Annotated in this window: 31 protein-coding genes and 1 pseudogene; 14 read left to right on the plus strand and 18 right to left on the minus strand. The window is 68.5% G+C overall.

Annotated elements, in window-relative coordinates:
• Positions 1–13: 13 nt before the first annotated feature.
• Both JMF86_RS03285 and JMF86_RS03290 read right to left on the minus strand, forming a co-directional pair.
• Positions 14–1,508, minus strand: a pseudogene (locus tag JMF86_RS03285) (FAD-linked oxidase C-terminal domain-containing protein).
• A 38-nt stretch (positions 1,509–1,546) separates the two neighbouring features.
• Positions 1,547–2,956 (minus strand): FAD-binding oxidoreductase, encoded by a 1,410-nt coding sequence (locus JMF86_RS03290; RefSeq protein ID WP_011694156.1) that lies wholly within the window; start codon positions 2,954–2,956, stop codon positions 1,547–1,549.
• Between the two features lie 136 nt (positions 2,957–3,092).
• Between JMF86_RS03290 and JMF86_RS03295 the strand changes: the two genes are divergently transcribed.
• Entirely contained in the window at positions 3,093–3,644 is a 552-nt protein-coding gene (locus JMF86_RS03295; protein ID WP_011544630.1) for a cob(I)yrinic acid a,c-diamide adenosyltransferase, read from the plus strand.
• A 94-nt stretch (positions 3,645–3,738) separates the two neighbouring features.
• Complete coding sequence (hmpA, locus tag JMF86_RS03300; protein WP_077179136.1) at positions 3,739–4,947, plus strand: NO-inducible flavohemoprotein; 1,209 nt, start codon at positions 3,739–3,741, stop codon at positions 4,945–4,947.
• A 76-nt stretch (positions 4,948–5,023) separates the two neighbouring features.
• Here the strand turns inward: hmpA and aroG are convergent, their stop codons facing one another.
• From aroG to JMF86_RS03320, 4 genes are all read right to left on the minus strand, one after another.
• A complete protein-coding gene (aroG, locus tag JMF86_RS03305) occupies positions 5,024–6,097 on the minus strand; it encodes a 3-deoxy-7-phosphoheptulonate synthase AroG (RefSeq protein ID WP_006476851.1) in 1,074 nt (357 codons plus the stop codon).
• 398 nt (positions 6,098–6,495) lie between these two features.
• The gene (gene tldD, locus JMF86_RS03310) at positions 6,496–7,962 is read right to left on the minus strand and encodes a metalloprotease TldD (RefSeq protein ID WP_006476850.1); all 1,467 of its coding nucleotides are present in this window, start codon (positions 7,960–7,962) and stop codon (positions 6,496–6,498) included.
• Positions 7,963–8,046: 84 nt separating this feature from the next.
• Positions 8,047–8,874: a carbon-nitrogen hydrolase family protein gene (locus JMF86_RS03315; protein WP_077179137.1), complete on the minus strand. Its 828-nt coding sequence runs from the start codon at positions 8,872–8,874 to the stop codon at positions 8,047–8,049.
• 62 nt (positions 8,875–8,936) lie between these two features.
• The gene (locus tag JMF86_RS03320) at positions 8,937–13,136 is read right to left on the minus strand and encodes a YhdP family protein (RefSeq protein WP_201316710.1); all 4,200 of its coding nucleotides are present in this window, start codon (positions 13,134–13,136) and stop codon (positions 8,937–8,939) included.
• A 233-nt stretch (positions 13,137–13,369) separates the two neighbouring features.
• Between JMF86_RS03320 and glnE the strand changes: the two genes are divergently transcribed.
• Complete coding sequence (gene glnE / locus JMF86_RS03325) at positions 13,370–16,177, plus strand: bifunctional [glutamate--ammonia ligase]-adenylyl-L-tyrosine phosphorylase/[glutamate--ammonia-ligase] adenylyltransferase (protein WP_201316711.1); 2,808 nt, start codon at positions 13,370–13,372, stop codon at positions 16,175–16,177.
• Between the two features lie 144 nt (positions 16,178–16,321).
• Here glnE and recN read toward each other — a convergent pair whose 3' ends face one another.
• Complete coding sequence (gene recN, locus JMF86_RS03330; RefSeq protein ID WP_201316712.1) at positions 16,322–17,971, minus strand: DNA repair protein RecN; 1,650 nt, start codon at positions 17,969–17,971, stop codon at positions 16,322–16,324.
• A gap of 19 nt (positions 17,972–17,990) precedes the next feature.
• Complete coding sequence (locus JMF86_RS03335; RefSeq protein WP_011544636.1) at positions 17,991–18,893, minus strand: NAD kinase; 903 nt, start codon at positions 18,891–18,893, stop codon at positions 17,991–17,993.
• Positions 18,894–19,024: 131 nt separating this feature from the next.
• On the opposite strand from JMF86_RS03335, the gene hrcA reads away from it, so the two are divergent.
• The 3 genes from hrcA to JMF86_RS03350 all read left to right on the plus strand — a co-directional run bounded on the left by hrcA (position 19,025) and on the right by JMF86_RS03350 (position 21,760).
• Positions 19,025–20,047: a heat-inducible transcriptional repressor HrcA gene (gene hrcA / locus JMF86_RS03340; RefSeq protein WP_011544637.1), complete on the plus strand. Its 1,023-nt coding sequence runs from the start codon at positions 19,025–19,027 to the stop codon at positions 20,045–20,047.
• A gap of 156 nt (positions 20,048–20,203) precedes the next feature.
• On the plus strand, positions 20,204–21,268 hold the full coding sequence (hemH, locus tag JMF86_RS03345) for a ferrochelatase (protein ID WP_027810726.1): 1,065 nt from the start codon (positions 20,204–20,206) through the stop codon (positions 21,266–21,268).
• Positions 21,269–21,352: 84 nt separating this feature from the next.
• The gene (locus tag JMF86_RS03350; protein ID WP_201316713.1) at positions 21,353–21,760 is read left to right on the plus strand and encodes an RNA-binding S4 domain-containing protein; all 408 of its coding nucleotides are present in this window, start codon (positions 21,353–21,355) and stop codon (positions 21,758–21,760) included.
• Here the strand turns inward: JMF86_RS03350 and JMF86_RS03355 are convergent.
• Positions 21,732–21,893 carry a hypothetical protein gene (locus JMF86_RS03355; protein ID WP_006476841.1) on the minus strand — a complete coding sequence of 54 codons (162 nt, stop codon included), beginning with the start codon at positions 21,891–21,893 and terminating at the stop codon, positions 21,732–21,734. The genes JMF86_RS03350 and JMF86_RS03355 overlap by 29 nt on opposite strands.
• Positions 21,894–22,245: 352 nt before the next feature.
• Between JMF86_RS03355 and grpE the strand changes: the two genes are divergently transcribed.
• The 5 genes from grpE to JMF86_RS03380 all read left to right on the plus strand — a co-directional run bounded on the left by grpE (position 22,246) and on the right by JMF86_RS03380 (position 28,675).
• Positions 22,246–22,791: a nucleotide exchange factor GrpE gene (gene grpE / locus JMF86_RS03360; protein WP_006476840.1), complete on the plus strand. Its 546-nt coding sequence runs from the start codon at positions 22,246–22,248 to the stop codon at positions 22,789–22,791.
• A 10-nt stretch (positions 22,792–22,801) separates the two neighbouring features.
• Positions 22,802–23,245 (plus strand): thioredoxin family protein, encoded by a 444-nt coding sequence (locus JMF86_RS03365; protein WP_201316714.1) that lies wholly within the window; start codon positions 22,802–22,804, stop codon positions 23,243–23,245.
• A gap of 148 nt (positions 23,246–23,393) precedes the next feature.
• Positions 23,394–25,346 (plus strand): molecular chaperone DnaK, encoded by a 1,953-nt coding sequence (dnaK, locus tag JMF86_RS03370; protein ID WP_006476838.1) that lies wholly within the window; start codon positions 23,394–23,396, stop codon positions 25,344–25,346.
• Positions 25,347–25,602: 256 nt separating this feature from the next.
• Complete coding sequence (dnaJ, locus tag JMF86_RS03375; protein WP_053524347.1) at positions 25,603–26,739, plus strand: molecular chaperone DnaJ; 1,137 nt, start codon at positions 25,603–25,605, stop codon at positions 26,737–26,739.
• A gap of 4 nt (positions 26,740–26,743) precedes the next feature.
• The gene (locus tag JMF86_RS03380) at positions 26,744–28,675 is read left to right on the plus strand and encodes a chorismate-binding protein (RefSeq protein ID WP_201316715.1); all 1,932 of its coding nucleotides are present in this window, start codon (positions 26,744–26,746) and stop codon (positions 28,673–28,675) included.
• Positions 28,676–28,808: 133 nt separating this feature from the next.
• On the opposite strand, the gene panB is transcribed toward JMF86_RS03380, so the two are convergent.
• Genes panB through hda form a run of 6 tightly spaced genes read right to left on the minus strand, consistent with a single transcriptional unit; the run spans position 28,809 to position 33,914 of the window.
• A complete protein-coding gene (panB, locus tag JMF86_RS03385) occupies positions 28,809–29,624 on the minus strand; it encodes a 3-methyl-2-oxobutanoate hydroxymethyltransferase (protein WP_006476834.1) in 816 nt (271 codons plus the stop codon).
• 43 nt (positions 29,625–29,667) lie between these two features.
• A complete protein-coding gene (locus tag JMF86_RS03390) occupies positions 29,668–30,354 on the minus strand; it encodes a deoxynucleoside kinase (RefSeq protein ID WP_174434807.1) in 687 nt (228 codons plus the stop codon).
• A complete protein-coding gene (folK, locus tag JMF86_RS03395) occupies positions 30,351–30,893 on the minus strand; it encodes a 2-amino-4-hydroxy-6-hydroxymethyldihydropteridine diphosphokinase (protein ID WP_006476832.1) in 543 nt (180 codons plus the stop codon). The genes JMF86_RS03390 and folK overlap by 4 nt, the downstream gene beginning before the upstream one ends.
• A gap of 35 nt (positions 30,894–30,928) precedes the next feature.
• Positions 30,929–32,485, minus strand: coding sequence for a polynucleotide adenylyltransferase PcnB (gene pcnB / locus JMF86_RS03400; protein ID WP_201316716.1), 1,557 nt, complete (start codon positions 32,483–32,485; stop codon positions 30,929–30,931).
• Positions 32,486–32,490: 5 nt separating this feature from the next.
• Complete coding sequence (locus tag JMF86_RS03405) at positions 32,491–33,168, minus strand: HAD family phosphatase (RefSeq protein WP_201316717.1); 678 nt, start codon at positions 33,166–33,168, stop codon at positions 32,491–32,493.
• An 11-nt stretch (positions 33,169–33,179) separates the two neighbouring features.
• Positions 33,180–33,914 carry a DnaA regulatory inactivator Hda gene (gene hda / locus JMF86_RS03410; protein WP_235348462.1) on the minus strand — a complete coding sequence of 245 codons (735 nt, stop codon included), beginning with the start codon at positions 33,912–33,914 and terminating at the stop codon, positions 33,180–33,182.
• Between the two features lie 253 nt (positions 33,915–34,167).
• Between hda and purM the strand changes: the two genes are divergently transcribed.
• Complete coding sequence (purM, locus tag JMF86_RS03415) at positions 34,168–35,223, plus strand: phosphoribosylformylglycinamidine cyclo-ligase (protein ID WP_053524349.1); 1,056 nt, start codon at positions 34,168–34,170, stop codon at positions 35,221–35,223.
• A gap of 99 nt (positions 35,224–35,322) precedes the next feature.
• On the opposite strand, the gene tet is transcribed toward purM, so the two are convergent.
• The gene (tet, locus tag JMF86_RS03420; RefSeq protein ID WP_374039632.1) at positions 35,323–36,516 is read right to left on the minus strand and encodes a Tet(A)/Tet(B)/Tet(C) family tetracycline efflux MFS transporter; all 1,194 of its coding nucleotides are present in this window, start codon (positions 36,514–36,516) and stop codon (positions 35,323–35,325) included.
• Positions 36,517–36,578: 62 nt separating this feature from the next.
• On the opposite strand from tet, the gene tetR reads away from it, so the two are divergent.
• The gene (gene tetR / locus JMF86_RS03425; RefSeq protein ID WP_124677474.1) at positions 36,579–37,211 is read left to right on the plus strand and encodes a tetracycline resistance transcriptional repressor TetR; all 633 of its coding nucleotides are present in this window, start codon (positions 36,579–36,581) and stop codon (positions 37,209–37,211) included.
• Between the two features lie 4 nt (positions 37,212–37,215).
• Here tetR and miaA read toward each other — a convergent pair whose 3' ends face one another.
• A complete protein-coding gene (gene miaA / locus JMF86_RS03430; RefSeq protein WP_201316720.1) occupies positions 37,216–38,202 on the minus strand; it encodes a tRNA (adenosine(37)-N6)-dimethylallyltransferase MiaA in 987 nt (328 codons plus the stop codon).
• Positions 38,199–40,199 carry a DNA mismatch repair endonuclease MutL gene (mutL, locus tag JMF86_RS03435; RefSeq protein ID WP_201316721.1) on the minus strand — a complete coding sequence of 667 codons (2,001 nt, stop codon included), beginning with the start codon at positions 40,197–40,199 and terminating at the stop codon, positions 38,199–38,201. Before mutL ends, miaA begins: the two co-directional genes overlap by 4 nt.
• A 182-nt stretch (positions 40,200–40,381) precedes the next feature.
• Here mutL and JMF86_RS03440 point away from each other — a divergent pair, with 182 nt between their 5' ends.
• Positions 40,382–41,065, plus strand: a complete 684-nt coding sequence (locus JMF86_RS03440; protein ID WP_174389351.1) for a DedA family protein — start codon at positions 40,382–40,384, stop codon at positions 41,063–41,065.
• Positions 41,066–41,091: the final 26 nt, after the last annotated feature.

The raw sequence follows: 41,091 nt of genomic DNA on the forward strand, positions 1-41,091 counted from the left end.
CCGCGCGCGCCGCTCAGAAGCGCGGCAGGTCGGGGTGCGGCAACAGCCCGCCGCGCACGTGCTGGCGACCGTATTCGGCGCAGCGCGCGCGGGTCGGGATGCCCTTGTCCGGATTCAGCAGCCCGGCCGGATCGAATGCGCGCTTGACCGCGAAGAACGCGTCGCGCTCCTGCGGCGAGAACTGCACGCACATCGAACTTGAGTTTTTCGATGCCGACACCGTGCTCGCCGGTCACGCTGCCGCCGAATTCCACGCAGCATTCGAGGATTTCCGCGCCGAACTGCTCGGCGCGGTGCAACTCGTCCGGGTCGTTCGCGTTGTACAGGATCAGCGGATGCATGTTGCCGTCGCCCGCATGGAACACGTTGATGCAGCGCAGTCCGTAGCGGGTTTCGAGCTGCTCGATGCGTGCGAGCAGCGGGCCGATCGCGCGGCGCGGCACGGTGCCGTCCATGCAGTAGTAATCGGCGGAAATGCGCCCGGCGGCCGGAAACGCGTTCTTGCGGCCGGACCAGAACCGCAGCCGCTCGTGTTCGTTGCGCGACACCTGGATGCGCGTCGCGCCGTGTTCGCGCAGCACGGCCGTCATCCGGACGATTTCCTCGGCGACTTCTTCCGGCGTGCCGTCCGATTCGCACAGCAGGATCGCCTTCGCGTCGAGGTCGTAGCCCGCGTGCGTGAACGCCTCGACCGCTTGCGTGGCGGGCTTGTCCATCATCTCGAGCCCGGCCGGGATGATGCCCGACGCGATGATCGCCGCCACCGCCTCGCCGCCCTTGACGACGTCGTCGAAGCTCGCCATCACGAGCTGCGCGGTCTGCGGCTTCGGAATCAGCCGTACCGTGACCTCGGTGACGATCGCGAACATCCCTTCGCTGCCGATCATCACGGCGAGCAGGTCGAGGCCCGGCATGTCGAGCGCGAGCGAGCCGAATTCAACCACCTCGCCGTCGATCGTCACCGCGCGCACGCGCATCACGTTGTGCACGGTCAGACCGTATTTCAGGCAGTGGACGCCGCCGGAATTTTCCGCGACGTTGCCGCCGATCGTGCAGGCGATCTGCGACGACGGATCGGGTGCGTAATACAGGCCGTACGGCGCGGCCGCCTCCGAGATCGCGAGGTTGCGCACGCCGGGCTGCACGGTCGCCGTGCGCGCGTACGGATCGACCTCGACGATGCGCGTGAAGCGCGCGAGCGATAGCACGACGCCGAGCGCGATCGGCAGCGCGCCGCCCGACAGGCTCGTGCCGGCGCCGCGCGGCACGATCGGCACTTCCATGCGGCGGCAGATCTGCACGATCCGCTGCACCTGCGACTCCGTTTCGGGCAGCGCGACCGCGAGCGGGAGCCGGCGGTACGCGGACAGGCCGTCGCATTCGTACGGCGCGGTGTCCTCGTCGCGGTACAGCAGGCAGTGCGTCGGCAGTACGGCCATCAGCGCCTGCACGACTTCGCGCTGACGCTGCGCGCGTGCGGCGCTCGACAGTTCGACGGGAGCGTTCATGAGGTCTCCTGCGTGCGGCGCGAGCTCGCGCCGCCGGGTCAGCACGTGAAAATCTTGCCTGGATTCATCAGGTTGCGCGGATCGAGCGCGAGCTTGATCGCGCGCATCGTGTCGATCGCGTTGTCGCCGTGCTCCTTCGGCAGGAAGCGCATCTTGTGCAGCCCGATGCCGTGCTCGCCCGTGCAGGTACCGCCCAGCCGCAGCGCGCGCTCGACGATCCGGTCGTTGATGTGCTCGGCTTCGGCGAGTTCCTCGGGCTTGTCGGGATCGATCAGGATCGCGACGTGGAAATTGCCGTCGCCGACGTGGCCGACGATCGGGCAGGGCAGCGACGACGCGCGCAGGTCGACCTCGGTTTCCTCGACGCACGCGGCGAGCTGCGAGATCGGCACGCACACGTCGGTCGTCACCGCTCGGCAGCCGGGCTTCAGCTGCAGCATCGCGAAGTACGCGTTGTGGCGCGCGGACCAGAGCCGCGTGCGATCCTCGGGGCGGGTCGCCCATTCGAAGCCCTGGCCGGCGTTCTGGCCGGCGAGCGCCTGCACGAGTTCGGCCTGTTCCTTCACGCCGGCCTCGGTGCCGTGGAATTCGAAGAACAGCGTCGGCGCTTCGGTCAGCGTCAGGTTCGAGTGGCGGTTGATCGAGCGCACCGCGAGCGCATCGACGAATTCGACGCGCGCGATTGGCACGCCGATCTGGATCGTCTCGATCACCGTGCGCACCGCGTCGCCCATCGTCGGGAACGTGCAGATCGCGGCCGACACGGCTTCTGGCAGCGGGTGCAGGCGCAGCGTGATTTCGGTGATCACGCCGAGCGTGCCTTCGGACCCGACGAACAGGCGCGTGAGGTCGTAGCCGGCCGACGACTTGCGTGCGCGGGAACCGGTTTTGACCACGCGGCCGTCCGCGAGCACCGCAGTCAGGCCGAGCACGTTCTCGCGCATCGTGCCGTAGCGGACGGCGTTGGTGCCCGACGCACGGGTCGCGGTCATCCCGCCGATGCTGGCGTCGGCGCCCGGATCGATCGGGAAGAACAGGCCGGTGTCGCGCAGCGCTTCGTTGAGCGCCTTGCGCGTGATGCCGGGCTCGACCGTCACGGTCAGGTCCTCGGCGTTGATCGACAGCACGCGGTTCATTTCCGACAAATCGAGCGACACGCCGCCGCGCACCGCGAGCAGGTGACCTTCGAGCGACGAGCCGGCGCCGTACGGGATCAGCGGCACGCTGTAGAGCGAACACAGCGACACGACTTCGCGCACGTCGTCGGTGCTGCGCGCGAACACGACGGCGTCGGGCAGTTGCGGATCGAACGGGGATTCGTCGCGGCCGTGATGGGCGCGGACCGCGTCGGCGGTCGACACGCGCTCGCCGAAGGCGGCGCGCAGCGCATCGAGCATGGCGGGAGGCAGCGGGCGGCGCGTGGCGGCCGGCGGGGCAGGGTGATTCACGAACGTCTCCTGACTGCTTGTCGAACTGTCGGCCCATTCTACGCTGTAACGTCCGCTGCGCCTCCCGCCGCGGGCTGCGATAATTGCGTTCCAGCCACCCGGGCCGCATGGCGGCCGCGCACGAGAGGACATTCGCATGGGCAACCGCTTGAGCAAGATCGCGACGCGCACGGGCGACGACGGCACCACCGGCCTTGGCGACGGACGGCGCATCGGCAAGGACGACGCGCGGATCGCCGCGATCGGCGACGTCGACGAACTGAACTCGAATCTCGGCGTGCTGCTGGCCGAGACCCTGCCGGACGACGTGCGCACGGCGCTCGTCACGATTCAGCACGACCTGTTCGATCTTGGCGGCGAGCTGTGCATTCCTGGCCACGCGGTGCTCGACGACACGCATCTCGCCCGCCTCGACCGGTGGCTTGCCGACTACAACGCGACGCTGCCGCCGCTGAAGGAGTTCATCCTGCCGGCCGGCTCGCGCGCGGCGTCGCTCGCGCACGTCTGCCGAACCGTGTGCCGCCGCGCGGAGCGCTCGATCGTCGCGCTCGGGCGCGGCGACACGCTCAATGATGCACCGCGGCGGTACGTGAACCGGCTGTCCGACCTGCTGTTCGTGCTGGCGCGCGTGCTGAACCGCGCCGACGGCGGAACCGACGTGTTATGGGAGCGCGGGCGCGTCCGTTAGCCTGCCGTCACATTTTTGCGCACTGCGACAATTTGACCGGCGAGCGTTTATTTTTAAACATGTATTGTGTGTGCATGTTTAACGGAGAACGAACATGACCCACATCACCGCTGACCAGATGGCCCGTGTGAAGGCCACCGCCCCCGTCCTTGCCGAGCACGGCGCGACGATCACGAAGCATTTCTATCAGCGCATGTTCGCGCGTCATCCGGAACTGAAAAACCTGTTCAACCAGACGCACCAGAAGACCGGCAGCCAGCCCGAGACGCTCGCGAAGGCCGTTTATGCGTATGCGGCGAACATCGACAACCTTGGGGCGCTTGGCGGCGCGGTGTCGCGCATCTCGCACAAGCACGCCAGTCTGAACATCCGCCCCGAGCATTACCCGATCGTCGGCGAGAACCTGCTCGCATCGATCGTCGAAGTGCTCGGCGACGCGGTCGATGCCGACACGCTCGAGGCATGGCGCGTCGCGTACGGCCAGCTCGCGCAGATCCTGATCGGCGCCGAGGCCGATCTGTACGCGAACGCCGCGTGGAGCGGCTTCCGCCCGTTCAAGGTCGCGCGCAAGGTGCGTGAAAGCGACGAGATCACGTCGTTCTACCTGACGCCGGCCGACGGCGGCGCGGCGCCGACGTTCGAGCCGGGCCAGTACATCACGGTGAAGCGCTTCGTCGGCGATCTCGGCGTCGACCAGCCGCGCCAGTACAGTCTCTCGGATGCGCCGCACGGCAAGTGGCTGCGCATCTCGGTGAAGCGTGAGGCCGGCAAGCCGGAAGCGATTCCGGCCGGCAAGGTGTCGACGCTGATGCATGACGGCGTCGAAGCGGGCGCGATCGTCGAAGTGACCGCGCCGATGGGCGACTTCTCGCTGAAGCGCGACGTGGATACGCCGGTCGTGCTGATCTCGGGCGGCGTCGGCATCACGCCGATGATGTCGATGGCGTCGACGCTGATCGCGGCGGGCAGCCCGCGCGACGTGCGGTTCATTCACGCCTGCCGTTCGGGTGCCGTGCACGCATTCCGCGACTGGCTGAACGACACCGTCGGCGAGCACGCGAACGTCAAGCGCACGGTGCTGTACGAGCTGGTGGGCCCGAACGATCGCGCCGGCATCGACCACGACCTCGAAGGGCGCCTCACGCCGGAGCGCGTGAAGCACTACGCGCTGGTGCCGGATGCCGATTACTACATCTGCGGGCCGGTCGCGTTCATGAAGGCGCAGCGCGACGCGCTCGTCGCGCTCGGCGTCGCGCCGGAACGCGTGAACACCGAGATCTTCGGGTCGGGCGCGCTCGAGTGATGCGCGCACGGACGATCTCCGGCCAATAAAAAGCCCGGCGCGAGCCGGGCTTTTTCGTTGCGACGCAGGCTATCGGTCAGTTCCCGCTACCGCGCGCGACGCGCCGTGCCTTCACCGATTCCGCGAGGCCTTCGAGCACCTTCACGCTGTCGTCCCACGCAATGCACGCGTCGGTGATGCTCTGGCCGTAGGTCAGCGCGCAGCCTTCCTTCAGGTCCTGGCGGCCCTCGACGAGGTGCGACTCGATCATCACGCCGACGATGCGTTCGTCGCCGGCCGCGATCTGGCGGCCGATGTCGGCGCACACCGGGATCTGGTTCTCGTGCTTCTTCGAGCTGTTCGCATGGCTCGCGTCGATCATCAGGCGTGCGGCGAGGCCGGCCTTGCCGATGTCCGCGCACGCGGCGTTCACGCTGTCCGCGTCGTAGTTCGGCGCCTTGCCGCCGCGCAGGATCACGTGGCAGTCCTCGTTGCCGGCCGTCGACACGATCGCCGAATGGCCGCCCTTGGTCACCGACAGGAAATGGTGCGGCTGCGACGCGGCCTTGATCGCGTCGACCGCGATCTTCACGTTGCCGTCGGTGCCGTTCTTGAAGCCGACCGGGCACGACAGCCCCGACGCGAGCTCGCGGTGCACCTGCGACTCGGTCGTGCGTGCACCGATCGCGCCCCACGAGATCAGGTCGGCGATGTACTGCGGGCTGATCATGTCGAGGTATTCGGTCGCGGCCGGCAGCCCCATTTCGTTGATCTGCAGCAGCAGCTCGCGCGCGGTGCGCAGCCCTTCGTTGATCTTGAAGCTGTTGTCGAGGTGCGGATCGTTGATGAGCCCCTTCCAGCCGACCGTCGTGCGCGGCTTCTCGAAATAGACGCGCATCACGATTTCCAGTTCGCCCTTGAAGCGCTCGCGTTCCTTCACGAGCCGGCCCGCGTATTCGATCGCCGCCTTCGTATCGTGGATCGAGCACGGCCCGATCACCACGATCAGCCGGTCGTCCATCCCGTGCAGGATGCGGTGCATCGACTGGCGCGAGTGGTAGATCAGCTCGGACGCGGCTTCGGAGCACGCGAATTCGCGGATCAGGTGGGCGGGCGGCGTCAGTTCCTTGAGTTCGCGGATGCGGACGTCGTCGGTGTTGTGCGGGGGCATGCTGTTTCTCCTAATTTTCCGGGGCGCCGTTCGGTCAGTGCGCGTGCGGCAGATTCATCAATTCGGGCGATTCAGTGGTGTCGGTCGGGGCTGCTGAACGGCTGCGGCGGCGACCGGCTGGCGAAGGGCGAAAAAAAACCGCCGGGTTCGCCGGCGGTTTTTTCGGGAATTTCGGTTGCGCTTTACGCGCCATCAACCCTCTCGATCCGCCAGTGGTCTGAGATACCAAAAAAAGTAAAAGTAAAACTTGGCGGACATGACGGAAATTCGGCTCGTCAAAAAAGTTGATTCGGAATTTATACCCGGTCCCCGCGCGGCTGGCAACCGGGGGCGCTCAAAAATGCGGACAATCCGCGCGTTTTCATCAAAATGCGCGGATTGTCTGCGCCGCGATGCGGTTATGCCGTACCGCCGACCGTCATCTTGTCGATCCGCAGGGTCGGCTGGCCGACGCCGACCGGCACGCTCTGGCCTTCCTTGCCGCATACGCCGACGCCCGTGTCGAGCGACATGTCGTTGCCGATCATGCTCACGTACTTCAGCGATTCCGGGCCGCTGCCGATCAGCGTCGCGCCCTTCACCGGGTAGGTGATCTTGCCGTTCTCGATCATGTACGCCTCGGACGCCGAGAACACGAACTTGCCGTTCGTGATGTCGACCTGGCCGCCGCCGAAGTTCACCGCGTACAGGCCGTTCTTCACCGATGCGATGATTTCCTGCGGGTCCTTGTCGCCGTTCAGCATGTACGTGTTCGTCATGCGCGGCATCGGCAGCGCCGCGTACGACTCGCGCCGCGCGTTGCCGGTGACCGGCATCTTCATCAGGCGCGCGTTCAGCGTGTCCTGGATGTAGCCCTTCAGGATGCCGTCCTCGATCAGCGTCGTGCACTGCGTCGGATTGCCTTCGTCGTCGATGTTCAGCGAGCCGCGGCGGTTCGGCAGCGTGCCGTCGTCGACCACCGTCACGCCCTTCGCGGCGACCTGCTCGCCGATCCGGCCCGCGAACGCGGACGAGCCCTTGCGGTTGAAGTCGCCTTCGAGGCCGTGGCCGATCGCCTCGTGCAGCAGCACGCCCGGCCAGCCCGGCCCGAGCACGACCGTCATCGCGCCGGCCGGCGCGGGGCGGGCGTCGAGGTTGACGAGCGCCGCGTGCACCGCGTCGTCGACGTAGCGCGACAGGACTTCGTCGGTGAAGTAGCCGTAGTCGAAGCGGCCGCCGCCGCCGCCCGAGCCGATCTCGCGGCGGCCGTTCTGCTCGGCGATCACCGTCACCGACACGCGCACCAGCGGCCGGATGTCGGCCGCGAGCGCGCCGTCGCTGCGCGCGACCAGCACGACGTCGTATTCGCCGGCGAGGCCGGCCATCACCTGCGTGATGCGCGGGTCGCGCCCGCGCGCCATCTGCTCGATGCGCTCCAGCAACTTGACCTTGGCCGTCGCGTCGAGCGACGCGAGCGGGTCGGACGGCAGGTACAGGTCGCGGCCCGAGATGCCCGTCAGCGACGAGGCGGCCTTGATCTTCTGGCGGCCGCCGCCGGCCGCCGCGATCGCCTTGGTGGCGGCGGCGGCTTGCGCGATCGCCTCGGGCGACAGGTCGTCCGAGTACGCGAACGCGGTGCGGTCGCCCGCGACCGCGCGCACGCCGACGCCCTGGTCGATGCTGAAGCTGCCCGATTTGACGATGCCTTCCTCGAGGCTCCACGCTTCGCTGCGGGTCGCCTGGAAGTACAGGTCCGCGTAGTCGACGCGATGCGTGAAGATGTCGGCGATCGTGCGCGTGAGCAGGCTTTCGTCGAGGCCGTACGGCGTGAGCAGGATGTCCTTCGCCAGCGCGAGGTTGCGGATGCCGGGTTCGATGATGTTCATGCGGATATCGGGATTCTCAAAAAGTTGTCGGGTGCTGCCGGGCAGATGGGTGGGCCGCACGGCGTTTCAAGCGGTGCGGCGGATTCAGGTCAGCACGCGGTGCCGCCACGCGGGCAGGCTCTGGCGTACGTCGGCGATGCGTTGCGGATCGAGCGTGCCGAGCACGACGCTGGCGCCCTCGTCGCGCACCGCGACGATCTCGCCCCACGGGTCGATCAGCATGCTGTGGCCCCACGTGCGCCGGCCGTTCTCGTGCTTGCCGCCCTGCGCGGCCGCGAGCACGTAGCACTGATTCTCGACGGCCCGCGCGCGCAGCAGCATTTCCCAGTGCGCGCGGCCCGTCGTATACGTAAACGCCGACGGCACGACCATCAGCGCGCAGTCGCCCATGCGGCGATACAGCTCCGGAAAGCGGAGATCGTAACAGACCGACAGGCCGACCTGCCCGAACGGCGCATCGAACACGACGACCGTGTCGCCCGCGCGGATCGTGCGCGCCTCGTCGAACGATTCGTCGCCTTTCTCGAAGTTGAACAGGTGGATCTTGTCGTAGCGTGCGGCCTCGTTGCCGGACGGATCGAACACGAGCGTCGTGTTCAGCACGCGATCGGGTTCCGGCGCCTTCAGCGGCAGCGTGCCGCCGATCACCCAGATGCCGTGGCGGCGCGCGGCGTCGGCGAGGAACTGCTGGATCGGGCCGTCCCGGTACGGTTCGGCGAGCGCGAGCTTGTCGGTGTCGCGGTGGCCCATGAAGCAGAAGTACTCGGGCAGCAGCACGAGCTGCGCGCCTTCACCGGCGGCTTCCGCGATCAGGCGGCGCGCTTCGGCGAGATTGCGGGTGACGTCCGGCGTGCTCACCATCTGCAGCGCGGCGACCTGGAAGGGCGTGGCGGAACGGGCGGGGTCGGTCATCGCGGAATCGGTTGCGTCATAAATGGGGTGCGGCCCGGCGCGCTGCGCGGGTCGATGCGCGCTCAATGGCTCGAGGCATCGGCCGGGCCGTGATTCATCTTACCCTGATCGCTTCCCACCCGCTCGATGTGCGGGTGCGCCCACGAGCCGGTGATCGCGTAGTCGAGCGCGAACGCGCGCGACAGCGTCTGGGACAGCGCGTAGTTCGCGGCCAGCACGCCGACGCCGAGCAGCGGATTGATGATGGCCGCCCCGATCGCGGCGGCGCCCGCGCTGATTTTCGGCGCGACGTGCGCATGCAGGTCCTGCGTTTCGGTGCCGAGATCGACCGCGCCGCGCACGGTGACGTTCGCGGGGCCCGTCATCATCGAGAAGTCGTCGGTGCGTGCGATCCCGTTCGAAATCCGGCCGGTACCGGTGATCTTGTCGAACGGCAGCCCCTTGCCGACCACGTCGCGGAAATTCAGCGTCAGGAAGCGTGCGAGGCTCTGCAGGCTCAGCACGCCGAGCAGTTTCGCCGCGCCGGGGTCGACCTTCAGGATCTTCCCGTGTTCGAGGTCGAGCGCGACCTGGCCGCCGAGCGACGGGAAGTCGACCGCGGTCGGGCCGCCGCGCCAGCCGACCTTGCCCGTGACCGAGCCGTGGCCGTCCGCGAGCGTGCGCGGCAGGCCGACGCGGTCGAGCAGCGCGCCCGCATTGTCGATGTCGAGCTTGAAGTCGAACACGGTGCGGCGCGGCGCGTCGTTTTCGTCGGCGCCGCGGGCCAGCGCGCGGCGCGAGGTGCGCCAGTTGCCGGTCGCCGTGAGCTTCGCGGCCGGGTTCGCCAGTTCCAGCTTGTCGAGCTGCCACACGGGCGTGCCGTCTTCGTCGATGTTGCGCGCGTTGACGACGAGCCGGCCGATGTCGTGATCGCGCGCGACGACCTGGTCGACGATCAGGTCGATCGACGGCATCGGGCGATCGGTCGGCGTCGGCAGGTTCATCGCGCGGCCGACGAGGTCGTGCTGCGAACTTTGCGGCACGACCAGCTTCGCGAGCCGCGCGTTCAGTACGCCCGCGCCGTTGTGACCGCCGCCCGGCGCCCACGACAGGTAGCCCGAGACCTGGTTCGACGCGATGTTCGCCTGCCAGAGGTCGTCGACGTGCGACGCGCCGACGATCACGTTCTCCCAGTTGCGCTTGAGCAGCTTCAGCGTGCCGAAATGGAACGCGAAGCGCTTCGGCGCGAAGCTCGCGAAATCGACGCGCGGTGCGGCCTGCGGTTCCGGCGCGCGCGGCGTGTCGGGCTTCAGCGTGTGGGCGAGGGCGAGCCACGCGTCGGCGTCCAGCTCGGCGACGTCGACGGCCGCGCTCACGCCGTCCTGCGGCATGTCGGGCATCCGGTGGATGCCCATCGCGCCGCGTACCGCGCGCAGCGGCCGGCCGCGCGTCGCGTCGAGCAGGTAGGTCGCGGTCACCGGGCCGAGCGTCAGGTCGGCATGTTCGAGGCGCTTGCCGTCCGCCTGCGGCGCCGGCTGCAGCGTGAAGCGGAACGGCATCGGCGTGCCGGCCGGTTTCGCGAACGGCGCCGGGAAGTTCAGCGCGACGCCCGTCAGGTCGGATTGCGCGCTCACGTCGGGCAGGCGGCCCGGCGCGCCGCGCACCGCGACCTTGTACGGTGCGTCGCCGACCACGTGCTCGAGCAGCGCGGCGGCCGCACCGTGCAGGTTCAGGCCGCGGGCGGCGTCGAGCGCGAGCCGGCCGTCGACGTCCACCGCGTACGGGCCGTGCGACCGGAAGCTGCCGTTCGCGCGCACCGGGCCGCCGAGGAAGCGCCCCGACAGGTCGTGCAGCGACGCGCCGGCCTCGGTGAAGCGCACGCTGCCGCGCAGGGCCGACAGCGGCGGCACGCCGCTCGTCGACAGCGTGTTGCCGCCGAACGCGAGCGCGCCTTCGACGTGCGTGTGCGGATGGGGGACGTGTTGCGGAATCGTGATCTTCAGCGCGAGCGACGCGGGCCCCTGCGCGTCGATCCGCTGGCCGATATGGTTGCTCATCGTGCCGAGCGAGCTGTTGTCCGCGTAGTCGATCAGGTCGGTGAGCGGGCCCTGCGCATGGCCGTCGATGATCAGCGGCGAGTGCGACGGATTGCCGAGGTCGTCGATGCGGCCCGCGACCTTCGTCAGCGCGACGCGCTTGTAGTGCGCGCGCTGGATGTCGAAACGCAGCTTGTTCTGCGCGAGCTCGAACACGCCGTCGATCCCGTCGAGCGCCGGCCAGACGCTCGGCGTGCCGTTCGCGAGCTTGCGCGGCGGGTACGGCGTCGGCTCGAAGCGGCCGCCGGTGAACGGCGCGACGATATGGAACACGCCGGCGTCCGGCTCGTGTTCGAACGGGAATTTCTCGAGCGGGCCGCGCGCGACGATCGACGCGCCCTTGCTCACGGTGCCGTCCTGCAATGCGTGGCCGAGATAGTCGCGCAGGTGCTCGGACATCCCGGTCGGCAGGTAGCGCGGAATGCGCGCGACCGACGCGCGGGCGAAATCGGCGCGCAGGTCGAGCGTGCCGCGGCCGTGGCCCGGGTTCGTGTACGAGCCCGACACCGCGATTTCGGCATCGGGATTCGACACGAGCAGGTCGGGCAGCGACACGTCGACGCGCGCATGCTTGTCGCCGGGCGCGGGCGTGATCGTCCATTTGGCGTTGCCGCGCAACCGGTCGAACGTCAGGCGCGGCTCGTCGAATTCGCCGGGCACGGTGACCGCCGCTTTGACGGTGTCGATATGCGCGGAGCCGCCCGTCTCGTTTGCATCGACGCGGCCCCACAGGTTCTCGACACCCGGCCAGCCGGCGCGCGGGTGGCCGCGCGGCGAGAGCCCGGGCGGCGGCTCCTGCGCGGCGAAGCTGATGCCTTGCAGATCGCCGAGGAAGCGGTAGCGGACGATCGGCGCGGCGCCCATGCGCCGCTCCTCGTCGGCGAGATCGGCATGCGCGGGTTTCGCGCGCTCGACCTCGATGTGATAGTTCGACACCATCCCGCGCGGGTCGATCTTGATCAGCTCGTTGCGCAGGCGCGCCGGCAGCGGCAGCCCGCGGATGAATTCGCTGAGGATGCCGAGATCGACGCGGTCGCCCACCACGCTGAGCAGTTGCCCCTGGTTCGCGGTCGGCACGCGGTAGCGCGCCGTCAGCGTCGACAGCGCGAGCGAGCGGGCGAGCGGCGTGCCGTCCGGCAGCGGCGGCTGGCCGAGTTCCGCATTGAAGCGCGTCAGGTGCAGCGTGTAGTCGTGGCCCGCATCGAGCACCATGTCCCAGCCGAAGCCGACCGTCGGCACGTCGAGCCGCGGCTGCGTCGGGCGCACGCGCAGCGCGACGTCGGCGCCTTGCAGGTCGCCGCCCGCCGAGCGCAGGTGGCCGTCGCCGAAGGTCGCCCAGATCGCGTTGTCGATCCGGCCCGCATGGATCGTGAGCGGCACGTCGAGATAGCGCGTGAGCGTCTGCAGGTCGACGGGGCCGGTCGACAGGTAGGCGTCGCCGGTCCAGTTCGCCGGCTTGCCGATCGGCGCGAGCGGCTTGTGCCTGAAGCGCGCGCGGAAATCGAGCGGGCCGAGCAGCAGCGTGCCGTTGGCCGGCGCCTGCAGCGCCGCCTTGTGCACGCGGCCGTCGTTGAGCACCGCGATCCGGATGCCGGACAGCACGAGCTCCGGCGCGGCGTGCTGCGCATCGCGCCAGCGCAGCGTGCCGCCGCGCAGCACGATCGCCTCCTGTTTGAGCAGCCAGGTGCCGAACGTGTCGTTGCCGCCGTGGGTGGTGGCGACGCCGACGCCCGCGACGCTCAGCGAGCCGTCGGCCGCCCGCGCGACCACGAGATCGGGCTGGTCGACGATCAGGCTCGACAGCGCGGGCGACAGCCGCAGCAGCGACATCCACGACAGCGCGGCCGTCGCATGTGGCACCGACAGCGCGACCTTGCCGTCACGGCCGCGAATCGTCAGGTTCGTGAGTTCGACGCCCGGCTGCATGCCGGACCAGTTCGGGGAAAGCTTGCCGATCGAAAGCTGGGCGTGGAGCTTGTCGGACACGGCGCGCTCGATGCGCGGGCGGAATTCGTCGATGCGGGGCAACACCACGTAGCGCAGCCCGAGGAAGGCGCCGGACGCGATGAAGTAGGTGCCGATCCCGACTGCCAGCGTCACCCTGAACACGCGACGCAGGACCGGATGATCGTGCTTCGGAGGTCCCGCTTCGGGCGCAGCTACGGCGGATTCCTGACGGTCGGACATGCGGCGGACGGGCGGCGATATGGTAGTTTTGCAGACTGACGTTGAAATGTATCACAGGGGTTCGTGCCGGCGGCCGTTGGGGGCAGCACGGCACGGGCTTTCCGGCGCGCGGTGTCGCGACGGGCGCGTGCGCGTCCGGCGAGGCCGCGCCGAGTCCATGGGGCTGGCCGGCCGCGGGGCGCGCACGCGCCGGCCCGCGGCCGGCCAGCCTTTTCCGCCAGGCCCGCTTCTCGATGACCGACGCTTCCGCCCTGATCAGCACGTCCTATTCCCGATACCTTGCCCGCGCGGCTGCCGCGCGGCCCGCGCTGGCCGAACAGATTGCCGCGTGGGCGGCCGCGCCGCTTGGCCGCGCGCAGCTCGACGCGCGCCTCACCGAGTTGCTCGCGACGCCCGCCGGCACGGCCGCGCCGGGCGAGGAGCAACTGAAGCGCGCGCTGCGGCAGTTGCGCGCCGAGGCGTTCGGTGCGGTCGCGGAACGCGACCTGCGCGGGCTGGCGGACGTCGCCGAGGTCACCGGCGCGATGACCGATCTCGCCGAAGTGGCCGTGCAGCGCTCGCTCGCGCTGCTGTCGGCCGAACTCGAGGCGCTGTACGGAGAGCCGCGCGGCGCCGACGGCCAGCGCGTCGTGCTCGGCGTGGTCGGGATGGGCAAGCTCGGCGGCCGCGAGTTGAACGTGTCGTCGGACATCGACCTGATCTTCGTCTACGAGGACGACGGCGAAACCACCGGCGGCACGCGTTCGCCGCTGTCCACGCAGGAATACTTCACGCGGCTCGGCCGGCGCCTGATCGGCGTGCTGTCCGAGGTCACGGCCGACGGCTACGTGTTTCGCGTCGACATGCGGCTGCGCCCGAACGGCGATTCGGGGCCGCTCGTCTGCAGCATCGGCATGCTCGAGGAATATTTCTACGTGCAGGGGCGCGAGTGGGAGCGCTATGCGTGGATCAAGGGGCGGCTCGTGTCGGAAGGCGACAGCGACGCCGCGCAGCGGCTGGCGGCGCAGCTGGAATCGATCGTCAAGCCGTTCGTCTACCGTCGCTATCTCGATTTCGGCGTGATCGGCGCGATCCGTTCGCTGCACCAGCAGATCCGGCACGAAGCCGCGCGGCGCGCGTCGATGCGGCCCGACAAGGCCGACGACATCAAGCTCGGGCGCGGCGGGATCCGCGAGATCGAGTTCAGCGCGCAGGTATTCCAGCTGATCCGCGGCGGCCAGGATGCGGAATTCCGCGTGCGGCCGACGCTCGCGGTGCTGCGGCATGCGCAGGCGCGCGGGCTGATCGGCGACGACGTGTGCGCGCGCCTGACCGACGCCTACAATTTCCTGCGCACGCTCGAGCACCGGCTGCAGTACCGCAACGACGCGCAGACGCACGCGATGCCGGTCGAGCCCGACGAGCGCGCGGCGCTGGCCGCGTCGCTCGGTTTTGCCGACTATGCGGCGCTGATGACGGTGCTGGACGAACACCGGAACTTCGTCGAGGCGCAGTTCGACCAGATCTTCGCGGACAAGGTGAAGGGCGGCGGCCCTTGCACGGCGGGTGACGACACGGCCGCCGCGTGGATCTGGAGCGGCGCGCTGGCCGACGACGGCGAGGACGACGCGCTGGTCGCGCGCCTCGACGGCCTCGGGTTCGCCGATCCGGCCGCCGTGCTCGCGCGGCTGCGCGCGATCTGGCAATCGTCGCGCTATACCGGGCTGCCGGAAAAGAGCCGGCAGCGCTTCGACAGCGTCGCGCAGCGCGCGCTCGACGCCGCGCCGACGATCGACGCCGCGCGCCGCGACGACACGATCGTGCGCCTGTTCGACCTGCTCGAGACGGTGAGCCGGCGCGGCGTCTATCTCGCGCTGCTGACCGAATATCCGGCCGCGCTCGACCGCGTGCTGTCGGTGCTCGGCGCGACGCGCTGGGGCGGCGGCTACCTGATCCGCCACCCGCAGCTGCTCGACGAATTGCTCGATGACGAGGCGATCGCGAGCCCGTTCGACTGGCCCGCGTTCAAGGATGCGCTGCGCGCGCGGCTCGCGGCGGCCGACGGCCCCGAGCAGCAGATGGACCTGCTGCGCCACGCGCAGCATGCGGAGGTGTTCCGGATCCTGCTGATCGACCTGGCCGGGCAACTGTCGGTCGAGCATGTGAGCGACCGGCTGTCCGAGCTGGCCGACGCGGTGCTCGACGTGACGATCGAAGTCGTCTGGTCGCAGCTCGCGAAGCGCCACCGCGACGTGCCGAAGTTCGCGGTGATCGCGTACGGCAAGCTGGGCGGCAAGGAGCTCGGCTACGCGTCGGATCTCGACCTGATCTTCCTGTACGACGACCCGGACGAGCGCTCGGCGGACGTCTACACGACCTTCACGCGGCGCCTGATCACGTGGCTCACGACCGCGACCGGCGCGGGCGCGCTATTCGACATCGACCTGCGGCTGCGGCCGAACGGCGAGGCCGGGCTGCTCGTCACCGATCTCGACGCGTTCCGCCGCTACCAGTTGCGCGAGGGCGATGCGGCGAACACCGCGTGGGTGTGGGAGCACCAGGCGCTGACGCGCGCCCGCTACAGTGCGGGCGACGCGCAGATCGGCGCGGCTTTCGAGGCGATCCGCCAGCAGGTGCTGACGACGCCGCGCGACGGGGCGGTGCTCGCGAAGGAGATCGTCGACATGCGCGGCAAGGTGTTCGCCGGCCATCCGAACCACACCGAGCTGTTCGACCTGAAGCACGATCGCGGCGGGATGGTCGACATCGAGTTCATCGTCCAGTATTGGGTGCTGCTGCATGCGTCGAGCGACGCGGAGCTGATCCGCAATACCGGCAACATCGCGCTGCTGCGCGAGGTCGCGCGCTTCGGGCTGATGGGCGAGGACGAGGCCGAGCGCGTCGGCGCGGCGTACCGCAAGTACCGGAAACTCCAGCACAAGCTGCGGCTCGACGGGATGGAGAAGGCACGCGTCGATCCGGCAGTGGTGGCCGACGAGCGGGCGGCCGTGACGGCGCTGTGGGAGCGCGTGTTCGGGGCCGTTGATGTTCGGGGCGGCTGAAACGGGCGTTTGAGGCGCGCGTTCGAATTCCATGGACGATTCGGCGGCGCAAGGCGGATGCGATCGAGCGGCCGATCGTCCGTCCGTGAAAAAAGACCGGCGCACGCGCCGGTCTTCCTGCATTCGGCCAACGCGGTGCCAGCGTCAGGCCGCCAGCATTTCCTTCGCGTGCTTGCGTGTGGTGGCCGTGATTTCCAGCCCGCCGAGCATCCGCGCGACTTCCTCGACGCGGCTCGCCTTGTCGAGCGCGACGACCGACGACACCGTGCCACCGCGCTCGTCGGCGCCTTTCGCGACCTGGAAATGATGGTCGCCGCGCGCGGCGACTTGCGGCAGGTGCGTCACGCACAGCACCTGGCGGTCGCGCCCGAGCTGGTGCAGCAGGCGGCCGACCACTTCGGCGACGCCGCCGCCGATCCCCGTGTCGACTTCGTCGAAGATCAGCGTCGGCGTCGGGCTCGCCGCGCTGGCGATCACCGCGAGCGCGAGGCTGATCCGCGCGAGCTCGCCGCCTGATGCGACCTTCGCGAGCGGCCGCAGCGGCACGCCCGGGTGCCCGGCCACGCGGAACTCGACCTGTTCGAGCCCGTGCGGGCCGCCGTCGGCGAGCGGCACGAGCGCGACTTCGAAGCTCCCGCCCGCCATCGACAACTCCTGCATGCCGGCCGTGACGGCCGTGCCGAGCGCCTTGGCGGCCTGCGCGCGCGCCTTCGACAGGCGTTTGGCGTCGGCGAGATAGGCTTCCCGCGCCTTGGCCTGCGCCGCTTCGAGCGCGCCGAGATCGGCGGCCGCGTCGAGCGCGGCAAGTTGCGCGCGGCGCGCCGCATGCTCTTCGTGCAGCGTGTCGGGCGGCAGCCGGAACTTGCGGGCGGTCGAGTGCAGCGCGTCGAGACGCGTTTCGACCTGCGCGAGCCGCTCCGGGTCGAGATCGACGCGCTGCGCGTAGTGCGACAGCGAGTAGACGGCTTCCTGCAACTGGATCTCGGCCGGCTCCAGCGACGCGAGCGCATCGCCGAGCGCGGTGTCGTAGTCGGCCAGGCTGCGCAGCTTGGACACGATCGCGCCGAGCTGCGCGAGCATCGCGTCGTCGGACTCGGACAGCGCGTTGAGCGCGCCGCGCACGCCTTCGATCAGGTTCGCCGAATGCGACAGGCGCTTGTGTTCGTTGCTGACTTCGTCCCATTCGCCGGCTTGCGGCGCGAGCTTGTCGAGTTCGGCGAGCTGCCACGCGAGCTTTTCGCGCTCGAGCTGCAGCTCGCGCTCGTGCGCCTTCGCGGCGTCGATCGCCTGCGTCGCGTCGCGCCATACGCGCCACGCGCGCGCGACGTTCCCGGCATCGGCGACGAGCCCCGCATGCGTGTCGAACAGCTCGCGCTGCGCGTCGGGCCGCATCAGCAGCTGGTGCGCGTGCTGGCCGTGGATGTCGACGAGCATCTCGCCGAGTTCGCGCAGTTGCGCGAGCGTCGCGCTGGTGCCGTTGATGAATGCGCGCGAACGGCCGTTCGCGTCGATCACGCGGCGCAGCATCACGCTGTCCTCGGCGTCGAACGCGTGTTCGTCGAGCCAGCGCGCGACGCGGTCGTGCGGCGTGAATTCGGCCGTGATGTCGGCGCGACCGCAGCCGGTGCGCACGACGCTCGCGTCGGCGCGTTCGCCGAGCGCGAGGGCGAGGGCGTCGATCAGGATCGATTTGCCGGCGCCGGTTTCGCCGGAAAAGACGGAAAAGCCGCTGTCGAATTCGAGATCGAGCGCGGCGACGATGACGAAGTCGCGGATCGAGAGGTGGCGGAGCATGGTGTCGGGAGCAGCGGCGTCAGGACGCCTTGTCGTCTTCGTTCGATGCGTGTTCGTTCCAGTGCAGCTTCTTGCGCAGCGTCGTGTAGTAGCTGTAGCCGATCGGGTGCAGGAACGGCACCGTGTGCTTCGAGCGGCGCACCTCGATCGTATCGTTCAGTTCGAGCGACGTGAACGACTGCATGTCGAAGTTCACGTTGACGTCGCGGCCGCCGACGATCTGGATCGCGATCTTCGAATCGTCGGGCAGCACGATCGGCCGGTTCGACAGCGCGTGCGGCGCGATCGGCACGAGCACGACGCCCGCCAGCTGCGGATGGAGGATCGGGCCGGCCGACGACAGCGCGTACGCGGTCGAGCCGGTGGGCGTCGCGACGATCAGGCCGTCCGAGCGCTGGTTGTACATGTAGCGGCCGTCGACCGACGCGCGCAGCTCGACCATCCCGGAGAAGCCGCTGCGGTTCACGACGACGTCGTTGAACGCGAGCGCGTGGTAGATCGGTTCGCCGTCGCGCACGATCCGCGCCTCGAGCAGCGAACGCTCCTCGCGCTCGAACTTGCCGGCCAGCATCACCGGCACGAGCGCCTGCATGTCGGACGCCGCGATGTCGGTGATGAAGCCGAGCCGCCCGTGGTTGATGCCGATCAGCGGGGTCCGGTACGGCGCGAGCTGGCGGCCGATGCCGAGCATCGTGCCGTCGCCGCCGAGTACGATCGCCACGTCCGCTCGTGCCCCGATTTCGGCCGGGGTGAGCGCCGGATAGCCGGCGATGCCGATTTCGCGCGCGGTATCGCCTTCGAAGACGACCTCGAAGCCGAGCGTGGCGATGCTGTCCGCCAGCGTGGCGAGCGGTTCGGCGATGCCGGGCGTGTTGCTCCGGCCGACGAGCGCGACAGTCTTGAACTGATTACCGGTTTTCATGCCGGCATTACACCATAGCTCGTTGACGAAAAGAACCGGCTGTGCGCCGAGGGGGCCGGATCGGGCCGCCCCGCGCAACGGTGGCCGACGGTACTCGCCGCAGTCGCGCGGTTGCGCTAAAATTTTCCACCATGCTAGATCCTCGCGCACGAACCCTCCTGAAAACCCTGATCGAACGGTATATCGCCGACGGTCAGCCGGTCGGCTCGCGCACGTTGTCCCGTTACTCCGGGCTCGAGCTGAGCCCGGCGACGATCCGCAACGTGATGTCCGACCTGGAGGAGCTCGGCCTCGTGTCGAGCCCGCACACGTCGGCCGGCCGCGTGCCGACGCCGCGCGGGTACCGGCTGTTCGTCGATACGATGCTGACGGTCGAGGCGCCGATCGACGCCGAGGCCGTCGCGCGCCAGGTGCAGAACACGCTGCAGGCCGGCGAGCCGCAGCAGCGGGTGGTCGCGGCCGCCGCGAGCGTGCTGTCGAACCTGTCGCAGTTCGCGGGCGTCGTGCTGACGCCGCGCCGCAGCCACGTGTTCAAGCAGATCGAGTTCATGCGCCTGTCCGACAAGCGCATCCTGCTGATCATCGTCACGCCCGAGGGCGACGTGCAGAACCGCATGCTCGCGACGCCGCGCGACTATTCGCCGTCGCAGCTGACCGAGGCGTCCAACTACATCAATGCGCATTTCGCCGGCCTGTCGTTCGACGAGGTGCGCCGCCGCCTGCGCGACGAGATCGACCAGCTGCGCGGCGACATGACGACGCTGATGCACGCGGCCGTGACGGCCAGCACCGAGGTGCCCGACACCGAGGACACCGTGCTGATTTCCGGCGAGCGCAACCTGCTCGAAGTGGCGGATCTTTCTTCCGACATGGCGCGGCTGCGCAAGCTGTTCGACGTATTCGACCAAAAGACGGGCCTCCTGCAACTGCTCGACGTGTCGAGCCACGCCCAGGGCGTGCAGATCTTCATCGGCGGCGAATCGACGCTCGTGCCGATCGAGGAAATGAGCGTCGTCACCGCGCCGTACGAGGTGAACGGGCAGATCGTCGGCACGCTCGGCGTGATCGGCCCGACCCGGATGGCGTACAACCGCGTGATCCCGATCGTCGACATCACCGCGCGCCTGCTGTCGCTCACGCTGAGCCAGCAATAACCGGTGACCCGTCGGCGGTGGCGGACAATCGCCTGCCCGATCCCGCCCCGCTATCGTGCCGCGCCGCCGTTTGCGGCGACAGTCGGCCGAACGGCACGGGGCGGCCCGCTATAATCGAGGACCGTCCGGTCCCGTGCCTCGAGCACGTTCTTGCCCATGCGTTTCGATCTTGAGCCGCCTTCGAGCGTCGCGGCCGCCCATCGCATCGGTGTGCTGCTGATCAATCTCGGCACACCCGACGCGCCCACGCCGCGCGCGGTACGGCGCTACCTGGCCGAATTCCTGTCGGACCCGCGGGTCGTCGAAATCCCGCAGGCCGTCTGGCAGGTGCTGCTGCGCACGCTGATCCTGCCGCTGCGCGGCCGCGCGTCCGCGAAGAAATACGCGGCCGTCTGGATGCCCGAGGGTTCGCCGCTGCGCGTGTACACCGAGCGCCAGACCGACAGCGTGCGCCATCTGCTCACGTCGAACGGCTATCACGTGATGGTGGACTACGCGATGCGCTACGGCAGCCCGAACATTTCGCATGCGCTCGCGCAGTTCAAGCGTGCCGGCGTCGAGCGCGTGCTGCTGATGCCGATGTATCCGCAATACTCGGCGTCGACCACGGCCACCGCCTTCGATGCCGCGTTCGACGCGCTGGCGCGCATGCGCAATCAGCCGGAAGTGCGCACGGTGCGGCACTACGCCGACCATCCGGCCTATATCCACGCGCTGGCCGAGCAGGTGCGCCAGTACTGGGCGCAGCACGGCCGGCCCGATTTCGCGGCCGGCGACAAGCTGGTGCTGAGTTTCCATGGTGTGCCCAAGCGCACGCTCGATCTCGGCGACCCGTATCACGACCAGTGCCAGCAGACGGGCGCGTTGCTGATGGCCGCGCTGGGGTTATCGACCACCGAATGCCGCGTCACGTTCCAGTCACGCTTCGGCAAGGCCGAATGGCTGCAGCCGTACACCGCGCCGACGCTGCGCGAATTCGGCGAGGCCGGCGTGCGGCGCGCCGACGTGTTCTGTCCCGGCTTCACGGCCGATTGCCTGGAGACGATCGAGGAAATCGGCATGGAGGTGCGCGACGAGTTCCTCGCCGGCGGCGGCAAGACCTTCCACCGCATTCCGTGCCTGAACGGCGCGTCCGCGTGGATCGGTGCGCTCGGCGAGATCGTCGCGGAGAATCTGCAGGGCTGGCCCGTCAAGGCTGCGCAGCCCGAACCGGTCAACTGAGATGAAACGACTGCCGCGTCCACTGCACCCGCTGCCGCCCGAAGGCGCGGCCGGCCTTTGCAGGGCGGCCCGGCGGAGACTGACATGAACTACAAGATTTCCACGGAGCCGGGCGCGAAGCTGCGCATCGACAAATGGCTGTGGGCGGCCCGGTTCTTCAAGACGCGCTCGCTCGCGACCGATGCGGTCGACAAGGGGCACGTGAAGATCGGCGGCGCGGCGGTCAAGCCGTCGAAGGACGTGCGGGTCGGCGACGAGGTGGAGATTGCGATCGACGGCATGGTCTGGCACATTGCCGTGCTGGGCGTGTGCGACGTGCGCGGACCTGCGAGCGTCGCGCAGACGCTCTACGCTGAAACGGGAGCGGGGCGGGCCGCGCGGCTCGCCGAACTGGAGCGGCGCCGCACGTATCGCGAGCCGGCGGCCGAACTGCACGGCCGGCCGACGAAGCGCGACCGGCGCATCATCGACAGATTTTCTGGTGGGAGCTGAACATCTGGTCGAACGTCGCCCGCGCGCTTCCGTATTCGGTCGTGCGGTCGGTGACGGCTCCCGACAGACAGATGGTGGTGGTGCCGGCAATGAGTACCAGCGCGACCACCGATATCGCAAAGGTCAGTTTCACGGTACTCCCCTCGAGAACAAGGGTGAAAACGGCGCCAGGTGGATGTCAGGCGACGGTCAGCTCAGGGTAAACACGCTTTCCGACGCTTGAATGGAGTGTAGTGCAGCCGGCCTGTGCGGAGCTAGTACTTGCCCGGTAAGCGTTGTTACAGGCCGTTTCGCCCGATCCGGCGGACTATGCGACGCCTGCACCGGAAAGTGCGCGGTTATTTCGCGGCATTGGCGAATGCCGGCGAAAGACCCTCTTGAAATTGCAGTTTTCGCCCTTATTTGCACCAGTAATGTGCGGTGCCGTCGGGTATACGTCCGACGGTTGCCGATTTGGCTTCAACCTCTAATCGACTTTCAGCGACATGGAAAACACGCAAGAGAACCCGACTACCCCATCGGCCGAAGACATCGGCAGCGAGAAGCAGGCGGCGCAAGGCGCCGCACCCGCTGCCGAAGCTGCCGACGCGGCGCTCGCGGAGGCTCAAGCCAAGGTCGCCGAGCTCCAGGAAAGCTTCCTGCGGGCGAAGGCCGAGACCGAGAACGTGCGCCGCCGCGCGCAGGACGACGTGTCGAAGGCGCACAAGTTCGCGATCGAGAGCTTCGCGGAACACCTGCTGCCCGTGCTGGACAGCCTGGAAGCGGCCGTCAACGATACCTCCGGCGACATCGCGAAGGTGCGCGAAGGCGTCGAGCTGACGCTGCGCCAGCTGACGAGCGCGCTCGAGAAGGGCCGCGTCGTCGCGATCAACCCGATCGGCGAGAAGTTCGATCCGCACCAGCACCAGGCCATTTCGATGGTGCCGGCCGAGCAGGAACCGAACACCGTCGTCTCGGTGCTGCAAAAGGGCTATACGATCGCCGACCGCGTGCTGCGCCCGGCGCTCGTCACCGTTGCCCAGCCGAAGTAAGGCGGCCGACATGGTGCCCGGCGGCGTCGATCCGGCCGCGTTCGACGCGTTCGACATGCAGGCGCTCGACGCCGGCACGTTCGACGCGGCCATCGACGGCGCGGGCGATGCGCTGGCCGTGGTGTTCTTCTGGGGCGTCGACTGCTTCAACTGCGAGATCGCGAAGAAGGCGATGCTCGCCCAGCCCGACGCGATCCGCGCGCTGGGCCTGAAGTGGTTCCATTGCAACGTGTACGAACACCATGAGCTGGGGCGCCGCTTCGGGCTGCACGGCGTGCCGACGTGGTTCTTCTTCCACCGCGGCAAGCGATTGGGCCGCGCGACCGGCTGGCACGGCCTCGCGCAGTTCCAGGCGGCCGTCGCGGCGGCGCGCGCGAAGATCGCCGCGGCGGCCGCTGTCCCGGCCGGCGAGCGCACTGGCGGCCCGCACGATCCGCTAGCCGGCGGCGATTGAAAAAATTTAATATCCGCATCGCTCGTCGGGTCTTGAAAACGGATCGGGCGGACGCATTTCGGGAACAGAGTTGAATTCTGGCGTGCGAAACCGCCCAAAAACGCGGCGTTTCGTGCAGCAAACAAGCATTTCTGGAGATTAGGAAAAAATGGGAAAGATCATCGGTATTGACCTCGGCACCACGAACTCGTGCGTCGCCATCATGGAAGGCAACCAGGTCAAGGTCATCGAGAACTCGGAAGGCACGCGCACCACGCCGTCGATCATCGCGTACATGGACGACAACGAAGTGCTCGTCGGCGCGCCGGCCAAGCGCCAGTCGGTGACCAACCCGAAGAACACGCTGTTCGCCGTGAAGCGCCTGATCGGCCGCCGTTTCGAAGAGAAGGAAGTCCAGAAGGACATCGGCCTGATGCCGTACTCGATCATCAAGGCCGACAACGGCGATGCATGGGTCGAAGCGCACGGCGAAAAGCTCGCGCCGCCGCAGGTGTCGGCTGAAGTGCTGCGCAAGATGAAGAAGACGGCCGAAGACTACCTCGGCGAGCCGGTCACGGAAGCCGTGATCACGGTGCCGGCGTACTTCAACGACAGCCAGCGCCAGGCGACCAAGGACGCTGGCCGCATCGCGGGCCTCGAAGTCAAGCGGATCATCAACGAGCCGACCGCAGCCGCGCTCGCGTTCGGCCTCGACAAGGTCGAGAAGGGCGACCGCAAGATCGCCGTGTATGACCTCGGCGGCGGCACGTTCGACGTGTCGATCATCGAGATCGCGGACGTCGACGGCGAAATGCAGTTCGAAGTGCTGTCGACCAACGGCGACACGTTCCTCGGCGGCGAAGACTTCGACCAGCGCATCATCGATTACATCATCGGCGAGTTCAAGAAGGAGCAGGGCGTCGACCTGTCGAAGGACGTGCTCGCGCTGCAGCGCCTGAAGGAAGCCGCTGAAAAGGCGAAGATCGAGCTCTCGTCGGGCCAGCAGACCGAAATCAACCTGCCGTACATCACGGCGGACGCGTCGGGCCCGAAGCACTTGAACCTGAAGATCACCCGCGCGAAGCTGGAAGCGCTGGTGGAAGACCTCGTCGAGCGCACGATCGAACCGTGCCGCATCGCGATCAAGGACGCAGGCGTCAAGGTGTCGGACATCGACGACGTGATCCTGGTCGGCGGCCAGACGCGCATGCCGAAGGTCATGGAGAAGGTGAAGGAGTTCTTCGGCAAGGATCCGCGCCGTGACGTGAACCCGGACGAAGCCGTCGCGGTCGGCGCGGCGATCCAGGGCCAGGTGCTGTCGGGCGACCGCAAGGACGTGCTGCTGCTCGACGTGACCCCGCTGTCGCTCGGTATCGAGACGCTCGGCGGCGTGATGACGAAGATGATCAACAAGAACACGACGATCCCGACGAAGCACGCCCAGGTGTACTCGACGGCGGACGACAACCAGGGCGCCGTGACGATCAAGGTGTTCCAGGGCGAACGCGAAATGGCAGCGGGCAACAAGCTGCTCGGCGAGTTCAACCTCGAAGGCATCCCGCCGGCACCGCGCGGCGTGCCGCAGATCGAAGTGACCTTCGACATCGACGCGAACGGCATCCTGCACGTCGGCGCGAAGGACAAGGCGACCGGCAAGGAAAACAAGATCACGATCAAGGCGAACTCGGGCCTGTCCGAGGCTGAAATCGACCAGATGATCAAGGACGCGGAAGCGAACGCAGCGGAAGACCACAAGCTGCGCGAGCTGGCCGATTCGCGCAACCAGGGCGACGCGCTGGTGCACAGCACGAAGAAGGCGCTGACCGAGTACGGCGACAAGCTGGACGCGGGCGAGAAGGAAGCCATCGAAGCGTCGCTGAAGTCGCTTGAAGAAGTGCTGAAGGACACGTCGGCCGACAAGGCGGCGATCGACGCGAAGGTCGAGGAACTCGGCAAGGTTTCGCAGAAGCTCGGCGAGAAGATGTACGCCGACATGCAGGCCCAGCAGGCGGGTGCGGCCGGCGCGGCCGGTGCGGCGGAAGGCGCGGCCCACGCGGGCGGTGCGCAACAGGCTGCCGACGACGTCGTCGACGCCGAGTTCAAGGAAGTGAAGAAGGACTAAGCCGGGTTGCAACGACACCGTACGCCGCGCGCGCGAAAACGCGCGCGGCGCGGCTGACAAGCGGTCTGTCTTTCCTTCCGGATGGCCGGATCGACTCCACGCCTGGCGGGCCTTGCGGCCCTCCGGGCACATTTGTTTTTTGGCGGGTGCTGCGCGAGCCGTCCGCGGACGGTGCAGCGCCAGACGAGTCGAGAGACTTTACTGCGGGCGAAAGGAGCCGCCGCGTGCGCGATGCGTGGCGGCACAGTGAATCGATATGGCGAAACGGGATTACTACGAGGTTCTGGGCGTCGCGAAGAATGCGAGCGACGACGAAATCAAGAAGGCATATCGCAAGCTTGCGATGAAGTATCACCCTGACCGCAATCCGGACAGCAAGGATGCGGAAGAGCATTTCAAGGAGGTGAAGGAAGCCTATGAAATGCTCTCGGATGGTCAGAAGCGGGCCGCGTACGACCAGTACGGCCACGCGGGCGTCGATCCGAACATGGGTGGTGCGGGCGCACAGGGTTTCGGCGGCTTCGCGGATGCATTCGGCGACATCTTCGGCGACATCTTCGGCCAGGCCGCGGGCGGTGCCGCGCGCGGCGGCCGCGGCGGCCCGCAGGTGTACCGCGGCGCCGACCTGCGCTACAGCATGGAAATCACGCTCGAGCAGGCCGCGCACGGCTACGACACGCAGATCCGCGTGCCGAGCTGGGTGTCGTGCGAAGTCTGCCACGGGTCGGGCGCGAAGCCCGGCACGAAGCCGGAAACCTGCCCGACCTGTCATGGCCAGGGCACGGTGCGCATGTCGCAGGGCTTCTTCAGCATCCAGCAGACCTGCCCGAAGTGTCACGGCACGGGCACCTATATCCCCGAGCCGTGCGCGCATTGCCACGGGTCGGGCAAGGTGAAGGAAACCAAGACGCTCGAAGTGAAGATCCCGGCCGGGATCGACGACGGGATGCGCATTCGCTCGGCCGGCAACGGCGAGCCGGGCATCAACGGCGGGCCGCCGGGCGACCTGTACGTCGAGATCCACATCAAGCCGCACTCGGTGTTCGAGCGCGACGGCGACGATCTCCACTGCCAGATGCCGATCCCGTTCACGACCGCCGCACTCGGCGGCGAGATCGAGGTGCCGACGCTGGCCGGCCGTGCGTCGTTCCCGGTGCCGGAAGGCACGCAGTCGGGCAAGACGTTCCGCCTGCGCGGCAAGGGCATCAAGGGGCTGCGCTCGAGCATCGCGGGCGATCTGTACGTGCACGTGCAGGTCGAGACGCCCGTGAAGCTGACCGACCAGCAGCGCGACCTGCTCAAGCAGTTCGAGAAGTCGCTGGCCGAAGGCGGTGCGCGGCACAGCCCGCAGAGCAAAAGCTGGTTCGACCGTGTGAAGAGCTTCTTCGAGTAACGGCATGACTGAAGGCAACGAGAGCGCGTCGTTCGCGCTCTTGGACGATTGCGACTCGACCGCGTCCGCGCGGTCGAGTCGTTTGTATTCGGGCTTCGTGCGCGAACGCGTGTGCACGGACCCGGCGCAGCTCGACGCCATCGATGCGGCGCTCGCGCAGGATCTGCGCGACGGGCTGCATGCGGTCGTCGTCGGCGATTACGCATTCGGACGCAACCTGCAACGGGCGCAGCCGGGCCATGCCCCGCTGCGCTTTTTGCTGTATGCGCGCTGCGAGCGGCTGTCGCGCGACGAAGTCGACGCGTGGCTCGCGCAGCAGGACGGGGGCGGAACGCCGTCGATCGCGGGTGTCGCGCATGTCGCGAAGAGCGTGTCGCGCGATGCGTTCGACGCGGCGATCGGCGCGGTGCACGACGCGCTGCGCGCGGGCGATTCGTATCAGGTCAACTACACGTACCGGCTGAATTTCGACGTGTTCGGCACGCCGCTCGCGCTGTACCGGCGGCTGCGCGCGCGCCAGCCCGTGCGGTACGGCGCGCTGATCGCGCTGCCCGGCGGCGCGTGGGTCGTATCGTGCTCGCCCGAGCTGTTCGTCGAGAAGCAGGGCGACGTGCTGCGCGCGCGGCCGATGAAGGGCACCGCGCCGCGTTCGGCCGACCCGGGTGAAGACGCGGCGGCCGCCGCGTTCCTCGCGAGCGATCCGAAGAATCGCGCAGAGAACGTGATGATCGTCGACCTGCTGCGCAACGACGTGTCGCGGATCGCGCGCACGGGCACCGTCAAGGTGCCGGCGCTGTTCTCCGTCGAGCCGTATGCGTCGGTGTGGCAGATGACGTCGACGGTCGAAGCCGGCTGGCGCGACGGCACGACGTTCGCGCAGATGCTGCGCGCGCTGTTTCCGTGCGGATCGATCACCGGTGCGCCGAAGTACAAGACGATGGAATTGATCGACGCGATCGAGTCGACGCCGCGCGGGCTCTATACGGGTGCGATCGGCTGGCTCGATGCGCCGAAGGACGAGGCAGGGCAGGCAGGCGCAACAGCGTCCGGCGGCGTGGCCGGTTGCGGCGATTTCTGCCTGTCGGTCGCGATCCGGACGCTGACGCTCGATGCGGTCGACGTCGACAGCAACGACACGGACGGCGCGGACGGCACGAGCACCGCCACCGTCGGCCGGCGGCGCGGCACGATGGGCGTCGGCGCGGGCATCGTGCTCGACAGCGTCGCGGCCGACGAATATGCGGAGTGCGAATTGAAAGCGCGATTCCTGACGGACGCCGACCCCGGCTTCCAGTTGTTCGAAACGACGGCCGCCACGCGGGCGGACGGCATCCGCCATCTCGATCGTCATCTCGCGCGGCTGCAGCGCAGCGCCGATGCATTCGGCTTCCGCTTCGATGCTGACTCGCTACACAGCGAGATCGATGCGCGCTGTGCGGCGCTCGACGGCGACGGCGCGTACCGGATGAAGCTCGCGCTGGCGAAGGACGGCACGTTCGACATCACGGCGGCGCCGCTCAAGCCGCTGCCGGCGGGGCCGGTCGGTGTGCTGCTTGCGTCGGCGCACGGCTTCGCGCCGACCCGCGCGAGCGATGCACTGCTGCTGCACAAGACCACGCGCCGGGCCGAATACGACCGCGCGTGGCAGGCGGCGGAGGCGCTCGGCGGGTTCGACATGCTGTTCGTCAACGAGCGCGGCGAGGTGACGGAAGGCGGGCGCTCGAACTTGTTCGTGAAGCTCGACGGCCAGTGGGTGACGCCGCCGCTGGCGTCCGGCGTGCTGCCGGGCGTGATGCGCGGGGTGCTGCTCGACGATCCCGCATTCGGGGCCGTGGAGCGCGTCGTGACGCGCGACGATCTCGCACGCGCGCAGGGGCTGCTGCTGACCAATGCGCTGCGCGGTGCGCTCGACGCGGTGCGCTCGACGCGGTGCTGAAGTGACGAGGTGACGGAGCGGGCGCCGTATGCTTGCTCCGGTGCCACGAACTCGTTCATCCACGCGGCGCACAAACGAAAAAGCGCGGCGCCCCGCAAAGGGCGCCGCGCTTTTTTACATCCGGTCTTCCACGTCAGAACGAGTGTTCGGGGCCGGGGAACGACCGATCCTTCACCGCGCTCACGTAGGCTTCGACGGCCGCCTGGATGTTCGGCTGCCCCTGCATGAAATCCTTCACGAAACGCGGCCGCTTGCCGGGGAATACGCCGAGCATGTCGTGCAGCACGAGCACCTGCCCCGAGCAGTCGACGCCGGCGCCGATGCCGATCGTCGGGATCTTCAGCATGTGCGTGACTTCGGCCGCGACGAGCGTCGGCACGGCTTCGAGCACGACGAGCTGCGCGCCGGCATCCTCGATCGCGCGCGCATCGCGCAGCAGTTGCGCGGCGCCGGCCTCGGTCTTGCCCTGAACCTTGAAGCCGCCGAACGCATGCACCGACTGCGGCGTGAGGCCGAGGTGCGCACAGACGGGCACCGAGCGTTCGACGAGGAAGCGGATCGTGTCGGCGAGCCATTCGCCGCCTTCGAGCTTGACCATCTGCGCGCCCGCGCGCATCAGCTTGACCGCGTTCGCGAACGCGTCGACCGGCGTGCCGTACGTGCCGAACGGCAGATCGGCGACGACGAGCGCGCGCGGCTGCGCCCGTGCGACACAGGCGGTGTGGTACGCGATGTCGTCGATCGACACGGGCAGCGTGGTCGTGTGGCCCTGCAGCACGTTGCCGAGCGAATCGCCGATCAGCAGCACGTCGGTGCCGGCGCGATCGAGCAGCGCGGAAAAGCTCGCGTCGTAGCAGGTGAGCATCGCGATCTTCTCGCCGGCGTCGCGCATTGCCTGCAGCTTGGGTACCGTCACGGCAGGCCGGCTCGATTCCTGGAGATAGGTCATGGGAAATCCGGGTCGATGGGGGTAGAACGACAGGCGGGACGCGTCAGCGCGTCGTCTCGCCCTTGACGAAGAATTCCTTGCGGCCGCGCATCGTCTCGATGCGCTCGACCAGCAGGGCGAGATCTTCCGGGGAATCCAGCGGGTTCAGGTGTTCGGCTGCGACCGTCAGCACCGGCGTGCGGTCGTAGTGGTAGAAGAATTCGTTGTACGCGTCGACCAGCGAGCGCAGGTATGCGTCGCTGATCTGCAGTTCCATCGGCAGCCCGCGCTTCTGGATGCGCGAGAACAGCACTTCGGGGCTGGCCTGCAGATAGACGACGAGATCGGGCGACGGCGCCTGCGGCACGTCGACGTGCGCGGCGACCGAGCGATACAGCTGCCACTCGTCTTCCGGCAGGTTCAGCCGCGCGAAGATGTCGTTCTTCTGCGGCATGAAATCGGCGATGACGGGGCGGCCGGTTTCGAGCGCGCCGATCAGCTCGCGCGCCTGCTGCGCGCGCTGCAGCGCGAACGACAGCTGGACCGGCAGCGCGTAGCGCGCGGTGTCGCGGTAGAAGCGTTCGAGGAACGGATTGTCCTGCGGGCGCTCGAGCAGCGTCTGCATCGACCAGCGCTCGCCGAGCAGGCGCGCGAGCGACGTCTTGCCGACGCCGATCGGCCCTTCGATCACGAGATAGCGGTGCGGGGCGCGCAGGTCGGGCGCGGTGACGGTCAGCGGAGTCGAGTTCATCGGCAGCGGGTCTTGTCGGCGTCTTCGCCGGCAGCGAGCGCCTTCTGCATCAGGCACTGGCAGGTTTGCACCTTTTCGACGCGCTGATCCGCGACGGCGGCGAGAAAGGCGTCGGCACGGCCGCGCGCGGGGATGTCGAGCGCCGGCTCGATCTCGACGAGCGGCACGAGCGCGAATGCGCGGTCGGTGAGGCGCGGGTGCGGGACGATCAGGTCGGGTTCGTCGATCGAATCGGCGCCGAACAGCAGGATGTCGAGGTCGAGCGTGCGCGGCGCATTGCGATACGGGCGCTCGCGGCCGAAGTGATGTTCGATCTTCTGGCAGAGCGCGAGCAGCTCGCGGGCCGACAGCGTCGTGTCGAGCTTGACGACGCAGTTGTAGTAGTCGTCGCCGCCCGCTTCGAAAGGCGCCGTGCGATACAGGCTCGACTTGCCGAGGATCGAGATGGTGCGCTGCTGCGCGAGGCACACCACCGCGTCCTTCAGGGTCTGGCGCGCATCGCCGAGATTCGCCCCCAGTCCGATATATGCAACCGTCATGGCATCACTTCCTACGTCGTTCGCCGGCGCGCGCGTCAGTCGTCGGAACCGCTCGCGGTACCGCCTGCGGTGTCCGGCGCCTGCTCGGCGGCACTCTCACCCTGCTGGCGGTTTCGCGCACCGCCGCGGCGGCGCCGCTTGCGGGGCGATTTTTCCTTCGAGCCGCCCTGCGTGAGCAATGCCTCGCGAGCGGCCGCGTCGCCTTCGATGAAATCCGTCCACCACTGTCCGACTTCCGCATCGAGCTCGCCGGATTCGCAGCGTAACAGGAGGAAATCATACCCCGCTCTAAACCTTTGGTGTTCCAGCAGCCGCATCGCGCTGCGGCCCGAGCGCTTCTCGAGGCGCAACTGCAGGCCCCAGATCTCGCGCATGTCGGCCGAGTAACGCTTGTGGATCGCGAGTTTCTCGGTCTGCATGTCGAGGACGTCGTCCATCGCGCGATGGAGCGCCGGCACCGGGATTTCGCCTGCGGCCGTGTATTGCTCGAAGCGCTGGCGCATGTCGTGCCACAGCAGCGTCGCGAACAGGAAGCCCGGCGACACCGGCTTGCCGGCGCGCACGCGCGCGTCGGTGTTGTTCAGCGCGAGCGTGATGAATTTCTCGCCCTGCGGCTGTTCGAGCACGACGTCCAGCAGCGGCAGCAGCCCGTGATGCAGGCCTTCCTTGCGCAGCCGCTGCAGGCACGCGAGCGCGTGGCCCGACAGCAGCAGCTTCAGCATTTCGTCGAACAGGCGTGCGGCGGGCACGTTGTTGATCAGGTCGGCGAGCGCGTGGATCGGCTCGCGCGTATGCGGCTCGATCTCGAAGCCGAGCTTCGCCGCGAAGCGCACGACGCGCAGCATCCGCACCGGATCCTCGCGAAAGCGCGTGGCCGGATCGCCGATCATCCGCAACAGGCGGGCGCGTACGTCGGCCATCCCGTCGTGGTAGTCGAGCACCGTCTGCGTCGACGGGTCGTAGTACATCGCGTTGATCGTGAAGTCGCGGCGTGCGGCGTCCTCGTGCTGCTCGCCCCACACGTTGTCGCGCAGCACGCGGCCGCTCGCGTCGACCGCATGCGTGCGGCGATCGAGTTCGTCACGCTTCAGGCGCCGCGGCGGCTCGGCCGTGGCCGTGGCCGCCTCGGGCGGCGCGTCGACCAGCGCGCGGAACGTCGACACCTCGATCAGGTCCTGGCCGAACTGCACGTGGACGATCTGGAAGCGGCGGCCGATCAGGCGCGCGCGGCGGAACAGGCGCTGCACCTCGGTCGGCGTCGCGTCGGTCGCGACGTCGAAATCCTTCGGCGCGATGCCGAGCAGCAGGTCGCGCACGGCGCCGCCGACGATGAACGCGCGGAAACCCGCCTGCTGCAGCGTGTCGGTCACGCGCACCGCGTTCTTCGAGATCAGCGCCGGGTTGATGCCGTGCACGCTGGCCGGCACGACGGTCGGCTCATGGTTGCTGCGCGGTCTCTTCGCGCCGCCGCCGCGGGCGCCCTTCGGGGCGCGCGGGGCAGCAGGGGCCGCTTCGTCGGCCGGGGCCGCTGCGGGATGCGTTTGCTCGGTTTCGTCCTGGCCGAGGAGCTTGCGAATGAATTTTTTGATCACGACGTTCAGAAGAGATCGAGGATATGCCAGCCGCGGTTGCTTGCATGCGCGCGCAGCGTGTCGTCAGGGTTGGTCGCGATCGGGTCGGTGACTTTCTCGAGCAGCGGGATGTCGTTGTGCGAGTCGCTGTAGAAATAGCTGTGTTCGAAGTCGTCCCAATGCTTGCCGAGCGACGCGAGCCAGGCTTCGGTGCGCACGATCTTGCCTTCGCGATAGCTCGGCGTGCCGGTCGGCCGGCCCGTGTACGGCGAATCGGGATGCCCGTCGGTCGTTTCGACCTCGCACGCGATCAGCGTGTCGACGCCGAACGCGGTCGCGATCGGGCGCGTGATGAATTCGTTGGTCGCCGTCACGACGCAGCACAGGTCGCCTGCATCGAGGTGCTTGCGTACCAGTTCGAGCGCGGCGGGCGTCATCGCCGGCCGGATCACCTCGTGCATGTACTGCTCGTGCCATTCGGCCAGCTGCGCGCGCGAATACTTCGCGAGCGGCGTGAGCATCGCGCACAGGTACGCATGGATGTCGAGCTGCCCGGCCTTGTAGTCGGCGAAGAACTGGTCGTTCTGACGCGAGAAGCTTTCCGCGTCGACGATGCCGAGCTTCACCATGAAGCGACCCCATTCGTGGTCGCTATCGGTCGGGATCAGCGTGTGATCGAGGTCAAAGAGTGCCAGATTAGTCATGGAAGCGCATTTTACTCGAAGCGGTTCAGGCCCGTGCCCGGTGGTGTGATGTCGTCGCCGGGACGCGCGAGCATCCGGCGCAGCAGCGGCAGCGTGACCGCTCGCTTTTGCTCGAGCGAGAAGCGGTCGAGCGCGTCGAGCAGGGCCATCAGGCTCGGCATGTCGCGGCGGAAATGGGTCAGCAGGTACGCGGCGATGTCGTCGGTGAGCGCGATCCCGCGCTCCTTCGCCGCGAGCTTGAGCACGGCGATCTTGCCGGCGTCGGACGGCGGCGACAGGTGGAACACGAGCCCCCAGCCGAGGCGCGTGCGCAGATCCTCGCGCACGTCGAGCGCGAGCGGCGCCGCCGGGCCCGCCGCGACGAACGCGCTCGACGGGTGCGCGCGCACTTCGTTGAACAGATTGAACAGCGCGACCTGCTGCGTGTCGCTCATCCGGTCGCAGTCGTCGATCGCATAGATGCCGATGCGCGGGTCGAACGTGAACGCGCCGAGCGGGCTCTGCGGCGTCAGGTAGCGCGCATAGCCGTACGACGCGTCGCTCACGAGCGCCTGCAGCAGGTGGGTGCGGCCGCTGCCCGGCTCGCCCCAGATGTAGAACGACCGGTCCGGCACGGGGCCGGCCGCGAGCGCGAGATCGAGCTTCTGCAGGCGCGTGACGAGCTCGTCGTTCTCGTCGCTCATGATGAAGTTGTCGAACGTGGCGGGCGGCGGCGTGCCGAGATCGAGCGTCAGTTGACGGGACACAGCAGTCACAATGCGGATCGGTTGAAAAAACGCGCGCCGTACGCCGGGCACGCGCGGGGGAAGGCGCCTCGGCTGGCTTCACGCGCGACCGTACGCACGGCGGCGCGGCGCGGGTTTCGGCGCGCTTCGCCCGGCGATGAAAACGGGGACGTGTTGACCAAGATGCAATCCCTGACGATTCGGTGCTGGGAATTCCGGCCAACGGGCCGGCTTCGGGTAAAATCGCATTTTACCGACCTTCTCGCATTCCCCCATGAATCCTCCGAAATCCGCTCCCGACGCTCAGGGTCTGTCCTATCGCGACGCAGGTGTCGACATCGACGCAGGCGACGCGCTCATCGACAAGATCAAGCCTTTTGCGAAGAAAACCCTGCGCGACGGCGTGCTCGGCGGCATCGGCGGGTTCGGCGCGCTGTTCGAAGTGCCGAAGAAGTACAAGGAGCCCGTGCTCGTGTCGGGCACCGACGGCGTCGGCACCAAGCTCAAGCTCGCGTTTCATCTGAACAAACACGACACCGTCGGCCAGGATCTGGTCGCGATGAGCGTCAACGACATCCTCGTGCAGGGCGCCGAGCCGCTGTTCTTCCTCGACTATTTTGCGTGCGGCAAGCTCGACGTCGACACGGCCGCCACGGTCGTCAAGGGCATCGCGCAGGGCTGCGAACTGTCGGGCTGTGCGCTGATCGGCGGTGAAACGGCCGAAATGCCGGGCATGTACCCGGACGGCGAATACGATCTGGCCGGTTTCGCGGTCGGCGCGGTCGAGAAGAGCAAGATCATCGACGGCAGCACGATCGCCGAAGGCGACGTGGTGCTGGGCCTCGCGTCGAGCGGCATCCACTCGAACGGCTTCTCGCTCGTGCGCAAGATCATCGAGCGCGCGAACCCGGATCTGTCCGCCGATTTCCATGGCCGCTCGCTGGCCGACGCGCTGATGGCGCCCACGCGCATCTACGTGAAGCCGCTGCTCGCGCTGATGCAGAAGCTGTCGGTGAAGGGCATGGCGCACATCACGGGCGGCGGCCTCGTCGAGAATATTCCGCGCGTGCTGCGCGACGGCCTCACCGCCGAGCTCGACCAGAAGGCATGGCCGCTGCCGCCGCTGTTCAAGTGGCTGCAGGAGCACGGCGGCGTCGCCGACGCGGAAATGCACCGCGTGTTCAATTGCGGGATCGGCATGGCCGTGATCGTGTCGGCGGCCGATGCCGACGCAGCGATCGCCGACCTGACCGCCGCCGGCGAACAGGTGTGGAAGATCGGCACCGTGCGTGCGACCCGCGAAGGCGAGGCGCAGACGGTCGTGGTCTGACGCACGGCAAACAGATGCAGCAGGAAAAACCGCCCGGAGCGATCCGGGCGGTTTTTTTTCGGACGGTCGCGGGCTCAGCGCGACGGCGCACGCCGACGCTTATGCGGACGCTCGCGGCGCGTTCGCCGGGCGCGCGCCGGCCAGCAACGGCGGCACGAGCAGGTACAGCAGCGCGGCCGCGGCCCACACGAGCCCCGGCCAGGTCGCACGCGTCGCCGCGTAGGTCGTGGTGACGACCAGCGGCCCCGCGACGCCGATCAGGCTCGCCACGCTCGCCAGCGTGCCTTGCAGTTCGCCCTGGCGCGCATCGTCGACCTGCCGCGCGAGCATCGCCTGCAATGCCGGCAGCGTCATGCCGCCGGCCGCGAACAGCGGCAGCAGCGCGAACGGCACCCATCCGGCGGTCGCGAACGCGATGATCGCCAGCCCGAGCGCATCGCCCGCGAGGCCCAGTGCGAGCGCGCGCCGCTCGCCGAGCCGCGCGATCAGCGGCCCGATCGCGAACGCCTGCGCGAGCGCGTGGCATGCGCCGTAACCGGCGAGCGACAACCCCGCGACCGGCGTCGACCAGCCGAAATGTTCCTGGCCGTAGAGAATCCACAGCGTCGCTGGCGCCTGCGACACGAGCGCCACGATCACGTAGATGCCGACCAGCGGCGCGAGCGCGGGCGCGCCGCTCAGCCGGCGCAGGCTCGCGAACGGGTTGAGCGCGCCGACCGCCTGGCCTTCGCGGGCAGAACGCGGCCGCGATTCCGGCAGCACGCGCCATACGAGCAGGAGATTCAGCGCGTTGAGCAACGCGGCCGCGACGAACGGCGCACGCAGATGCAGCACGCCGAGCAGCCCGCCGATCAACGGGCCGGCGATGAAGCCGATGCCCATCATCGCGCCGAGCTGGCCGAAGCGCCGTGCGCGGTCGGGCTCGGCCGTCACGTCGGTCACGTACGCGGTCGCGACCGCGACGTTCGCGCCGGTGATGCCCGCGATCAGCCGGCCGACGTAAAGCCACGCGAGTGTCGGCGCGAGCGCCATCAGCAGATAGTCGAGCGCGGCGCCGGCCAGCGACGCGAGCAGCACCGGGCGGCGGCCGAAACGGTCGCTCAGCGCGCCGAGCAGCGGCGCGCACAGGAACTGCGCGAACGCGTACAGCGCGAGCAGGATGCCGTAGTGGGTGTCGGTGCTGCCCGCGGCGGCGAGCGAGCGCAGCAGCCCGGGCAGGATCGGCATCACGATCCCGACGCCGATCGCGTCGAGCAGGACCGTGGCCAGGATGGCAATCAGGGACGGGTTCAAGAGCATCACTCTATCGATGATAGAGTGCGCAGTATTCCACAGTTTCCCTATCGGTGATAGAGATGAAGGACACAGGCGCGCGACTGACGCGCGACACGGTATTGCGCGCGGCGCTCGAATTGCTGGATGAGGTGGGGATCGACGGGCTGTCCACGCGGCGGCTCGCCGAGCGGCTCGGCGTGCAGTCGCCGACGCTGTACTGGCATTTCAGGAACAAGGCCGAGCTGCTCGACGCGATGGCCGAGGCGATCATGCTGGAGCGCCACGGTGAGTCGCTGCCGCGGCCAGGCGACGTATGGGATGCATGGCTCGCCGAGAACGCGCGCAGTTTTCGCCGCGCGCTGCTCGCCTATCGCGACGGCGCGCGCCTGCACGCCGGCACGCGACCGCGCGCGCTGCATTTCAGTTCGATCGAACGCAAGGTCGCGCTGCTCGGTGAAGCGGGTTTCAAGCCGGACGAGGCGGTCGACGTGATGGTCGCGATCGGGCGCTTCGTGGTCGGATGGGTGCTGGAAGAGCAGGCGCGGCCGGACGGCGACACCGATGCGCTGCTGCCGGATGCAGCCGAATACCCGTTGTTCGCGCAAGGCTGGGCCGCGCTGCGCGAGCGCAGCGGCGACGAAGCGTTCGAGCGCGGTATCGCATGGATCGTCGACGGCGCGCGCGCGCGCCTTGCGGCGCGTCGGGCGGGCTGAGCGGCTAGTCCGGCGTGCGGCCGTCGAGCACGCGTTCGAGCGCGTCGAGCGCGCGGGCCGTCGAATCCGGCGCGATGCAGTCGACCACGATCCGCTCCGGCATCGCGCGCAGCCATGTGATCTGGCGCTTGCACAGCTGGCGGGTCGCGAAGATGCCCTTGTCGCGCATCGTCCGGTAGTCGGTATCGCCGTCGAGGAATTCCCACGCCTGCCGGTAGCCGACGCAACGCATCGACGGCAGGTCGGGATGGAGATCGTCGCGGCGCCGCAGCCGTTCGACTTCGTCGATGAAGCCCGCGTCGAGCATCGCGTCGAAGCGCTGCGCGATCCGCGCGTGCAGCACCGCGCGGTCCGATGGCTCGAGCGCGACCGGCACGAAGCGGTACGCGGCGGCCGCATCGTCCGTGCGGCGCGGCGCGGCGAGCAGCGCCGACATCGGCTGCCCGCTCAGCATGAAGATTTCGAGCGCACGCTGGATTCGCTGCGAATCGTTCGGCGCGAGCCGCGCGGCCGTGTCGGGATCGACCTGCGCGAGCCGCGCGTGCAGCGCGGGCCAGCCGTCGCGCGCGGCGTCGGCGTCGAGTGCCGCGCGGACTTCCGGGTCGGCGCCCGGCAAGTCGTTGAGCCCTTGCGTCAGCGCCTTGTAGTACAGCATCGTGCCGCCGGCGAGCAGCGGCGTGCGGCCCCGCGCGAGGATCTCGCCGATCAGCCGGAGCGTGTCGGCGCGGAATTCCGCGGCCGAATACGCGTCGGCCGGGTCGATGATGTCGATCAGGTGATGCGGCACGCTCGCGCGCTCGTCGCGCGACGGTTTCGCGGTGCCGATATCCATGTCGCGGTAGACGAGCGCCGAATCGACGCTGACGATCTCGATCGGACGGCGCGCGGCGAGCGCCAGCGCCGCCGCGGTTTTGCCGGAAGCGGTGGGGCCGAGCAGGCAGGCGATCGTCGTCGGGCGGGACTGCGGACGGGACTGCGAAGAAGCGCTCATTGCCCGCGCATGAAGAGACGGTCGAGATCGTTCAGCGTGAGCTGATACCAGGTCGGCCGGCCGTGATTGCACTGGTCCGCGCGCTCGGTCGCCTCCATCTGGCGCAGCAGCGCGTTCATCTCGTCGAGCGTCAGGCGCCGGTTCGCGCGCACCGCGTGATGGCACGCGAGCGTGCCGAGCAGTTCGTGCTGGCGCTCGGTGAGCACGCGCGAGCCGCCGAACGCATGCAGGTCGGCGAGCACCGCGCGCGCGAGCGACTGCAGGTCGGCGTCCTTCAGCAGCGCCGGCACCGCGCGGATCGCGAGCGTCGTCGGCGACAGCACCGCGAGGTCGAAGCCGAGCGATTCGAGCGTGTCGCGCTCTTCCTCGACCGTGCCGATCTCGACCGGCGTGGCCGTCATCGAGATCGGCAGCAACAGCGACTGCACGGCGACCGTGCGGTCGGCGAGCGCGTTCTTGAACTGCTCGTACAGGATTCGTTCGTGGGCCGCGTGCATGTCGACGATCACGAGCCCGTACGCATTCTGCGCGAGCACGTAGATGCCGTGGATCTGGCCGAGCGCGAAGCCGAGCGGCTGCTCGTCGTGCGCGCCGGCGGCGAGCGGCGCCGAGGCGAAGCCCGGCAGCGGCGCGGCCGGCGCGTCGGTCGAATCGGCCACATCGCGGGCGATGAGCGTCGTGCCGTCCGGCGTGCCCGCGCCGCTGTCCTTGCGGCCGAACAGCGCGTCGTAGAGCGCGAGCGGCTGCGCGACGGGCAGCGTGCCCTGCGTCATTCGCGCCTGGCGCATCCAGGTGTTGCCCGCCGACGATGAAGACGATGGCGACGAGAAGCCGCTACCGCCAATGCCGCCGGCGCCGCCCGGACTCTGACCGAGCGGTGTGTCGAGGAACGATGCCGGCCCGCGCGGGGCCGGTTCGAGATGCGCGGCATGGCCGCCCGCGGTGGTTTCCGGCGACGCGCCCGCGTGGCGCGCGAGCGCGCGCTGGACCGCGTGGAACACGTACTGGTGGATCGAGCGCGAATCGCGGAACCGTACTTCGATCTTCGACGGGTGCACATTCACGTCGACGGCTTCGGGCGGCAGATCGAGGAACAGCACGTATGACGGGTAGCGGTCGCCGTGCAGCACGTCCTCGTAGGCCGCGCGCACCGCGTGCGTCAGCAGCTTGTCGCGCACGAAGCGGCCGTTCACGAAGAAATACTGCTGGTCGGCGCGCCCGCGGCTCGCGGTCGGCAGGCCGGCGCAGCCGTAGACGGCGAGCGGGCCGGCCTGCTCGTCGAGCGGCAGGTGCGCGGTCGCGAAGCTCTCGCCGAGGATCTTCGCGACGCGCTGCGCGGGCTCGGTCGCGTTCCAGTGCTCGACGGCCTTGCCGTTGTGCAGCACCGAGATCGCGACGTCCGGCCGCGCGAGCGCCGCGCGACGGATCATTTCCAGGCAGTGGCCGAATTCGGTCTGCTCGCTCTTCAGGAACTTGCGCCGCGCGGGCGTGTTGAAGTACAGCTCGCGCACCTCGATCGTCGTGCCGATCGAGCCGGCAGCGGGCGACAGCACGCCCGTCTGCGCATCGATCTTCATCGCATGCGCGGCGTCGGCCGTCCGGCTCGTGATCGACATTTCGGCCACCGACGCGATCGACGCGAGCGCTTCGCCCCGAAAACCCAGCGTCGCGACTGCCTCGAGCTCCTCGAGCGAGCGGATCTTGCTGGTCGCGTGGCGCATCAGCGCGAGCGCCAGTTGGTCCGGCGGAATCCCGCAGCCGTCGTCGGTGATCGAGATGCGCTTGACGCCGCCTTCTTCGAGCACGATGCGCAGCGTCGTCGCGCCGGCGTCCATCGCGTTCTCGAGCAGCTCCTTGACGACCGACGCCGGGCGTTCGACGACCTCGCCGGCGGCGATCTGGCTGATCAGCTGGTCGGGCAGGGGCTGGATCGCGCGCAGCGGGCGCGCGGCGGGGGCGGGCGCGGCGCCCGCGGCCGTTTCGGTGATATCGGACATGGCCGAATTATAGCGAGGCGGCGAACGCGTGCCGGCGGGGCCGGCCGTTACGTTTTTTCACGGAGCCTTAAGGTAGTTTCGGTATCATCACCCCGTTGCACGCGCCGCCTTGACAGGCGGGCGCCTCGGCCATGTCTGGCCTGTTCGGCCGTTCCGGCCCCATCGCCTTCGAGGAATCGCATTTGGATACGCTGCTTCATTTCGTCAACCTTGTCCTGCATATCGACGCTTTCCTCGGCGATTTCATCCGGCAGTACGGCGCGTGGGTCTATCTTGTCCTGTTCCTGATCGTGTTCTGCGAGACGGGGCTCGTCGTGTTCCCGTTCCTGCCCGGCGATTCGCTGCTGTTCATCGGTGGCGCGTTCGCGGCCACGGGCGAAATGAACGTCGGCCTGCTGATCGTGCTGCTGCTCGTCGCGGCGATTTCCGGCAACACCGTGAACTACCTGATCGGCCGCTGGGTTGGCCCGAAGGTGTTCAATACGCATATCCCGGTGCTCGAGCGGTTCCTCGATCGCGCCGCGCTGCAGAAGACCCACTCGTTCTACGACAAGCACGGCGGCAAGACGATCGTACTCGCGCGCTTCATCCCGGTCGTGCGCACGTTCGCGCCGTTCGTCGCGGGGGCTTCGTCGATGAGCGTCGCGCGCTTCCAGTTGTTCAACGTGATCGGCGCGCTGGTGTGGGTGCTGCTGCTCGTGCTGCTCGGCTATTTCTTCGGCAACATTCCGTTCATCCGCCAGTACCTGAACGTGATCGTGCTGGTCGGGATCGGCGCGGCGATTGTGCCGGTCGCGCTGGGTGCGGTGTGGAAGCTCGTGCGCGGGAAGCAGTCGGACAATGTGCCGAAGGCGGGCGGGCGCTGAGCGGGGGGCTTCGTTTTCGATGCAAT

It is taken from the genome of Burkholderia sp. E168m15 (assembly GCF_016586105.1).
GTDB classification, from domain to species: Bacteria; Pseudomonadota; Gammaproteobacteria; order Burkholderiales; family Burkholderiaceae; genus Burkholderia; species Burkholderia orbicola.

Bases quoted from the DNA above. Each gene is read 5' to 3' on its own strand.
- JMF86_RS03295 (WP_011544630.1), top strand. From the start codon at position 3,093: ATGGGCAACCGCTTGAGCAAGATCGCGACGCGCACGGGCGACGACGGC.
- hmpA (WP_077179136.1), top strand. From the start codon at position 3,739: ATGACCCACATCACCGCTGACCAGATGGCCCGTGTGAAGGCCACCGCC.
- aroG (WP_006476851.1), bottom strand. From the start codon at position 6,097: ATGCCCCCGCACAACACCGACGACGTCCGCATCCGCGAACTCAAGGAA.
- tldD (WP_006476850.1), bottom strand. From the start codon at position 7,962: ATGAACATCATCGAACCCGGCATCCGCAACCTCGCGCTGGCGAAGGAC.
- JMF86_RS03315 (WP_077179137.1), bottom strand. From the start codon at position 8,874: ATGACCGACCCCGCCCGTTCCGCCACGCCCTTCCAGGTCGCCGCGCTG.
- JMF86_RS03320 (WP_201316710.1), bottom strand. From the start codon at position 13,136: ATGTCCGACCGTCAGGAATCCGCCGTAGCTGCGCCCGAAGCGGGACCT.
- glnE (WP_201316711.1), top strand. From the start codon at position 13,370: ATGACCGACGCTTCCGCCCTGATCAGCACGTCCTATTCCCGATACCTT.
- recN (WP_201316712.1), bottom strand. From the start codon at position 17,971: ATGCTCCGCCACCTCTCGATCCGCGACTTCGTCATCGTCGCCGCGCTC.
- JMF86_RS03335 (WP_011544636.1), bottom strand. From the start codon at position 18,893: ATGAAAACCGGTAATCAGTTCAAGACTGTCGCGCTCGTCGGCCGGAGC.
- hrcA (WP_011544637.1), top strand. From the start codon at position 19,025: ATGCTAGATCCTCGCGCACGAACCCTCCTGAAAACCCTGATCGAACGG.
- hemH (WP_027810726.1), top strand. From the start codon at position 20,204: ATGCGTTTCGATCTTGAGCCGCCTTCGAGCGTCGCGGCCGCCCATCGC.
- JMF86_RS03350 (WP_201316713.1), top strand. From the start codon at position 21,353: ATGAACTACAAGATTTCCACGGAGCCGGGCGCGAAGCTGCGCATCGAC.
- grpE (WP_006476840.1), top strand. From the start codon at position 22,246: ATGGAAAACACGCAAGAGAACCCGACTACCCCATCGGCCGAAGACATC.
- JMF86_RS03365 (WP_201316714.1), top strand. From the start codon at position 22,802: ATGGTGCCCGGCGGCGTCGATCCGGCCGCGTTCGACGCGTTCGACATG.
- dnaK (WP_006476838.1), top strand. From the start codon at position 23,394: ATGGGAAAGATCATCGGTATTGACCTCGGCACCACGAACTCGTGCGTC.
- dnaJ (WP_053524347.1), top strand. From the start codon at position 25,603: ATGGCGAAACGGGATTACTACGAGGTTCTGGGCGTCGCGAAGAATGCG.
- JMF86_RS03380 (WP_201316715.1), top strand. From the start codon at position 26,744: ATGACTGAAGGCAACGAGAGCGCGTCGTTCGCGCTCTTGGACGATTGC.
- panB (WP_006476834.1), bottom strand. From the start codon at position 29,624: ATGACCTATCTCCAGGAATCGAGCCGGCCTGCCGTGACGGTACCCAAG.
- JMF86_RS03390 (WP_174434807.1), bottom strand. From the start codon at position 30,354: ATGAACTCGACTCCGCTGACCGTCACCGCGCCCGACCTGCGCGCCCCG.
- folK (WP_006476832.1), bottom strand. From the start codon at position 30,893: ATGACGGTTGCATATATCGGACTGGGGGCGAATCTCGGCGATGCGCGC.
- JMF86_RS03405 (WP_201316717.1), bottom strand. From the start codon at position 33,168: ATGACTAATCTGGCACTCTTTGACCTCGATCACACGCTGATCCCGACC.
- purM (WP_053524349.1), top strand. From the start codon at position 34,168: ATGAATCCTCCGAAATCCGCTCCCGACGCTCAGGGTCTGTCCTATCGC.
- tetR (WP_124677474.1), top strand. From the start codon at position 36,579: ATGAAGGACACAGGCGCGCGACTGACGCGCGACACGGTATTGCGCGCG.
- miaA (WP_201316720.1), bottom strand. From the start codon at position 38,202: ATGAGCGCTTCTTCGCAGTCCCGTCCGCAGTCCCGCCCGACGACGATC.
- mutL (WP_201316721.1), bottom strand. From the start codon at position 40,199: ATGTCCGATATCACCGAAACGGCCGCGGGCGCCGCGCCCGCCCCCGCC.